The sequence below is a fragment of the Affinundibacterium fentianense genome (assembly GCF_018139545.1).
GTDB classification, from domain to species: domain Bacteria; phylum Pseudomonadota; class Gammaproteobacteria; order Burkholderiales; family Burkholderiaceae_D; genus Undibacterium; species Undibacterium fentianense.
Window position 1 is genome coordinate 115,343 of record NZ_JAGSPJ010000003.1, and the last position, 57,671, is coordinate 173,013.

The 57,671-nt window shown below is 44.7% G+C and carries 51 protein-coding genes and 1 tRNA gene (2 of these 52 running past the window's edge); 29 read left to right on the top strand and 23 right to left on the bottom strand.

Annotated elements, in window-relative coordinates:
- Positions 1 to 159, top strand: the 3' end of a protein-coding gene (locus KDM90_RS08275; protein ID WP_268977737.1) for a DesA family fatty acid desaturase. Its footprint begins 1,044 nt before the window's first position; 159 of the gene's 1,203 nt are visible here — the last part of the coding sequence; the start codon falls outside the window, past its left edge; the stop codon is at positions 157 to 159.
- 260 nt (positions 160 to 419) lie between these two features.
- Here the strand turns inward: KDM90_RS08275 and rpmG are convergent, their stop codons facing one another.
- The 3 genes from rpmG to radC all read right to left on the bottom strand — a co-directional run bounded on the left by rpmG (position 420) and on the right by radC (position 1,691).
- Positions 420 to 587: a 50S ribosomal protein L33 gene (rpmG, locus tag KDM90_RS08280; protein WP_189344774.1), complete on the bottom strand. Its 168-nt coding sequence runs from the start codon at positions 585 to 587 to the stop codon at positions 420 to 422.
- A 42-nt stretch (positions 588 to 629) separates the two neighbouring features.
- Entirely contained in the window at positions 630 to 866 is a 237-nt protein-coding gene (rpmB, locus tag KDM90_RS08285) for a 50S ribosomal protein L28 (protein WP_189344773.1), read from the bottom strand.
- Between the two features lie 150 nt (positions 867 to 1,016).
- Positions 1,017 to 1,691 (bottom strand): RadC family protein, encoded by a 675-nt coding sequence (radC, locus tag KDM90_RS08290; protein ID WP_212675142.1) that lies wholly within the window; start codon positions 1,689 to 1,691, stop codon positions 1,017 to 1,019.
- 98 nt (positions 1,692 to 1,789) lie between these two features.
- Here radC and KDM90_RS08295 point away from each other — a divergent pair, with 98 nt between their 5' ends.
- Both KDM90_RS08295 and ispH read left to right on the top strand, forming a co-directional pair.
- Positions 1,790 to 2,245 (top strand): FKBP-type peptidyl-prolyl cis-trans isomerase, encoded by a 456-nt coding sequence (locus KDM90_RS08295; RefSeq protein WP_212675143.1) that lies wholly within the window; start codon positions 1,790 to 1,792, stop codon positions 2,243 to 2,245.
- Between the two features lie 83 nt (positions 2,246 to 2,328).
- Complete coding sequence (gene ispH, locus KDM90_RS08300; protein WP_212675144.1) at positions 2,329 to 3,270, top strand: 4-hydroxy-3-methylbut-2-enyl diphosphate reductase; 942 nt, start codon at positions 2,329 to 2,331, stop codon at positions 3,268 to 3,270.
- A gap of 124 nt (positions 3,271 to 3,394) precedes the next feature.
- Here the strand turns inward: ispH and KDM90_RS08305 are convergent, their stop codons facing one another.
- Both KDM90_RS08305 and trpS read right to left on the bottom strand, forming a co-directional pair.
- Entirely contained in the window at positions 3,395 to 4,609 is a 1,215-nt protein-coding gene (locus KDM90_RS08305) for a winged helix-turn-helix domain-containing protein (RefSeq protein ID WP_212675145.1), read from the bottom strand.
- A gap of 19 nt (positions 4,610 to 4,628) precedes the next feature.
- Positions 4,629 to 5,699 carry a tryptophan--tRNA ligase gene (gene trpS / locus KDM90_RS08310; RefSeq protein WP_212675146.1) on the bottom strand — a complete coding sequence of 357 codons (1,071 nt, stop codon included), beginning with the start codon at positions 5,697 to 5,699 and terminating at the stop codon, positions 4,629 to 4,631.
- 305 nt (positions 5,700 to 6,004) lie between these two features.
- Here trpS and hemC point away from each other — a divergent pair, with 305 nt between their 5' ends.
- The 5 genes from hemC (at position 6,005) to ppa (ending at position 10,929) form a co-directional block, all read left to right on the top strand.
- The gene (gene hemC, locus KDM90_RS08315) at positions 6,005 to 6,949 is read left to right on the top strand and encodes a hydroxymethylbilane synthase (protein ID WP_329605310.1); all 945 of its coding nucleotides are present in this window, start codon (positions 6,005 to 6,007) and stop codon (positions 6,947 to 6,949) included.
- Positions 6,950 to 6,983: 34 nt separating this feature from the next.
- Positions 6,984 to 7,844, top strand: coding sequence for a uroporphyrinogen-III synthase (locus KDM90_RS08320; protein WP_230409692.1), 861 nt, complete (start codon positions 6,984 to 6,986; stop codon positions 7,842 to 7,844).
- Positions 7,841 to 9,058, top strand: coding sequence for a uroporphyrinogen-III C-methyltransferase (locus tag KDM90_RS08325; protein ID WP_438947429.1), 1,218 nt, complete (start codon positions 7,841 to 7,843; stop codon positions 9,056 to 9,058). Before KDM90_RS08320 ends, KDM90_RS08325 begins: the two co-directional genes overlap by 4 nt.
- Positions 9,059 to 9,060: 2 nt before the next feature.
- The gene (locus KDM90_RS08330) at positions 9,061 to 10,257 is read left to right on the top strand and encodes a heme biosynthesis protein HemY (RefSeq protein ID WP_212675147.1); all 1,197 of its coding nucleotides are present in this window, start codon (positions 9,061 to 9,063) and stop codon (positions 10,255 to 10,257) included.
- Positions 10,258 to 10,392: 135 nt separating this feature from the next.
- Entirely contained in the window at positions 10,393 to 10,929 is a 537-nt protein-coding gene (gene ppa / locus KDM90_RS08335) for an inorganic diphosphatase (RefSeq protein ID WP_212675148.1), read from the top strand.
- Positions 10,930 to 10,994: 65 nt separating this feature from the next.
- Here ppa and KDM90_RS08340 read toward each other — a convergent pair whose 3' ends face one another.
- Both KDM90_RS08340 and KDM90_RS08345 read right to left on the bottom strand, forming a co-directional pair.
- Positions 10,995 to 12,029, bottom strand: a complete 1,035-nt coding sequence (locus KDM90_RS08340) for a serine/threonine protein kinase (protein WP_230409693.1) — start codon at positions 12,027 to 12,029, stop codon at positions 10,995 to 10,997.
- A gap of 167 nt (positions 12,030 to 12,196) precedes the next feature.
- Entirely contained in the window at positions 12,197 to 13,369 is a 1,173-nt protein-coding gene (locus tag KDM90_RS08345) for a GNAT family N-acetyltransferase (protein WP_212675149.1), read from the bottom strand.
- A gap of 32 nt (positions 13,370 to 13,401) precedes the next feature.
- Between KDM90_RS08345 and KDM90_RS08350 the strand changes: the two genes are divergently transcribed.
- Both KDM90_RS08350 and KDM90_RS08355 read left to right on the top strand, forming a co-directional pair.
- Positions 13,402 to 15,015 (top strand): NAD+ synthase, encoded by a 1,614-nt coding sequence (locus KDM90_RS08350; protein ID WP_212675150.1) that lies wholly within the window; start codon positions 13,402 to 13,404, stop codon positions 15,013 to 15,015.
- 38 nt (positions 15,016 to 15,053) lie between these two features.
- On the top strand, positions 15,054 to 15,392 hold the full coding sequence (locus tag KDM90_RS08355) for a P-II family nitrogen regulator (protein WP_212675439.1): 339 nt from the start codon (positions 15,054 to 15,056) through the stop codon (positions 15,390 to 15,392).
- Positions 15,393 to 15,494: 102 nt separating this feature from the next.
- On the opposite strand, the gene KDM90_RS08360 is transcribed toward KDM90_RS08355, so the two are convergent.
- From KDM90_RS08360 to KDM90_RS08370, 3 genes are all read right to left on the bottom strand, one after another.
- Entirely contained in the window at positions 15,495 to 16,124 is a 630-nt protein-coding gene (locus tag KDM90_RS08360) for a Smr/MutS family protein (RefSeq protein ID WP_230409694.1), read from the bottom strand.
- Between the two features lie 125 nt (positions 16,125 to 16,249).
- Positions 16,250 to 17,203, bottom strand: a complete 954-nt coding sequence (trxB, locus tag KDM90_RS08365; RefSeq protein WP_212675152.1) for a thioredoxin-disulfide reductase — start codon at positions 17,201 to 17,203, stop codon at positions 16,250 to 16,252.
- 219 nt (positions 17,204 to 17,422) lie between these two features.
- Positions 17,423 to 19,099 (bottom strand): alpha-amylase family glycosyl hydrolase, encoded by a 1,677-nt coding sequence (locus tag KDM90_RS08370; RefSeq protein WP_212675153.1) that lies wholly within the window; start codon positions 19,097 to 19,099, stop codon positions 17,423 to 17,425.
- A 437-nt stretch (positions 19,100 to 19,536) separates the two neighbouring features.
- Between KDM90_RS08370 and KDM90_RS08375 the strand changes: the two genes are divergently transcribed.
- From KDM90_RS08375 to KDM90_RS08390, 4 genes are all read left to right on the top strand, one after another.
- Complete coding sequence (locus KDM90_RS08375; protein WP_212675154.1) at positions 19,537 to 21,858, top strand: DNA translocase FtsK; 2,322 nt, start codon at positions 19,537 to 19,539, stop codon at positions 21,856 to 21,858.
- A gap of 106 nt (positions 21,859 to 21,964) precedes the next feature.
- Positions 21,965 to 22,609 (top strand): outer membrane lipoprotein chaperone LolA, encoded by a 645-nt coding sequence (gene lolA, locus KDM90_RS08380; RefSeq protein WP_230409695.1) that lies wholly within the window; start codon positions 21,965 to 21,967, stop codon positions 22,607 to 22,609.
- On the top strand, positions 22,606 to 23,913 hold the full coding sequence (locus tag KDM90_RS08385) for a replication-associated recombination protein A (RefSeq protein WP_212675156.1): 1,308 nt from the start codon (positions 22,606 to 22,608) through the stop codon (positions 23,911 to 23,913). Before lolA ends, KDM90_RS08385 begins: the two co-directional genes overlap by 4 nt.
- Positions 23,914 to 24,190: 277 nt before the next feature.
- On the top strand, positions 24,191 to 24,637 hold the full coding sequence (locus KDM90_RS08390; RefSeq protein WP_212675157.1) for an Lrp/AsnC family transcriptional regulator: 447 nt from the start codon (positions 24,191 to 24,193) through the stop codon (positions 24,635 to 24,637).
- 85 nt (positions 24,638 to 24,722) lie between these two features.
- On the opposite strand, the gene KDM90_RS08395 is transcribed toward KDM90_RS08390, so the two are convergent.
- Complete coding sequence (locus KDM90_RS08395) at positions 24,723 to 25,040, bottom strand: hypothetical protein (protein ID WP_212675158.1); 318 nt, start codon at positions 25,038 to 25,040, stop codon at positions 24,723 to 24,725.
- A gap of 522 nt (positions 25,041 to 25,562) precedes the next feature.
- On the opposite strand from KDM90_RS08395, the gene KDM90_RS08400 reads away from it, so the two are divergent.
- Entirely contained in the window at positions 25,563 to 25,922 is a 360-nt protein-coding gene (locus tag KDM90_RS08400; protein WP_212675159.1) for a hypothetical protein, read from the top strand.
- A 105-nt stretch (positions 25,923 to 26,027) separates the two neighbouring features.
- Here KDM90_RS08400 and KDM90_RS08405 read toward each other — a convergent pair whose 3' ends face one another.
- Positions 26,028 to 27,380, bottom strand: coding sequence for a M24 family metallopeptidase (locus KDM90_RS08405; RefSeq protein WP_329605311.1), 1,353 nt, complete (start codon positions 27,378 to 27,380; stop codon positions 26,028 to 26,030).
- Positions 27,381 to 27,505: 125 nt separating this feature from the next.
- Positions 27,506 to 27,709, bottom strand: coding sequence for a hypothetical protein (locus KDM90_RS08410; protein ID WP_212675160.1), 204 nt, complete (start codon positions 27,707 to 27,709; stop codon positions 27,506 to 27,508).
- Between the two features lie 422 nt (positions 27,710 to 28,131).
- Here KDM90_RS08410 and KDM90_RS08415 point away from each other — a divergent pair, with 422 nt between their 5' ends.
- From KDM90_RS08415 to KDM90_RS08445, 7 genes are all read left to right on the top strand, one after another.
- On the top strand, positions 28,132 to 29,376 hold the full coding sequence (locus tag KDM90_RS08415; RefSeq protein WP_230409696.1) for a molybdopterin molybdotransferase MoeA: 1,245 nt from the start codon (positions 28,132 to 28,134) through the stop codon (positions 29,374 to 29,376).
- Between the two features lie 77 nt (positions 29,377 to 29,453).
- Positions 29,454 to 29,711, top strand: coding sequence for a molybdopterin converting factor subunit 1 (gene moaD, locus KDM90_RS08420; RefSeq protein ID WP_212675161.1), 258 nt, complete (start codon positions 29,454 to 29,456; stop codon positions 29,709 to 29,711).
- 6 nt (positions 29,712 to 29,717) lie between these two features.
- Positions 29,718 to 30,182, top strand: coding sequence for a molybdenum cofactor biosynthesis protein MoaE (locus tag KDM90_RS08425; protein WP_212675162.1), 465 nt, complete (start codon positions 29,718 to 29,720; stop codon positions 30,180 to 30,182).
- A 101-nt stretch (positions 30,183 to 30,283) separates the two neighbouring features.
- Entirely contained in the window at positions 30,284 to 30,658 is a 375-nt protein-coding gene (crcB, locus tag KDM90_RS08430; protein WP_212675442.1) for a fluoride efflux transporter CrcB, read from the top strand.
- A 9-nt stretch (positions 30,659 to 30,667) separates the two neighbouring features.
- Entirely contained in the window at positions 30,668 to 31,630 is a 963-nt protein-coding gene (gene pip, locus KDM90_RS08435) for a prolyl aminopeptidase (RefSeq protein ID WP_212675163.1), read from the top strand.
- A 116-nt stretch (positions 31,631 to 31,746) separates the two neighbouring features.
- On the top strand, positions 31,747 to 32,100 hold the full coding sequence (locus tag KDM90_RS08440) for a YggL 50S ribosome-binding family protein (RefSeq protein WP_212675164.1): 354 nt from the start codon (positions 31,747 to 31,749) through the stop codon (positions 32,098 to 32,100).
- Between the two features lie 485 nt (positions 32,101 to 32,585).
- Positions 32,586 to 33,515: an MFS transporter gene (locus tag KDM90_RS08445; RefSeq protein WP_212675165.1), complete on the top strand. Its 930-nt coding sequence runs from the start codon at positions 32,586 to 32,588 to the stop codon at positions 33,513 to 33,515.
- 84 nt (positions 33,516 to 33,599) lie between these two features.
- On the opposite strand, the gene KDM90_RS08450 is transcribed toward KDM90_RS08445, so the two are convergent.
- The 3 genes from KDM90_RS08450 to KDM90_RS08460 form a co-directional block, all read right to left on the bottom strand.
- Positions 33,600 to 34,580: a GGDEF domain-containing protein gene (locus KDM90_RS08450; RefSeq protein ID WP_212675166.1), complete on the bottom strand. Its 981-nt coding sequence runs from the start codon at positions 34,578 to 34,580 to the stop codon at positions 33,600 to 33,602.
- Between the two features lie 141 nt (positions 34,581 to 34,721).
- On the bottom strand, positions 34,722 to 35,588 hold the full coding sequence (locus KDM90_RS08455; protein WP_212675167.1) for an HDOD domain-containing protein: 867 nt from the start codon (positions 35,586 to 35,588) through the stop codon (positions 34,722 to 34,724).
- Positions 35,585 to 35,917 (bottom strand): hypothetical protein, encoded by a 333-nt coding sequence (locus tag KDM90_RS08460; RefSeq protein ID WP_212675168.1) that lies wholly within the window; start codon positions 35,915 to 35,917, stop codon positions 35,585 to 35,587. The genes KDM90_RS08455 and KDM90_RS08460 overlap by 4 nt, the downstream gene beginning before the upstream one ends.
- 286 nt (positions 35,918 to 36,203) lie before the next feature.
- On the opposite strand from KDM90_RS08460, the gene KDM90_RS08465 reads away from it, so the two are divergent.
- On the top strand, positions 36,204 to 36,791 hold the full coding sequence (locus tag KDM90_RS08465) for a DUF1345 domain-containing protein (RefSeq protein ID WP_329605312.1): 588 nt from the start codon (positions 36,204 to 36,206) through the stop codon (positions 36,789 to 36,791).
- Positions 36,792 to 36,874: 83 nt separating this feature from the next.
- Here KDM90_RS08465 and KDM90_RS08470 read toward each other — a convergent pair whose 3' ends face one another.
- On the bottom strand, positions 36,875 to 37,273 hold the full coding sequence (locus KDM90_RS08470; RefSeq protein ID WP_212675170.1) for a hypothetical protein: 399 nt from the start codon (positions 37,271 to 37,273) through the stop codon (positions 36,875 to 36,877).
- A gap of 350 nt (positions 37,274 to 37,623) precedes the next feature.
- Here KDM90_RS08470 and KDM90_RS08475 point away from each other — a divergent pair, with 350 nt between their 5' ends.
- The gene (locus KDM90_RS08475) at positions 37,624 to 40,131 is read left to right on the top strand and encodes a DUF349 domain-containing protein (RefSeq protein WP_212675171.1); all 2,508 of its coding nucleotides are present in this window, start codon (positions 37,624 to 37,626) and stop codon (positions 40,129 to 40,131) included.
- A gap of 58 nt (positions 40,132 to 40,189) precedes the next feature.
- Positions 40,190 to 40,846 carry a maleylacetoacetate isomerase gene (gene maiA, locus KDM90_RS08480; protein WP_212675172.1) on the top strand — a complete coding sequence of 219 codons (657 nt, stop codon included), beginning with the start codon at positions 40,190 to 40,192 and terminating at the stop codon, positions 40,844 to 40,846.
- 62 nt (positions 40,847 to 40,908) lie between these two features.
- Here the strand turns inward: maiA and KDM90_RS08485 are convergent, their stop codons facing one another.
- Positions 40,909 to 41,547 carry a response regulator gene (locus tag KDM90_RS08485; RefSeq protein WP_212675173.1) on the bottom strand — a complete coding sequence of 213 codons (639 nt, stop codon included), beginning with the start codon at positions 41,545 to 41,547 and terminating at the stop codon, positions 40,909 to 40,911.
- A gap of 243 nt (positions 41,548 to 41,790) precedes the next feature.
- On the opposite strand from KDM90_RS08485, the gene KDM90_RS08490 reads away from it, so the two are divergent.
- Entirely contained in the window at positions 41,791 to 43,401 is a 1,611-nt protein-coding gene (locus tag KDM90_RS08490) for a M1 family metallopeptidase (RefSeq protein ID WP_212675174.1), read from the top strand.
- A gap of 111 nt (positions 43,402 to 43,512) precedes the next feature.
- On the opposite strand, the gene KDM90_RS08495 is transcribed toward KDM90_RS08490, so the two are convergent.
- Positions 43,513 to 45,351 carry a M61 family metallopeptidase gene (locus KDM90_RS08495; protein WP_212675175.1) on the bottom strand — a complete coding sequence of 613 codons (1,839 nt, stop codon included), beginning with the start codon at positions 45,349 to 45,351 and terminating at the stop codon, positions 43,513 to 43,515.
- Between the two features lie 743 nt (positions 45,352 to 46,094).
- Positions 46,095 to 46,185, bottom strand: a tRNA-Ser gene (locus tag KDM90_RS08500).
- Between the two features lie 191 nt (positions 46,186 to 46,376).
- On the opposite strand from KDM90_RS08500, the gene murJ reads away from it, so the two are divergent.
- The 3 genes from murJ to KDM90_RS08515 all read left to right on the top strand — a co-directional run bounded on the left by murJ (position 46,377) and on the right by KDM90_RS08515 (position 53,860).
- Positions 46,377 to 47,927 carry a murein biosynthesis integral membrane protein MurJ gene (gene murJ / locus KDM90_RS08505; protein WP_212675176.1) on the top strand — a complete coding sequence of 517 codons (1,551 nt, stop codon included), beginning with the start codon at positions 46,377 to 46,379 and terminating at the stop codon, positions 47,925 to 47,927.
- A gap of 397 nt (positions 47,928 to 48,324) precedes the next feature.
- On the top strand, positions 48,325 to 51,789 hold the full coding sequence (locus KDM90_RS18280) for an ATP-binding protein (RefSeq protein ID WP_212675177.1): 3,465 nt from the start codon (positions 48,325 to 48,327) through the stop codon (positions 51,787 to 51,789).
- Positions 51,790 to 51,883: 94 nt separating this feature from the next.
- Complete coding sequence (locus KDM90_RS08515) at positions 51,884 to 53,860, top strand: peptidase U32 family protein (RefSeq protein WP_212675178.1); 1,977 nt, start codon at positions 51,884 to 51,886, stop codon at positions 53,858 to 53,860.
- 160 nt (positions 53,861 to 54,020) lie between these two features.
- Here KDM90_RS08515 and KDM90_RS08520 read toward each other — a convergent pair whose 3' ends face one another.
- The 3 genes from KDM90_RS08520 to waaA all read right to left on the bottom strand — a co-directional run.
- Positions 54,021 to 56,216 (bottom strand): S9 family peptidase, encoded by a 2,196-nt coding sequence (locus tag KDM90_RS08520; RefSeq protein WP_212675179.1) that lies wholly within the window; start codon positions 56,214 to 56,216, stop codon positions 54,021 to 54,023.
- Between the two features lie 108 nt (positions 56,217 to 56,324).
- Positions 56,325 to 57,233 (bottom strand): DUF2785 domain-containing protein, encoded by a 909-nt coding sequence (locus tag KDM90_RS08525; RefSeq protein ID WP_212675180.1) that lies wholly within the window; start codon positions 57,231 to 57,233, stop codon positions 56,325 to 56,327.
- Between the two features lie 104 nt (positions 57,234 to 57,337).
- Positions 57,338 to 57,671: the end of a lipid IV(A) 3-deoxy-D-manno-octulosonic acid transferase gene (gene waaA, locus KDM90_RS08530; protein ID WP_212675181.1), read on the bottom strand. The gene runs 959 nt beyond the window's last position; the window shows 334 of its 1,293 coding nt (coding positions 960–1,293); its start codon lies off the right edge, out of view; it ends in the stop codon at positions 57,338 to 57,340.

Below are 57,671 nucleotides of genomic sequence, written 5' to 3' on the forward strand. Positions count from 1 at the left end.
ATGCACGATATGCGTTTGGAATTAAATGCAATTTGGGAGCGTTCTAGTGCTACCCGTGAGCAATTAGTTGCGCAGTTGCAGGATTGGTGTCAGCGGGCAGAGGCATCAGGCATTAAAACTTTACAGGAATTCTCATTGCGGTTAAGAAGTTATGCTTAGAGTGTAATATTGAGTGAAAAATGACGCTGAGAGGCGTCATTTTTTTTATTTGACATATGTATCAACTCGATAGCTGCGACAACTTGAATGTATAAACGAATAGTGTGGCTGAATTTCAGTGTATAAAGAAGTAGATTTGCATCGAAATGGCTATCAATTCTCGGTCGAATTTGTGCCATCCTGGGAATCATTTTGGCAAAAAAAAACCTGCAAATTTTGCAGGTTTTTTTTAACATTTTACATAAAAAATCAAATAATCATTATTTGATTTTTGTTTCTTTGTAAATAACGTGTTTGCGTGCTTTTGGATCAAATTTCATGATTTCCATTTTTTCAGGCATCGTACGTTTGTTTTTTGATGTCGTGTAGAAGTGACCCGTACCAGCAGTCGATTCTAATTTGATCTTGTCGCGACCAGTTTTAGCCATGATATTTTCCTAACAATGAGTTCTGTATTAAGCAGAAACTGCTTAAACTTTTTCGCCGCGAGCACGTAAGTCAACCAAAACAGCATCGATGCCGATTTTGTCAACAACACGCAAACCTGCGTTAGATAAACGCAAGGAAACCCAGCGATTCTCTGATTCTACGAAAAAGCGGCGATTTTGCAGGTTAGGCAAAAAACGACGTTTAGTTTTGTTGTTCGCATGGGAAACGTTGTTGCCAACCATTGGCCCTTTCCCAGTAACTTGGCATACACGCGCCATGTTTAGCTCCTTAATGATTTCCGAAATTGGAAAAAACAAGAGTATATCTAAAAAACTTTGAAATATCAACGACTTGTGAAAAACAATTGTGTCTTTTAAATGTCCTTGAATTTAACAATTAAAATTCCTCGTCATGCGCAGGTTCGAGATTCAAATTTGTCCATTCTCGGCAAACGAATAAACGGTATTGCTTGCGACAATAAAGTGATCCAATACACGGATATCAACGAGGCCTAAGGCAGCTTTTAATGTTTGTGTCAGACTGAGGTCTGCTGAACTTGGCTCAAAAGAGCCTGAAGGATGATTGTGTGCCAAGATCACGCTGGCAGCATTGTGGCTGAGGGCGGACTTCACTACCTCGCGAGGGTAGACACTCGCGTGACTCAGGCTGCCACGGAACATTTCTTTTGCAATGATTAAGCGATTCTTGACGTCCAAAAATAGAACGGTGAAGGATTCATACTGCTTATTTCCAATTTCAAGTTGTAAGTATTGGCGGACTGCATGCGGTGATGATAGTGATGAACTCACTTGTAATTCTTCGGAGATTGATCGCATCGCCAATTCAAGCACAGCATGTAGCTGAGCGTACTTTGCACTGCCTAGGCCATGAATTTTCGAAAATTCAGTTAAATTCGCGCCAAATAAGCCGCGTAGCGAACCAAAGTGGGTAAGCATATCGCGCCCAAGGTCTACCGCACTTTTCCCTTTTACGCCGACACGCAAGAAGACAGAAAGCAGTTCAGCATCAGATAATGCTGAGGGTCCCAATTTGATCAAGCGCTCCCTTGGACGCTGTTCTTCTGGCCAATGATTGATTCCCATCGTCGTTCCTTTTTTTTCCTGTGTTCGAGCAAAGCGTTTCGATCGCGCCTGACTTACAATAGAGCTTTAAAGTTCTTATATAAAGTTGAAATTAAATTATGTCTGAAAAGTCTATACTTGTCGTTAACAACGGTGCTTATTTAACTTTGCATTACCGCCTTGCAACTCTTGATGGTGAAGATATTATTTCAACTTTTCATGAGAGTCCGGCTACTTTGTTGATGGGGCAAGGTCAACTTGCACCAAACCTTGAGCAGGCCTTGATCGGTTTGGAGGAGGGCTCGCATACAACGCAAGAATTAAGTCCCGAACAGGCATTTGGTCTACGCAATCCAGACTTAATTCAGCGTGTTTCTTTGAAGACTTTGCGAGAAAATTCTGCATTTGGTGAACAGTATAAAGTCGGGGACTTGGTCGATTTTTCCGCGCCATCCGGAGGTAAGTTTGCTGGTGTTATTCAAGACCTTGATGACAATTCCGCACTGTTTGATTTTAATCACCCATTAGCAGGTCAACGTATGTTGTTTGAAGTTAAAATTATCGGGATTTTGTAGCGAGTTTTTGTGGTGATTCATTCATGGCGATTGCCTTGGTGAATGTGATCATCGCCACTTTGAATCAATAATTAGGGCTAGAGATGAAGCAGGAAATTTTATTGGCGCAACCACGCGGTTTTTGTGCCGGTGTTGATCGCGCAATTGATATTGTCGAGTTGGCTTTAGCACAGTTTGGTGCGCCCATCTATGTTAGACATGAAATTGTACACAATGCCTATGTAGTGAATGATTTACGCGAAAAAGGGGCAATTTTTATCGAAGAGTTAGATGATGTTCCAACTGGGAGTACCTTGATTTTCTCCGCCCACGGTGTTTCACAGGCGATTCGTGAGGATGCTGAAAAACGTGGACTCACGATCTTTGATGCTACTTGCCCACTCGTCACGAAAGTGCATATTGAAGTAGCGAAGATGCGTAGAGAAGGACGCGAAATCATAATGATTGGTCATCAAGGTCATCCAGAAGTCGAGGGAACCATGGGCCAGAGTGAAGGAGGAATGCATTTAGTTGAAACCGCGGAAGACGTTGATCGCCTGCAGGTCGCTGATCCGAAAATGCTCGCCTACGTTTCCCAAACTACTTTATCGGTCGATGATACTGCAGACATCATCGCAGCGCTTAAAGTGAAGTTTCCACTGATCGCTGAACCGAAAAAAGGTGATATCTGCTATGCAACTACAAATCGTCAGGCGGCGGTTAAATTCATGGCCCCACTTGTCGATTTGGTCATTGTCGTCGGTAGTAAAAATAGTTCCAACTCGAATCGCCTTCGTGAGGTTGCACAGAAGGTAGGTACAGCTGCGTATATGGTTGACAAGGCGGAAGATATCGATCCAGCTTGGTTGGAAAATTGTATTCGAGTTGGCGTAACCGCAGGTGCTTCGGCCCCGGAAATCCTAGTTAACCAAGTAATCGATCAACTTAAAAAATATGGCGTGAGGAGTGTTCGTGCTTTGGAGGGAGAAGAGGAGAATGTCACCTTCCCATTACCTAAGGGTCTGAATAACGCTGGAAAGATTTAACGCCTGTTTTTTGTGGGGCAAAGGTGTTTCTTGATCTTCTCTCGGTCTTCTGAAATAAAACAGGCGGATTTGCTTAGCATTTTCGTTCTGTTTTTTTGTCGAGCCTGCGTTTGCGGAATTAATCTTAATTAAAATATGCTTGGAGCTTATTTTTTAGATCGCGATTGTCGCAGCGGTCAATCTGTATATTGGGGGTTTTATGCCAGCTCGCAAATGTCTCTAAAGTCTTGGCGATGTCTTTGCTGACCGCTTCACTAATTTTGCAATGTTGCTCTAGGTGCAAGGCTTTAATTTCCATCACTTTTTCTTTTCTGTTTGCCTTGGCGTCGATACGTCCAATTAGCTGCCCACGTCGTAAAATTGGCAGAGTGAAATAGCCATATTGGCGTTTCGCTTCTGGCGTGTAGCATTCCAGTCGATATTCAAAATCGAAAAATTCTAGTGCTCTCTTTCGATCCCATACAACGGGATCAAATGGTGACAATAAACAAGTATGATTTGCACGTAGTTGCCCCATCAATCCTTTCTCGATGAGCGAGGTGTGCTCTGGGTGATAGTAGGCAGGCTCTTGCCATGAATCGACTGCGATTTTTCGGAGTAAACCCTGTTGATATAAGGTTTCAGCCTGAATGGCAGGCGCCAGTTTTTTCATTCGAAAGTAATCGGGAATCCAACTTGATTTGCAAATGCCTAAGGCTTTTACAGCATCTAATACCTGATCTCGTTGATCATCGATCAGGTTTCCTAAATCGCGTTTGTCTTCCCAATTTGGATGGACGCGTTCGGTCAAATCATACACGCGTTGAAAATTATGGCGCTCGGCTACCATTAATTTGCCAGTCGTGAACAGTAGTTCCAATGAACGCTTTTCAGGTTTCCATTCCCACCAGCCACCAGCTTTTCCGTTTGTGCGCTCAAAATCTGCCGATCGGCAAGCACCGAACTCCTCGATATGTGCTAAAACCTGTTTGATTTGCTTGGAATGTTTGGAAAGCCAAGTTTGATTAAATTTCCAACCCATTCCTATGGGATTCAACATTTGGTGTCGATAGCGGCCGAAATTTTCAATCGGGAGGAAGCTTGCTTCGTGAGACCAGTATTCGAATAAATTTCCTTCCGCAAGATGCTCATCTAACCAAGTTTGCTGATAGTTTCCTAAGCGACTCCACAGAACCAAATAAGGACTACGTGCGACCACGTGGATGGTATCGATCTGGAGTAGACCGAGATTTTTGATAGTGGTGAGGACCGTTTCTTTTTTTGCTGGTTGTGTCGGTCGGCGCAACAGTCCTTGTGCTGCCAAATGAATGTTGCGCGCTGCTTGTAAGCTTAACGACATAATTGCACCGATCGCTTGTTTAAAAATGTTTCAAGCCAATCGCCGCCTTCACTTCATCATTCGTTTTTGCTGCAATTTCCCTAGCCCTGAAGGTGCCTTCTTTGAGTAATTGCAGAACATGTCCACGATCTTTTTCATACTCCTGACGGCGTTCGCGAATTGGGCGCAACATGTCTTGCAATATCCCCTCGAGACGTGATTTTACTTTGCTGTCACCAAGCCCACCGCGAACATAGTATTCTTTCATTGCTTGTAACGAATCTTTGTCGGTATCGAATGCATCAAGATATGTGAAAGCGACGTTTCCCTCTAGATGTCCCGGATCTTCAACCTTGAGATGCAACGGATCGGTGTATACATTCCGTACTGCTAATTTGATTTCCGCTTCACTAGCACCTAAGTTGATGGCATTTCCTAGTGACTTGCTCATCTTGGCTTTTCCGTCAATACCTGGCAACCGACCAATTTCTGGAACCAAAGCTTCGCATTCAACCAAGATATCTTTCTTTGCTAAGCGATTGAAGCGACGTACGATTTCGTTGGTTTGTTCGATCATCGGAATTTGATCGTCGCCAACAGGAACTAATGTCGCTTTAAATGCAGTAATGTCCGCAGCCTGACTGACAGGATAGGTGAAAAAACCAGCCGGAATGTCGCGTTCGAAATTGCGTAGAATGATTTCCTGCTTGATTGTAGGATTGCGTTCCAAGCGTGAAATAGTCACCAAATTCATATAATAGAAAGTGAGTTCAGTGAGTTCTGGAATTTGAGATTGAATAAAGATCGTCGTTTTGCTCGGGTCAATTCCAACAGCCAAATAGTCGAGAGCTACTTCAATGACGTTGTTGTGTACTTTTGCAGGATCATCCATGTTGTCAGTGAGAGCTTGAGCATCAGCAATCATGATGTATTGCTTGTAAAGATCTTGATAAGTGACACGATTGCGTAGGCTGCCGACAAAATGACCAAGATGAAGCGGGCCAGTGGGGCGGTCACCCGTCAAAATTAAATGCTGTTTATTTGCAGATGGTTGGGCGGTTGCCGTACTTGCTGTGCCTGCTTCTACTGTATTTGCTGCTTGCTCGCTCATGAATGGCCCGAAAAAGTGGAAAGAACGTTGAATATAAAAATAAAATGCCGCCATTGCAAAAAGAAAGGCGGCATTAGTAATCGTTGGTTTGCTATTGTTAATATGGGAAGCCGCCCTCAGTCAAAGGTACTCCGCCAATAGTCGCTTGGGATGTGGAAAGTGATCATCATGTAGGCATAATGCCGTTTTTCACTGTTTTTTGTCAAGATTTGTCGACATCAGCATGGTAAAATTGCGAGCTTGTCGGGGGGGATTGACCTCAGACTTGTTATTAATTCTCGATCCTAACTTAGAAGGCTTTCGAAGTGAGTACTGTCCCATCTAAACTTATCATTGCTTCGCGTGAAAGTCGGCTCGCCATGTGGCAGGCCGAGCATGTTCGCTCCCGCTTGCAGGCCCTATATCCTGAATGTGATGTTCAAATATTAGGGATGACAACTCGCGGTGATCAAATTTTGGATAGAGCATTATCGAAAGTCGGTGGCAAAGGCTTGTTCGTAAAGGAACTGGAAGTCGCCATGGAAGAAGGTCGAGCCGATTTGGCGGTCCATTCCTTGAAAGATGTGCCGATGGAGTTGCCAGACGGTTTCTCCCTTGCAGCGATTTTGGAACGAGAAGATCCGCGCGATGCTTTTGTTTCGAATCATTTTGATGAATTGTCCGAGCTCCCGCCTGGTGCTGTTGTCGGTACTAGCAGTTTGCGGCGTCAAGCTTTGATCTCTGCTAGGTTTCCTCATTTGGTGATTAAACCCTTGCGCGGAAATCTCGATACGCGTTTGCGTAAATTAGATGATGGCGAATATGCCGCGATTATTCTAGCCGCCGCAGGACTTAAACGCCTTGGATTGTCTCAGCGTATAAAAGGATTTTTGAGCGCAAGTGAAAGTTTGCCTGCTGCGGGACAAGGTGCGATGGCAATAGAGATTTTGTCTTCACGTCGGGACTTGTTAGAGGTATTAGCACCGTTAGATCATTTACCAACCTCACAAGCGGTATTGGCGGAACGCACGGTGTCGAAGGCATTTGGCGGAAGTTGTCAAATTCCATTGGCAGCTTTTGCAGAAATTGACCGAGATAGTATGTTTTTGCGTGCGATGGTCGCAACGCCAGATGGTGCATTGGTAGCGAAGGCAGAAGTTAAAGGACAAGCTATTGATTTCGAATCGCTTGGTGGGCAGCTTGTATCGGCCCTGCGGGCTCAAAATGCTGATGCAATCTTAGCAGTATGCCGCGAAAACGAGCAGCCTTAGGCTCCTTAGTTCAACTCAAGATGAGGTCTGCTTGATGCAAGTTTCTTCTAGAGAGATGATCCCGACTTCTCCCGTCGTGGTAGTCACGCGACCACTTCGCCAAGCATCTAATTTGCAGGAAAAATTGCAGCAGCAAGGACGTACTGTGATCGTTTTTCCTCTCTTTGAAATAGAGTCGATTTCAAATAACTTGGAACTTGATTTGGCCGTGCGTAATTTGCATCAATATGCAGTGGTTATGTTTGTGAGCCCAAATGCCATCGACGCATTATTTCAGTGCGTTGAAAAAAAACATGGTAAAACTTGGCAATGGCCTGAGGAGACTGCTGCAGCTGTTGTCGGAGCTGCTAGCCGACAGTCCTTGCTTTTACATGGGGTGAGTGACACCAATACACGTATTTATTGCCCACGGAACGAGTCTCGTACAGATTCTGAAACTTTACTAGCTGAACTTCCATTAGATGATTTGGCAGGCAAGAAGGTGCTGGTCGTACGTGCTGATTCAGGGCGAGATTTTTTCGTCGATGCGTTAAAGAAAGCATCAATTGAGGTACAGACTATTAGCAGTTATCGACGCGTGATTCCTTTTTTTGATAAAGTAAAGCAGCAACTTTTAAGCACTTTCCTTCAATCCGCTTGTGATTGGGTTATTACAAGTTCATCCGTTTTAACGACGCTATTAGCTTGGTGTGAGCAGCTAGATCAACTCGAATTACTCGCTAGGGGGGATTCGCAAAAGAACATCTGTCCAGCAGTCGCTAAAATGCAACAGCAAAAGTTATATGTGCCCCATTTTCGAATCGCGGAAGTCGCAAGAGAATTGGGATTCAAACAAATTTGCCTGACTGCATCAGGCGACGAAAATCTCATACTCGCGTTACAATCACAATTATGAATGAATCAACTCCCACTACCGAAGCTATGTCGACGACGAATAATTCGATTGAAAACAGTGCAAAAACAATCGCTGGCTCTGCTGCACCCGTTGAAAATGAACAATCAATGGGCTCTTCTGGGGCAAGCGTAGGTGCCGCAGTGTTGTCCCCTCCCATGATTAGTAACTTAAACGGCGGGTACATTTTATCTGGGGTTCTCGCTGTACTCTTAGCTGTGCATTGGTACACGTCGCAGAATCAAATTGTGTCATTGCGCGAGGAAGTGGCACGTCGGTTGCAAACTGCTGATATCAACAACAGCGAAATAAAAGGCATCGCGAAGAATGTACAGGAAGCGTCTAAGGAAATTCAGGCGAAAGTGAGTGTACTTGAGGCGAAGCAAACAGAGGCGCAGGGTCAACAAATTGCACTCGAACAGCTTTACCAAGATTTATCAAAAAGTCGAGATGAATGGGCATTGGCAGAAATTGAACAAGTGTTAGCGACTGCCAGTCAGCAAATGCAATTGGCGGGGAATGTTCAAGGCGCATTGATTGCTTTACAGAATTCAGATGCACGTCTTGCAAAATCAGAAAAAGCGCAATTTATTGCGGTTCGTCGAGCCATCGCGAAAGATGTGGAAATGTTGAAGGCACTCCCACAACTTGATATGACGGGGCTTGTTTTACGGCTAGACAGTGTGATTGCACAAGTCGATAACATTCCACTTTGGTCGGATGAAAAGCCACCCGTTGTCGCAACTCCACCAAAAGCACCACTGCGTGTCCTTCCTCGAGTTACAAAAGATAAAAATGCAAAGTCGGAAGTTGCTGCGGATGGTCGTGAAAATACTTTCGCTGCGCAATTGCAAGATCGCTGGCAGAGTTTTTCAACGGAGATGTGGGGAGAGTTGAAGCAACTTGTTCGTATCCGCAACGTTGAGTCACCTGATGCTTTGCTATTGTCTCCTACACAGGCTTATTTTGCTAAAGAGAATTTAAAGTTGCGTTTGTTGAATGCACGTCTCGCATTATTGTCCAGAAACGAGGGTGCGTTTAGAAGCGACATGATTGCTGCGCAAGATTTGATATCCAAGTATTTTGATGTGAGGACCAAGCAAGCGCAAACTGCCCAAGCGCTCTTAAAACAAATTCAGAGCAATAATTTGTCAATAGAAATGCCAGCATTGACTGAAAGTTTGAATTCTGTTCGTAATTTCAAAGTGAAACCTTAAGCATGCGTATCTTTATCCGAATTCTTATTCTGTTTGCACTTGCGGTTGGTATCGCAGTTGGTGGTCGATTTAATGCTGGCAACGTGGTTCTATTTTATCCGCCAACACGCATTGATGTTTCTCTTAATTTCTTCTTGCTCCTTTTAGCGGCATTGTTCTTTGTCGCGTATTGGATTGTCCGTACCGTCGTGTTGACTAGTGAGATGCCGAAGAAAGTCTCTGAGTATCGCCAAAGTAAGCGTGAGCGAGAGAGCAATCGCGCTTTGCGCGAAGCGCTGAAAGCTTTATTTGAAGGGCGATTTGGACATGCGGAAAAAGCTGCGGCAAAAGCACTTGACCTACCAGAAAATAAAGCTTTGGCAAGCATTATTGGTGCTCGCGCTGCACATCATATGAGTCAGTTTGATCGTCGGAACGTTTGGTTTACCGGAATTGAAGACGATGCAGCATTTAAGACCGCGCGATTAGTGACAATGACTGAGCTGTATGTTGACCAACATAAGGCGGATTTAGCGCTTGATGCGATAAAAGAATTAAATTCGCGAGGTAAGCGGCATATTCAGGTTTTGCGTTGGGCATTGAAAGCAAATCAACAAGCAAAAAATTGGTCAGAAGTGGTGAAATTGGTCCGAATTTTGGAAAAAAATCACGCAATTCACCCAGCCCTTGCTGGTCGCTTACGTGAAATATCCTATGACGCATTGCTTAAAGAAAATGGTCAAGATGCAGAGTCCTTGCGTCGAGTGTGGAGCGAAGTTCCGCAGAACGAACGCAAGAATCGGTATATTGCGGTGAGTGCAGCAGCTGCTTTTATCCAATGTCAAATACTCGACGAAGCTCGGAGTATTGTTGAGAAAGCGTTGAATGAGGAATGGGATAATCGTTTGTTAAGAAGTTATCGCGAAGCAGCTGGAAGCGAGGGCTCTGTCGCCTTGCGCTCGCAGATTGAGCTTTGTGAGGACTGGCTGAAACAGCATCCAAAGAATGCGGAGCTAGAATTGACTCTTGGTGTCTTGTGCTTGAATCAAAAATTGTGGGGCAAGGCACAAGTCCATATGGAAGATGCGCTGAATCATGCCCAAGAATCGCGTACAGTTCTTGAGGCAAATTTGAGTTTGGCGCGTCTACACGAAGCGATTGGACAGACACAAGAAGCGATGAAACATTATAGACAATGCGCAATTGCAACAAGCGTCTGATCTCTCGCAGAGGCGGAAAGACTATGGACACAGAGTTTCGGTGAATTTCTGTTGCGATGCACCAAATTCATCTAGAAGTCGCTATAATTTACCCATTACCTATTGAATGTGTAGGATTTACCTTGAAAGTGTCTTATGAGTTTAAATAAAGTACCCGCCGGCCGTGATTTGCCGAATGACTTCAATGTGATTATCGAAATCCCAATGAATGCAGATCCGATCAAGTATGAAGTCGATAAAGAAAGTGGAGCGATCTTTGTTGATCGTTTTATGGGGACTGCAATGCATTATCCATGCAATTATGGATATGTACCTGACACGATTTCTGGTGATGGCGATCCAGTAGATGTATTGGTAATTACGCCGTTCCCACTAATTCCTGGCGTCGTAGTTCGTTGTCGTCCAATCGGTATTTTAAACATGCACGATGAAGCTGGTGCAGACGGAAAAGTGTTGGCAGTGCCAATCGATAAAATTTTACCAATTTATCAGCATTGGCAAAAGCCAGAGGATTTGAATCAATTGCGTTTGAATCAAATTCAACATTTCTTTGAACATTATAAAGATTTGGAACCTGGAAAATGGGTCAAAGTTGATGGATGGGGCGGTCCAGACGATGCCCGCGCTGAAATTTTGGCGGGTGTTGAGAACTATAAAAAATCAGTGGCTTAAGGCCATGAATTTTAAAAAAGGCAGCTATGGCTGCCTTTTTTTGTTTTTGGATGATTATCGCAAGGCTAATGGTTGGTAAATGCAAGAAATGCTAGTGCCGCAGCGATCAATACACTAAGCCAACCAAGCCAAAAAAGTGAGCCTTTCCCTGAGAAAAAGGCTTTTGTTGATGAAGTTGGATTATTTGTGTTTGATGACCGACGAGCGCGCTTCTCTTTTGCTAGAAATCGATTCAACGCTAGTGCCATTTCTGCTGCGCTCTTGTAGCGGCGATGTGGCTTTTTTTGCATCGCTTTCATAATAATCAAAGCCAGTTTCTCTGGTACCGCTGGGTTGAGTAATTCTGGAGATTTGGGTGTTCGATGGTTGATGTTGTGGAGCAATTTATCAAAGTCAGACGCAGAAAATGGTTTTTGACCCGTGACCATTTCATACATGACGGCCCCAAGGGAGTAGACATCGGTCAAGGCTGTGACGGGTTGACTCGATGCTTGTTCGGGAGACATGTAGTTAGGTGTCCCCATGATATTCCCTTTGAATAGAGTCTGTGCTTGACCATCTTCATCAAGTACCCGATTCGGCACGCGTGCAATCCCAAAATCGACGACTTTAGGCTGATTATTTTCGACAATGAAAATATTGGCAGGTTTAATATCTCGGTGGATCACGCCTTGGTTGTGCGCAAAGGCGAGGGCGTTTGCGACCTTGTAGCCTATTCCAGCAGCCTCGATAGGGTCAAATTTTTTACCACCGGTCATGAGTTCCCGCAGATCCTTCCCTTGCAAAAATTCCATCGCTATAAAGGTTGTTCCACCCTCGGTGGAGGCATCGTAAATGGTGACGATATTGGGATGCGACAGCCGACCTGCTGCTCGGGCTTCATTGATAAATTGTTGTTCTCGCTGTTTTTTATCTGTTGCCCCAACTGGATTATTTAAGATCTTTATGGCGACCGCACGATCAATTATGGGGTCGTGTCCTAGCAGTACATTACCGTTTGATCCGCTGCCCAGTTTGTCTGTGACCGTGAAGCGACCGATTCTTCGCATCGGACCTTTTCCCGGTGAGTGGACATGACTGGATGGAGGATGTTGAATCATACTGTCGATAACCTTGAATAGATTGAAATCAATCACTGTCTAATGATGATTTTTTTTGCATTTGCACATTCTAAAGGATTTGCCATCTTCGTATGAAAAACTCTGATTGTTTTACTGTTTTTTTCAACGATGCTGTTGCAATTTTCGCCGCCGACCGCAGGTTCGCTTTAGATACCACTTATATGATGCTTATCGTTTTTAAATGGCGTGTGCTCATTTAATTCATCGATATATTGTTCGACCCCATGGGTTTCCCTTTTGAGAAAATGTTCAACGGCATGGGCAAAATCAGACTGTAGGATGAAGTGATTGGAATAGGTCTTCTGCGGCATGAATCCACGGGCCAATTTATGTTCGCCTTGTGCGCCTCCTTCGAAAATTTGTATCTTATGCTGAATGCAGAATTCCAGCGCTTGATAATAAGCCGTTTCGAAGTGCAAATAGGGTATTTCGATGGAACACCCCCAGTAGCGCCCGTACAAATGCGTTTGATTATAGAAGAACAGCGCTGCGCCAACTCTGTCGCCATTCAGATTGGCAATGATTAGAAGTAGATTTTCAGGCATATCGCTTCCAATGCGTTGAAAGAAATCTAAATTTAAATAGGGACTTGAGTGATGTTCTCGATAGGTTCTATCGTAGCATTGCTTAAAAAAAAACCAATCATCACTCGAGATATCTTTACCAATCACATGTTGAAATTGAATGCCTGCGTCTTGGACTTTACGTCTTTCTGTTCGAATATTTTTTCTTTTCTTCCGTTCTAGTTTCGATAGAAATTCCTCAAAGCTTTGATAATTTTGATTTTTCCAATGAAATTGCACGCCTTCACGTGTCAGAAAACCGATACGATCTAACTCGTTTGCTTCTTGTTCAGTTGGAAAAAGAATGTGGCACGATGAATATTGACCATTGCGCATTAAGTCAACTAAAGCAGCGATCAATATACGTCTTGCATCGTGATGCTTGGAAATCAAACGGCTTCCTTGAATCGGTGTGAATGGAATCGCCGATACCAGTTTAGGATAATAATTCAGTCCGTGTTCATGGTAAGCATTTGCCCAAGCCCAATCAAAGACGTATTCGCCATATGAGTGCGATTTTTCGTACAGAGGCAAGGCGCCAACGAGTTCTTCGTCGTCCCAAACAGTGATAAATGTCGGTTTCCATCCGGTCATGCTGCATGCGGAATTGGATTGGTGCAGTGCCTCAAGAAAGGCAAACGATACAAATGGTGTTGGCATATCTTGTGACTTGACGAGCCTGTCCCAATTCTCTTGACCAATCTCCGATAGAGAATCGACTATACGCGTGCGATAATGTGATATTTCTGATTTCATAGCCGAGTGCATAATTAGGTGCATTAAATTATATGACTGTTAAAGTTGCTATTGCCCAAATGAACAGCGTAGTAGGTGATTTGGCAGGAAATGCCAAAAAGATCATCGAAAATGTTGAACTTGCCGCTGCTCAGGGGGCTGATATTGTCGTTACTCCCGAATTATCCTTAGTCGGGTATCCGCCCGAAGATTTGCTGCTGAGAGCGGCTTTCTATCATCAAACTGAACAATGTTTGAACAATCTGTGCTCTTCATTAAAGCAATTTTCCAACATATATGTGTTAGTCGGGCATCCGTTAGCAATTGCTGATGAGTACTATAACGCGATTTCCGTTTTGTTGAACGGCGAGATTGCGCATACGTATTTGAAGCATAGTTTGCCAAATGATGCGGTATTTGATGAAAAACGCTATTTCGCAACCGGTAAAGATCCAGTTGTTTTTGAGGTCAAGGGCTGCCGATTTGGGATCAATATTTGTGAAGATGTTTGGAGTGGCAATGCACCTGAGTTGGCTCGGGATGCAGGTGCCCAAGTGCTGCTCGCGCCAAATGCGTCGCCATTTCATATGAATAAGAGTGATTTTCGTGTAGAGACGATGCGCAAGAATATTAGTTCATTGGGAATGAGTCTGGTTTATGCGAATTTGGTGGGAGGTCAGGATGAATTGATTTTTGATGGAAATTCTTTTGTGCTTGATTCCTCAGGTACATTGTGTGCGCGCCTACAACATTGTTCGGTAGACCTCCAAATTGTAGAATTTATTCACGGTCAACCTGTGCCTGCTCTGATCGCACCAAGTCTCGCTGTTGAAGGCCAAATTTATCAAGCGCTGGTGTTGGGCGTACGCGATTATGTTGTGAAAAATGGTTTTCCTAGTGTCTTGATTGGTTTTTCTGGTGGAGTCGATTCCGCTTTAACATTGGCGATTGCGGTAGACGCTTTGGGTGCGAGCAAAGTCAGAGCTGTCATGATGCCTTCTCCCTATACAGCGGAGATTTCCTGGCTGGATTCACGAGAGATGGTGCATCGGGTTGGTGTGCGCTACGATGAAATTTCGATCAATGCGTGTTTCAGTGCATTTAAACAAACATTAAGTTCAGAATTTGCTGGTCTAAAAGAGGATACAACTGAGGAAAATATTCAAGCAAGGATACGTGGCACGATTTTGATGGCGATGTCAAATAAATATGGATCCATCGTTTTGACCACCGGTAATAAAAGTGAAATGGCCGTAGGTTACTGTACCTTGTATGGTGATATGGCAGGTGGTTTTGCGGTGATTAAAGACGTCGCCAAGACGATGGTCTATCGTTTATGTGCATATCGTAATTCGCTCTCTGATATTATTCCTGAACGTATCATCACACGACCCCCATCGGCTGAACTGCGTCCAGATCAGAAGGACCAGGATTCTTTGCCTCCGTACGACATCCTTGACGGGATTATGCAGCGCTACATGGAAGAAAACCAGTCGCGAGCCGAGATTGTTGCTGCTGGTTTTGCGGAAGCGGAAGTCGAACGGGTCACGCGCTTGATTAAAATTAATGAATACAAGAGGCGCCAAGCGCCGGTTGGGATTAGGATCACGCACAGAGCATTTGGGCGTGATTGGCGTTATCCAATCACATCAAAGTTTAGAGATTAACTTCAATTGCGAATACATAGAGAACGAAGAGGGAAATGATGAAACAAATTACTGCTGTTATTAAGCCATTTAAACTCGATGAAGTACGTGAAGGATTGGCAGAGGTGGGTGTAACTGGCTTGACAGTCACAGAGGTCAAAGGCTTTGGTCGTCAAAAGGGGCATACAGAGCTTTACCGTGGTGCAGAATATGTCGTTGATTTTCTGCCCAAAATTAAGGTCGAAGTGGTCGTGGATGACAAGGTTTGCGATGATGTGGTGGACGCGATTATTAAAGCCGCACATACTGGCAAGATCGGTGATGGGAAAATTTTTGTTCAAAATGTCGAGCAAGTAATTCGTATTCGAACTGGCGAGACTGGGCCTGAAGCTGTTTGATTAATATTTATCCATGCTTGCCTTCTGTGCGACGCGCAAGCGTGTGAATCTACGCTTCGTTTGAGATTCAAGTGCCGTACTCGATTTCTTGACCTAGGATGACTATGACGCACGCAACAAGACAATTAATGCACCTGCCCCACCATCGGCTGCCGTAGCTTGGCTGAAAGCAATGACTTCGTCTTTTTGGATTAACCAGTTACGTACTTTGTTTTTTAAAATGGGTTCCTTGTTAATCGAGCCTAGACCTTTTCCATGGATGATGCGGACGCATCGTAATCCACTTCGTAACGATTTCCTGAGGAATTCTCCCAAGCTGTCACGTGCCTGATCGCGCCGCATTCCGTGCAGGTCTAATTGGGCTTGGATTACCCAATTGCCTTGACGTAATTTTTTTGCGACATCCAACCCGACTCCCGGTCGAGTAAAACTCAGATTTTCGTCGGACTCAAGTAATGTCCCCGCATCGAATTCATCTGATAAAGACTCTTGCAAAGCTTTTTTCTCATCTTCAAAATGTTTAAAGGGAAGTGGAGCAGGCTTTGGTGTCACTGGATAGACTTTTTCAGTTTTCTTGAGTTCGCTAACATCGCCGACAACCGAGCGGAAAAGATTCGCTTCGATCTTAGCTTGTTTTTCCTTCGCGATACGCTCCGCTTCTGCTTTTGCTCTGAGTTCTTGTTGGATTTTTAGTTGCTGACCAACCTGTTGAAGCTCAGCAAATGATTTCATTGAAGTTGGCATGGTATAAATCTGCAGAACCTTTGATTTAAAAGATTAGGAGATACGACTTATTGCAAGTCGTATCTCGCCATTCAAGTCATTTCTGATGGTTTGAATACCAAATAGAATGTGCCTTAGGCTTCTAAAAAGCGTTGTGCATCGAGAGCGGCCATACAACCTGTTCCTGCGCTTGTGATTGCTTGACGATAGATATGATCTTGAACATCACCTGCCGCAAAGACACCGGGTATGTTGGTTGCTGTTGCCATTCCCTCGTTCCCCATTTTCGTAATGATGTAGCCGTTCTTCATTTCCAATTGACCTTCAAAAATACCTGTATTCGGCTTATGTCCGATAGCAATGAAGACACCATGTAAAGAAACTGAGGAGACTACCCCTTCGGCAGACTTGATATTGATGCCAGTAACGCCTGATGCGTCGCCTGTTATTTCATCTAAAGTGTGATTCCATTTTATTTCAACTTTGCCTTCCGCAACTTTGGCCATCAAGCGATCAATTAAGATTGCTTCTGCTCGGAATTTATCACGGCGATGAATGACGGTCACTTTGCTTGCAATATTTGATAAGTACAATGCTTCTTCAACTGCTGTGTTGCCACCGCCAACTACGGCAACTTCTTTGCCGCGATAGAAGAAGCCATCACAAGTTGCGCATGCAGATACTCCTTTTCCCATAAACGCCTCTTCGGACTCCAGTCCGAGATACTGCGCCGATGCGCCAGTTGCGATAATGAGCGCATCGCAAGTGTATTCACCTTGATCGCCAATTAAGCGGATCGGCTTTTCGGTAAGTTTGGCGGTATGAATATAGTCAAAAATAATTTCGGTATTGAATCGTTCCGCATGTTGTAGAAAACGCTGCATCAATTCAGGACCTTGGACACCATTGGGATCAGCCGGCCAGTTTTCAACGTCGGTGGTCGTCATGAGTTGGCCACCTTGCTCAACCCCAGTAATTAAGACAGGTTTCAAATTGGCGCGCGCAGCGTAGACGGCTGCTGAATAGCCAGCAGGGCCAGATCCAAGTATCAGAACGTGAGCATGTTTGGTGGATTTAGGTGTAGACATAAAGTTCCCGTGGAAAGTCGTCAAGAGTGTTTGTGCTGTCGCATTGAATGAATTGTGTTGCGAAGTAGCGGAATTATCCCAGATTTAGGCGAACTTGACTTTAACCAAGTCAAGGAATGTCAGTTTAACTACATTCCTGATCTTGGAAATTCGGATGGGCGTCAAGCAAGGTTGAGGATTTTTCTGTGAGCGGATCTCTGTATCGTTTCAGGACCAAAATTATTTAATGTCAAAAACGAAACCCATTTGTGCTGGAATTTGGATACTTGAAAAACCCAGGGAATTGGTTTGAAAACTAAACTGGGTATCGGGATAAAGGCTAACCAATTCTCTGTTGGCCGGTAGGTTGCTGAGAGATATGTTTGCTGGGCTCGAACCATAATTCAAGATGATTAGTGATTTCTCGTTCCCCGCACTACGATGGAAGCTTAGTACGCTTCCATCGACGGCACTATTTGTATAATTTCCTTGGCTGAGAGAGGGACGTTGTAAGCGTAAAGCGATTAATTTTTTGTAGAATTGGTAAAGTGAATTGTCGTTTTGGATTTGGTCTGCAACATTATTTGTGTTCCTATTTGCGGACAATGAACGAAACGGTTGTGCTGTGGAGAAGCCAGCATAATTCGTTTGGTTATTCCAGCTCATCGGCGTGCGCAATTGTTGGTCACCACTTAGATTCGCGGCGCCAGACATTCCAATTTCTTCACCATAGTAAATGAAGGGTGTTCCAGGTTGTAGAAGATACGTGGCTGCTGCTAGTTGGTACTGCTTTATGTCACCATTGACTTGATCCCACAGCCTTCTTCCAGCGAATTCATCATGATTGGAAATCATGGTTGCCATGTCTGTGGGCGCGGTATTGAAATAACTTCCTATTGACTGAATTGCTGGAATTTGCCCTTGTGCAGCACGGACTAGGTCGTAGTTGTGTTGAAAGGCGAAAGCATTGCCGCACGATGTACTAGCGGCATAGGCAAGTGGCTTGCCTGGCGCTTCACAGACAATGAAACGATTGTCGTATTGTTGTACGTTTTCGCGTATCTTTCCCATGAGCGCAATGCTTTCTGGTTGGCTTTCCCAAGCGCCTGCATTGTTTTCAATTAGATTTCCTACGGCGTCAAATCGAAAGCCGTCAACTCCTCGGTTCAGCCAAAACCTTAAATTATTTTCGTGAAACGCAATTACTTGTGGATTGAGAAGATTGAAGTCTGGCATACCAGAGTAAAAGGCTGCAAAATAGTTGCCGTTTTTGCTGCTGTACCAAGGATTATTGCCAAAAATGTTCCAGCCCGTTGGGGGTGTGTCTTTCCAAATGTACCATTGGCGATAGGCGTTCGAGCTGGTATCGGCGGCATTGATGAATGCTGGATGCGTGCGGGCACTGTGGTTCATGACATAGTCCAGAATAATCCCGATACCACGCACGTGTGCTTCCTGAACTAATCTATCAAAGTCTTCCAATGAACCATATTTCGGTTCAATGTTTCGATAGTTTTTAACAGCGTAACCGTGGTCCTGATCGTCGCTCTCTGTGATTGGCATCAACCAAATGCCTTTGATTCCGAGATCGTGTAAGTAGTCCAACCGTTGTATCAAGCCGCGCAAATCACCGATCCCATCACCATCGCTATCTTGATAGCCTCGCACATAAATTTCCATCATAGGACCTTGACGCCAAGTTTCAGGAAGTGCACTTTGCTTATTGGCGACTGTGACTGGGCTTTGCTCGAACGTTGGTAAATTGCTGGATGGTGTCTCGTTCGTTTGCGTTGCTGAGTTTGGTGTAAGGGAGATTTTGTTCGAGTCCGAACCACTTCCGCCACCGCAGGCACTTAAAATGCAGAGGCTCGTGAGCAATACGATTTTGTTGATAATGTTTTTTGATTTGATAGACATTTGGTAGGATTACTACGTTTAAATTATATAAATAGGTTTTAGTAGATATATGATTTTATTATTTTAAGTTTGAAATGTGTTTACTATTTGTAGTAAAACTACATGGAAAATTTAGTTGGTAGAGTAGGTGGGGCGGTTTACGTCTTGTTTTGAAATACGACGAATTTCACAAAAAAAAGCGCGATGCTGACACATGATGGGTGATCCATAGAATGCATCGGGGTAGCGGTCTTTCAACGCTTATGTGGCATGCGTAAAAATTAAAGTAGTGAAGTTGAGAAGCAAAATTAGCGCAATTTCATTTGCTGAAAGTGCTTTGCTTGAGTGTGCGTGTTTTCAATTGTTCTCGGTGCTTAATTCATATCTTGGTCACTCACGAATAGCGCAACAGCGAAGATTTGCCCTACAATCATGCTTGCTTTTTCACTTTGATTTTTATGCCAAATACCAACGAAGTTTATCAACGTAGTCGTCAGCAAAATCCGCCAGCACCGATGCCTAATCGCTTAGTTGTGTTATTAAGTGAAGTTCGCTGGATGATTTTTGCAGCGCTGACTCTATATTTTATTCTTGTGCTTGCCACCTATTCACCGTTCGATCCTGGGTGGTCTCGATCGATAGTGGTTGAGCGCTATCATAATTTAGGTGGTTTTGTTGGGGCGCGTATTGCGGACTTAGCACTGTTTATTTTCGGCTTTTCCGCTTGGTGGTTTGGGTTTGCTTTGCTGCGATTGGTGTGGCGAAGTTATCGGCAATTAAATCGTGATCTTCGAGCAGAATACGAGGAGCCGCATTTCGTCGACAAGTTGATACAGATTTTTGGGTTTGTTTTTATTCTGATAGGTAGTATGGGAATTGAAAACTTGCGTCTGTATTCGCGTAAGCTCGCATTACCTGGAGTACATGGTGGTGTGCTTGGCGATATCATTGGTCATCTCAGTACTAGCGCTTTTGGATTTACAGGTGCAACTTTACTTTTGCTGTTTGTAATTGCATTAGGCCTAAGTTTGTATTTTCATTTATCTTGGTGGCAAATTGCCGAAAATACTGGTGCGTTTATCGAAAATAGCTTTGAATTTATTCAAAAGAAATATGCCGATCGCGAGGACCGAATACTCGGCGAGTCGGCCGCGGTGCAACGCGAAACCACAGTTGTACAAGAGAGAGCAAAGATCACCGTTGCTTCCCCAATTCGTATCGAACCTCAGGTAGTGGCAGTCCAAAAATCTGAACGCATTGAAAAGGAGCGCCAAGTTTCTTTGTTCAATGATCTTCCCGATACAAATTTACCACCGCTCTCGCTTTTGGATGAGCCCCCATTGTCGCAAGAGACCGTGAGTGTTGAGACCTTGGAATTTACGAGTCGTTTGATCGAGAAAAAATTGTCTGATTTCGGGGTCGATGTAAAAGTGATTGCGGCCTACCCAGGGCCAGTGATCACACGATACGAAATTGAACCTGCAACTGGCGTAAAAGGAAGCCAAATTGTTGGACTGGCTAGAGATTTGGCACGCTCGTTTGCGCTTACTTCAATTCGCGTGGTTGAGACAATTCCGGGCAAAAATTACATGGGATTAGAGCTGCCCAATCCGAAAAGACAAATAGTTCGATTGACGGAGATCTTGGGTTCGAAAGTCTATAACGATAGCACTTCCAATTTGACTGTGGCGCTGGGTAAAGATATCGCGGGACATCCTGTCGTCGCGGATCTTGCTAAGATGCCGCATTTATTGGTTGCTGGTACAACAGGCTCGGGAAAATCGGTGGGTATTAATGCGACCATCTTATCCTTGTTGTACAAATCTGATCCCAACGATGTGCGAATGATTTTAATTGATCCCAAAATGTTGGAAATGTCTGTTTATGAAGGCATCCCTCATTTACTCGCCCCGGTTGTGACAGATATGCGCCAAGCTGGTCACGCGTTGAATTGGGCCGTGAATGAGATGGAACGCCGTTATAAATTGATGTCGAAGTTGGGTGTGCGAAATCTTGCCGGTTACAACGCCAAAATCGCAGAAGCAGCGAAGCGCGAAGAGCATATTCCCAATCCATTTAGCCTCACTCCGGACGCACCAGAACCTCTCGAGAAATTACCTACGATCGTGATTATCATCGATGAGTTAGCTGACTTAATGATGGTTGTTGGTAAGAAGGTGGAGGAGCTGATCGCAAGGATCGCGCAAAAAGCTCGTGCAGCAGGACTACATTTAATTTTAGCGACACAACGCCCGTCAGTTGACGTGATCACGGGATTGATTAAAGCGAATATTCCAACCCGCATTGCGTTTCAAGTTAGCAGTAAAATTGACTCGAGAACGATTTTAGATCAAATGGGCGCAGAGTCATTGCTTGGCATGGGGGATATGTTGTACATGCCACCCGGCACAGGTTTGCCAGTCCGAGTGCATGGAGCGTTCGTGTCTGACGACGAGGTGCATCGTGTCGTCAAGCATCTTAAGGAACAAGGCGAGCCGAATTATATTGAAGGTATTTTGGAGGGCGGCGTTTTAGAAGATGGCACAGAACTCAGCGTGCCGGGCGAAGGTGCTGGTGAAGCCGATGCTTTGTATGATCAAGCTGTTGCGATAGTTTTAAAAAATCGCCGAGCCTCAATCTCTCTAGTCCAGCGTCATTTACGCATCGGTTATAACCGCGCGGCGCGCCTTTTAGAGCAAATGGAAGCGAGTGGAGTGGTGTCGACGATGCAGTCAAATGGGAATCGCGAGATTCTTGTCCCTGTGGGTAACGCCGAGTAGACGAATATCGTTCCGGTGCGTTGAGGATAGTGCAGTCAATACCAAATACAAAGACTGCAAGATTGTTAGTCTTATCTTGTCTTATCACCAAATGAGTTTTGAATTTATGTTGGATACATTGAACCCAAAAAAACGATTTACAGTGCTTGGAATAAGTCTACTGTTGTCAGCTGGCCTAGCACACGCGTCGGCAATCGAGCAATTTAAAGCATTTGTTCTGAATGCGAAAACGGCGAAAGGTGAATTTAATCAAGTCCAGATGAAGATGGTTAATGGGGTGTCAAAGGTGGGTAAATCGTCCTCTGGTACGTTTAAGTTCGCACGGCCTGGCAAATTCATTTGGACTTATTTGAAGCCTTATGAACAAATCTTGCAGGCGGATGGAGATAAGCTCTATTTGTACGACCGAGACTTGAATCAAGTGACGATTAAAAATCTGGGGAACGCAATTGCATCGAGTCCAGCGGCAATTTTGTTTGGAAGCGTCGATCTCGAGAAAAATTTTACGATGAGAGATGTCGAAGTAAAGCAGGGGATTGAATGGTTGGAAGCGGTACCAAAGACTAAGGATAGTCAGTTTGATAGTATTGGAATCGGTATGAAAGACGGCATTCCAGTTGGGATGGAATTGCGCGACAGTTTTGGTCAAATTTCCGTCATCACTTTGAAGAACTTCGAGAAAAATTCAAGTTTTCCTCTCGATCAATTTAAATTTGTTGTGCCAGCAGGTGCTGACGTTTTAAGACCATGATGCATGTTGATAAAAATTTGCATCAACCGCTTGCTGAGCGTTTGCGTCCAAAAAAACTCACTGAGGTGATCGGGCAACAACATTTGCTAGGCGAGGGTAAGCCGTTACGGGTCGCATTTGAGTCAGGCGAGCCACACTCGATGCTCTTATGGGGACCGCCTGGCGTTGGAAAGACAAGCTTAGCTCGACTAATGGCGCAAGCTTTTCAAGCGGAATTCATTGCACTATCAGCCGTTCTATCGGGGGTTAAAGATATTCGTGAAGCGGTTGAACGAGCGGAATATATTCGAGCAAGTACGGCGCGCCGTACGATTTTGTTTGTTGATGAAGTCCATCGATTTAATAAAAGCCAGCAAGATGCATTTCTGCCCCATGTTGAAAGTGGTTTATTTACATTCATAGGCGCCACCACTGAGAACCCATCATTTGAAGTGAATAGTGCACTTCTTTCTCGCGCAGCAGTTTATGTACTAAAGTCGTTGAGTGAGGTTGAACTTGGTTCAATAGTCGAGAAAGCTTGTGCACAAGAACTCGATGGATTGCTCATCAATGAAGAGGCGAAACAAAGTCTAATTAGCAGTGCAGATGGCGATGGAAGGAAATTACTGAATAACCTCGATATCATAGCGCGCGCGGCACAAATCAAGCGTCTCAAGATAATCGATAGCGAACTCATTGCTGAATGTTTGGGGGATGCGTTACGACGATTTGATAAAGGTGGGGACGCATTTTATGATCAAATATCCGCTTTACATAAATCGGTACGTGGATCGAATCCTGATGCCGCCTTGTATTGGCTTGTTCGGATGCTTGATGGTGGTGCCGATCCACGTTATTTAGCGCGCCGCATCATTCGAATGGCGAGTGAGGATATTGGATTGGCCGATCCACGCGCATTGCGAATTAGTTTAGATGCGGCTGAAACCTATGAAAGGCTGGGTTCGCCTGAAGGAGAATTAGCGCTCGCAGAAGCAGTCGTTTATTTGGCCTGTGCTGCTAAATCGAATGCAGTTTATGTGGCCTATAACCAAGTGCGCGCCCACGTCGCAAAGGATAGTTCGCGTCAGGTTCCGGAACATTTGCGAAATGCTCCAACAAAGCTGATGAAAGAACTTGGTTACGGCAAACTTTATCGATATGCTCATGATGAACCGGGAGCCTATGCTGCTGGCGAAACATACTTACCTGACGGCTTACAAGGAATGCGATGGTACCAGCCAGTTGCACGTGGCATGGAGATCAAGATCGCAGAAAAGTTAAATTATTTGCGCCAACTTGACGCCGATAGCGTCAACTCGGATTGATCCATTTAGCGACTCCATGTTCTACATCGATGTGTGGGCATTCGAATGCGTTCACATCGTGTGTCTGAAGAAATTGCCCAACAATTCCACATTCGATCATTTTTTTAGATTTAGGCTGGTATCTTATCAACAGCTTTATTTCGAATTTTGTGCTGCAATAGAGACATTTGAAGAAGCCTTACATTGGATAATGTTGAAGACTACGGTCGTCAAATTGTTTTCTACCGAAGCAAATTGACGATTCCTTCGATTATTTATATAGAGATTTTCAGATACGATGAAGCCAACACTTGACGAAATTGATAATAGAATCCTCGCAATGCTGATGGACAATGCAAGGATGCCGGTAACAAGTATCGCTAAGCTGATTGGCATTGCGCGAACCACCGTGATTGCGCGCATTGGCAATTTGGAAAAGCGAAATGTGATATCGGGTTATGGTGTTCGCTTAAATCAGGGATTGCTGCAACCTGCTGTTCGGGCTTACGTTGGCCTATCCATTGAGGCACGGGCTGCAGATCGCTTGGTAAAGATGATGTTGGAAGTCCCTGAAGTGGAATGTCTTTGTGCTGTGAGCGGTGCGATCGACTATATGCTGACTTTGCGCTGTGCAAATACTGAGGCTCTAGACAGGCTTTTGGATCAAATTGGTACGCTAGATGGAGTACGTCAAACGTCGACCTCGATTATTCTCAGCAAACGTATTGATCGATCTATGACTTAAACCTTCTTTTACTGAAGCCGCTGTTAGAAACAAAAAAGCCTGTCGCTAGAACAGGCTTTTGGCTTAATGCTAATCGATACGCAAGTTAGCTATTATCCTGTGATTTACTTGGATTTTTTTTATCGTCATTGGCCGTCTTTTTGTTATTGAAAGATGGCTCAGAAAATTTCTGTGACGCTTGTTGCAAAATTTGCAAATGAATTGACGCTTTGTCCATGCCACTTCGATCGATCTGCATTTGACCACCTTCACTCGAGCAATTTTCTTGGCAAGTGCTCTGACTACTTGCCTGATTATTTGCTTGGCTAGTCGACTGGCTTGGAACAACGACAAATTCTTGGCTCAACGCGACGCTGGTGAAGGCCAGTAAAGCAAAACCGAGTGAAAATTGTTTCATATTCATGATTGTTGTACTCCAAGTGAATGGCAGCGAAAGATGAAGTGTAATGCAATTTATCAAATTGGCGTCAAACTATTTGTAATAATTTTGTATCAGAAAAATGTACAAAAAATAATAAACTAAAGGAGTTTTTGATTGACGACTTGGCTTGATAAGTTGGCTTACTCGTTAGTTGTTCATCCCTTACTTTAATCGGAATGGCTCTCTTTATTCGCTAGATTGCGACGAAATGCATAAATAGGGGAGTGAATTCACGAATTTGACTGTTCATGATAAGTCGATTCCTTATGCAATGCCTGAGTCGCCTGTTTGGGATTGAAAAAGTCTTACATTGAAGTGGCTATCTTCGATGTTTTTTACCGTAGTTCCTAAGCACGGTTTTCCTAATAATCCGTCTATTCTCAATCGAAGTCATTTCATGATCAAAAAATGTAATTTGGTCGGAAAGTATTATTGAATTGAATACGAACCCGCTAAAGTGTGCGAAGTTTTCTAGGTAATCCTATTTTCATAGAAGGAATTGAAATGAAGAATTCAAATAAACAGTATCTATATTCAGTGTTGCGCCAAGCTTGGCATGAGCTTGGTGGACTTTGGTCTCACGTTAGTGCGATGTTAATGAGGACGCCATTACCTCGGGTGTTGATTTTGTGCGTTGGACTTGCACTCGTTATTACTTTAGTGCCCTTGATCTTGACTTTATTCGTCATCTTTATGCTGATAAAGCTGATATTGCTTGCAATGGTGATGAATGTTCGAGGCAAACAGTCCGCGGAAACTTCGTTTAGTTCACGCTATCGGAATAGGGAATGGTCGACTAGTGAAGCGGAAGATGCCCAATTAGTTCGTATTGAACAAACTACCACGCGCAATAAAGATCGATAAGCTTTTGCTTCAATTCCCAATTTCATTCACGATCGTACTTGAACACCGTGAATGAAAAATGGGCTCTTGCTCGAAGACGCCCTACTTGGCATAGGGCGCTAAGACCTATTGATTAAAGTTAGATGGTCGAGGAATAGGATAAATTTGCTTTTGGCGACCATTGATGTAGCGAACGGTGTTACCGTCAAAAAAAGCATCCTCTTCAAGCATGATTCGAATCGCTTTGCTCCATTCGGGAATAACACTACTCGCATTTAGCTCTATCGAATAGGCCGTATTTTTGCGAAGATGCTGATCGCCTGTGCCGCTTACGACTCCTTGGTTATCCCACATACCAATTGCCGGTCCAGCAGCATGTCCGTGGTAGCCAATCGGATGAGAGTAGATGCTGCCATTAATGTTTTCTTTTTTCGCCTGTTGTAGAGCTCCCGCAAGAATCTGATTGCCCGTTCTTCCTTCTTTGAAGTGTGAAGTCAGGATATCTTGTAGGCGATTCGCTTTGCTAAACGCAAGTTGTATATTCGCTGGAACCTCTGTTTCCCCTGGACGAAGAATATAGGCGTGCTGTTGGATATCTGTATTTAGGCGTAAATAGCTGATGCCGATATCGACATGTATCAAGTCTCCCGGTTGAATTACGTCTGCCTTGGGTTTTGATGCAAAACTACGCTCAGCGCCATCCGTTTTAGGATCTGGTCGTTGAATGTCGACGGTAGGATGGAACCACGTGTCGTAGCCTAAGTCACGAATTTTTTGGCGGAACCACCACACAACATCTTCACTCGTCGTAATTCCAGGCGTGATGACTTTTTCTGAAAATCCCTCTGCGATGATTTTGTGTGTAACATTAATTAATTGGGGGTAAAACTGCATTTCTCTCGGCGTACGAGTTTCTAACCAACGAATGGCTAATGGTTCTGCTGAGGTGACACGTGATTTCATCGCAAGAGGTAATTTTTCCATCAACTCTTGGAACTCGGTATGGTCGAGTCCATCAGCATGGGCAAAATGGCTTGAGGTGTTGATGCCAATTTTTTTGGGATTGCGTTGAGAAATGATATCAAGCAGTGCATCCCATTGGTCTGGAAATTTTTGTGTATCCCAAGCTGCTTTAATATTTGCCCCAAAATCATAACGAGCAACTGCTAATCGTTCAACGGTATTTTTCTGAGGATGACGATAAAAGACTAATATGGTTCTGCGACGCGCATTGAGCCACTCTGCGGGTAACATAGTCTTGAGGACAGGATCTTCATTGTATTCGCGAGAAACGATCACCCACATATCCATCCCTGCATCATCCATCATTTTCGCTAAATGATTGTCAAAGCGGTCCGCTAAATTCTCGTCGATGACGCGTGCTTGTTCTCTAACCGACAAAATTTGGGCATTGGCAGTGGATAGATTAAAAATTCCAGCTAGACCGACAATGAGGCTGGCTATTAGCTTTTTTTTCACATTGTTCTCCGTACTTGATTGAAGCAAGTCTGACCCGTTTTTTTTAACGAAGTTCGATTTGGGCGTGAAATTTAAGCCACTCTGTCTTCGCTATGATTTTCTTATTGTCGCTGTTGATGTCGCGACTAATCACTTAACGCCACCTTTGCGGCTTCTTCTGGAGAGAGTCCGTCATAGAACTGGTCCGTTAGAAATTCAATTTCTTCCTCGATAAATTCTTGTGCTTGCGCTTGCGTTGCACCACCTTTGATGAGAAATCCCTCTAATTCAATGCACCAATTGATGACGGCCATCGTTTCCTCATCCAGATCTTGATTTTTCTTTGACATAATTTTCCTTTCGATTTTTGTATCAAGTTGGACCTTGATTGCGTCCTTGCATATTGCATTATCTCTCTGTTCGTTGATCGATAGAGAAATGATTTTGCACGAGTTACTCTTTTAGTAATTTGTCAGACAAAGTTTGCTGAATCGCGGGGGAAGCTTTTTGGGGATTGACACATTTTTGAGTGCGTGGCTTTTAGATGTACATCGCGACAAATAGCGAGATTTCATTAATTTTGTATAGGTCGTGTGAGGATTAATAGGAATACTTTAGACTTGTATCAAGTGCAGACAAGCGATTTTAAAGATCCATATAAGATTCTTCTAGCGAAATGTTAAACTCGCCGTAGCACGAGATGGCGCAATCTTGCTTATCCGAACTTGAGTTTTAAGAAGAGTCGGTGGCTTAATGAAAATGACGACTGAGTATGACTGAAAAAAAAACTATGTTGACTGTTGAACAAGCACTGCAGACCTTGTTGGGAGTGGTGCGACCCATCCAGGACGTGGAGGAAGTCGAAACCTTAATTGGAAACGGAAGGGTTCTGGCAAGCGCGATGACTTCTTCGATGGATGTGCCTCCAAGAGATAATGCGCAGATGGACGGATATGCCGTACGTGCGACTGATTGCCAAGATGGGAACGTGCTCCTGCCAATAAGCCAGCGAATTCCTGCAGGCTATACTGGGGTGACACTGCAACAAAATACAGCAGCGCGTATTTTTACTGGTGCATTTTTACCAGACGGTGCCGATGCGGTTGTGATGCAGGAACAATGTTCAGTAGAAGACTCGAACGGTCAAACCATGGTGCGGATTCGGCATCAGCCTCAAACTGGAGAGTGGATTCGTCGCAAAGGCGAGGACATCTCGATGGGCGCAACGTTACTGGAAGCAGGAACACGTTTACGCCCCCAAGAGTTGGGTTTGGCTGCTTCGGTTGGTCTGGCAAAATTGACTGTTGTCAGGCGTTTACGCGTTGCGATATTTTTTACTGGCGACGAACTGACCATGCCTGGTGAAACGTTGAAACCCGGTGCGATTTACAATTCAAATCGTTTCTTGTTGACGGCCTTGTTGCAAAATTTAGGTTGTGAAATTACCGACTATGGAAACGTGTCCGATAATTTGGCCGACACCCGTAAAATTTTACGTGAGGCTGCAATTCGTCATGATTTGATCCTGACGTCTGGAGGTGTTTCGGTCGGAGAGGAAGACTATATTCGACCGGCGGTCGCTGCTGAGGGGAATATCAGTATGTGGCAAATAGCAATGAAGCCAGGCAAGCCACTCGCGTTTGGCGAGATTCGCCGCACGGATTCGAACCTTGACACGGCTTTCTTCTTAGGTTTGCCAGGAAATCCGGTGTCGAGTTTTGTGACTTTTTTGTTGTTTGTTAGGCCCTTTTTATTGCGCCTTCAAGGCGTGCGGGACATTAATCCAATTCGAATTCGCGTGCGTGCGGATTTCAATTGGAGTAAAGCTGACAAACGCAATGAATTTTTACGTGTTCGCATGAATCAAAACGGTGGTTTGGATTTATTCCATAATCAGGGCTCGGGCGTTCTAACTTCGACGGTTTGGGGAGATGGCTTAGTTGATGTCGCACCAGGTTGCACGATTCAAGCGGGTGATGTAATTGACTATTTGCCGTTCCATGCCTTGATGTATTAGAAACTTCCGATGAAGTACTGAAAATCAACAGGAAAGTTTTGTCGGTCGTATTTTTTATTTTTGGATGAGATGTGCATATGAAGATTCAGCTACGGTTTTTTGCAAGTGTCAGAGAACAACTTAATTGCAGTGCAGAGTTAGTTGAATTGCCGAAGTCTGTTCAAACTGCGTATGAAGTACGAGAATTTTTGATCGGAAGAGGTGAATTATGGGCTGGCGTTTTTGCATCTAATCGTAGCATTCGGATGGCTTATAATCAGCAAATGTTAAGTGCCGATGTTCAACTGCAAGACGGTGGGGAATTGGCTTTTTTCCCACCTGTGACTGGTGGGTGAGAGTATATGAGGATTGCGGTTCAAATTGAAGACTTTGATGTTAGCCACGAGCTTGCCGAGTTGAGAAAGAAAAATCCAGCGATCGGCGCAATCGTTAATTTTGTCGGTCTAGTTCGCGATGTTAACGAGGGTCAAAAAATCAGCGCGATGGCACTTGAGCATTATCCTGGTATGACTGAAAAGTCATTGCAAGACATTGCAAAGAGGGCGATAGATCGCTGGCAATTGTGTGATGCATTGATTATTCATCGAATTGGGAACTTGCAATTGATGGATCAGATTGTGATGGTGGCTGCTGCTAGTGCCCATCGTGGCGACGCGTTTGCAGCATGTGAATTTATGATGGACTACTTGAAAACAGAAGCACCATTTTGGAAAAAAGAATCGACTCAAGCAGGCGAACGTTGGGTTGATGCACGTGAGGCCGACGAGGTCGCATTGCAGAAATGGGACAGCAACCAAGGTGTTTAACTGGTGTTGTCGTTAACATATCATGGTGAGCATGTGTCATTATTTTGAATTCATACGCTCACACTCAATTTACAGAAAGCGCTAAGAATTGTATGCATGTAATCGGTGTTCTCGCAGTGGCAATAGGCGCAGCAATCGGGGCTTGCTTACGTTGGATCCTGACGAATTCGTTCAATGCAGCCCTGCCTCATTTGCCTTTAGGGACCGTCTTTGCTAATTTGAGTGGTGGGTATTTGATCGGACTATGTGTCGGTATATTTTCGTCTCACCCCGAGCTTGCACCTGAATGGCGTTTGTTCATCGTTACTGGATTTTTAGGTGGTTTGACGACCTTTTCAAGTTTTTCCGCTGAATCGATGAGCCTACTGCAGAGAGGTGATTGGTTGTGGGCTTTTTTACATTCAGGTTTGCATTTGTTGGGCTCCTTACTATGTTGTTTCGCTGGCTTTGCGAGCTGGCGTTTTTTTCATTCATGATAGACAAAAATGTCAGAAAATACTTTAATGTTTCCCCCGATTGAACCTTATCGCCAAGGCACACTGGAAGTGGATGCCACGCACACATTGTATTGGGAAGAGTGCGGTAATCCAGCTGGCCAACCTGTGTTATTTTTGCATGGGGGGCCAGGCGGAGGAACGAGTCCAATGCACCGACGTTTTTTTGATCCTTCGCATTATCGTATCGTGTTGTTTGATCAAAGAGGTGCTGGCAAATCGACACCATTGGGAGAATACCGGCACAATACGACAGCGCTCTTAATTGAAGACATAGAAAAAATCAGAGTGATGCTTGGGATTCAAGAGTGGTTAGTTTTTGGTGGATCTTGGGGTTCAACTTTGGCCTTAGCTTACGGTGAAGAATTCCCTGAGCGTTGTTTAGGTTTTGTTCTTCGAGGCATCTTTTTGTGCACGCGTGCGGAAGTAGATTGGTTCGTCAATGGGATGAATCACTTCTATCCAGAAGTCCATCAACGCTTTTCTGATGCGATTCCGCATTCTGAGCGCGGCAATTTATTGCAAGCTTATGTAAAGCGTTTATTTTGCGACGAGCCGGAGATTTATAAAGAAGCCGCTCGAAACTGGAGCCGCTATGAGGGTTCGTGTTTATTTCTTGAGCCACAAGCACAAGCGATTGAAGATTTTGAATCAGATGAAGTGAGTTTGGGAATCGGACGACTTGAGGCGCACTACATGCTAAATGGCGCGTTCATGGATGAGGATCAGTTAATCAAGAATATTCATAAAATTCGACACTTACCCGCTGTCATTGTGCAAGGACGTTACGATGTGATATGTCCTCCACTGTCAGCTTATCGCCTGCATCAAGCTTGGCCAGGCGCAATACTTCATATGGTTGGCGATGCAGGACACGCCGCAATGGAACCGGGAATTGCAAAAGAGCTCGTCCGGGCAACGGAACAATTTAAGTTGCATCGCAAGTTCTTATAAGCATTGGTCGGATGTGAAATTTGCATCTTTGGACGGGAAGGGCGACAATGCGCGCCGATCTTGTCTTTTGCAATCCTAAGCGATGACAATTTCTTTTAATTTATATAAGGAAAATCATGACACCATCAAAAAAATCGCGAAATGCGCGTCAACGTAAGAAACTGCATGTGGGCGAGTTTCAAGAGTTTGGCTTTGAATATAAAGCCGATTTGATCAAAGAGTTAAATTCCGATGAAGAAGCGCACTTGATTCATGCTTTGTTGGAAGAAGTCATTGAGCCGCGTGATTTAGCGTTGAGTGGATGGTTAAATGGTGGCTTTGTTTGTCGATTTGGTTCAGGTTCCGCGACAGACGATGATCGCGAAGCATTGCGTGCGTGGATGCAGTCACGCGCTGAGTTTGAAAATATCCAAGTCGGCGCACTCAAAGATGCTTGGTATTCACCAATGGACACAGAATTCGCTGAATAAGTACGACAGTTGATTTGCGATCTCGTCAGGTAGTTTAACCATCGATTTCGATTTTAATGTTGCAAGCTTGGGTGTCACTTGTTAATGCTCACATCGAGCGGCGTTGCACATTTGATCCATTATTCTTGTAAAGAGTCACAGAACCGTATGCTTTGCGGTCTGTGGCTTTTTTTCTTTAAAGGTGGAAGCGATCAATTTTTCGCTTCTCATTGAAACAAGCTTTTCCCACTGTTTGCAATCTGCAGGATTCGGAAGTGTTTCTGAAGTCAACACGCCTATGTCGATTTTTGTGACAATGTTTTGAATGAAGCAGGTGAACTACTTTTCCCCAATGCAAGAAGGCTGTTTTTCTACGGATAGGGTTCAGGCCGATTTGGCTGAAATATGCATGAAAGGGCGGATTTCGAGGAGCATGCATCAAGAAATCCCGTTGCATAAATCCGTCGGAACAGCCTTGAGTGATTTAATCTGAGCGCAATTGGTCCTTGATCGTCTATTCTTCGCCTAAAGATAGAAAATGGGATGAGTCCGATGTTGATTTAGTTAGCTTGTTTCACTGGGTTGTCGATATTTTTTTAGAGACCATCTTGACGGGTTTTTGGATGGTCTATTTTCAATTGTTCACCACCTTACCCGTATTTATCCGCGATTTTGTTGATACGAGTGATTTAGTTCAAGTGCTTAAGGATTGGTCGCCTGGGTTGGCGCAATTTTTAGCGGATGCCAATGTGGAACAGTTGGCGCATGTTCTCCCTACTATTGCTCAGAATTACCACGAGGGGATGGGCAATTTTCAGGAGTTAAAATGGCAGTTAGTCAATTATAAAGTGATGGTTCCGGAATTTGTCCTTCGGTCGGGTTTGCAAGCGCTCATCGAGGGTAAGCTCACAGCTCGTGCATTGGCAGACGATTGGGCAGCGAATTATCGCCAAGTGAATCCTGAATATATTGTGAACATCGGGTTTGGTTTCATCGTTCTGTGCCAGGTAGTGATCAGTGCCTACTTACAGCGTTGGCGCGCTTTACCAGTACTCGTGTTCGGGACAATCATACTCAGTAGTGGAATTGCACTTTGTGGTTTGGGTACAGACTTAGTAACAGGTGGCGGATTCATCGCGTTGGCGGTCATCATTTTTTCTCTTGGTGAAATGATCGCATCGCCCAAGAGTCAGGAGTATGTCGCCGCGATCGCACCAAAAAACAAGACAGCGATGTACATGGGGTATTACTTCGTATCGATGGCACTTGGTAATCTGTTTGCAGGCCTGTTGTCGGGTTGGTCCTATTCAGTCATAACCAAAGAAATGCAGCAGCAACGTCTTATGTGGCGACTTTTTGCCGCAATAGGCGCTGCGACCGCATGTTCGTTGGTGATCTTTAATCGTTGGTTGTCAAAGCTAGCGACTAGTCATTGATGAATAAATCAATAGACATGATTGGAATGTGATCTGGATTCAATTCAATTATGTATCCCGAGTTAGATTTTATATCGCGGTACTCTAGAGCGCCACTTGGTCTCTCCCGCGCTCTTTTGCACGATATAGGGCCGCGTCAGCACTGGCAATAACCGCGAGTCCATCTTGACCTTCGAGCAAAGTCGCTAAACCTAATGACGCCGTGATGTGCGGTAATGTCAAGTTGGTGTCTTTAAAAACAATCGTGCTGCGGATTCGTTCACACAATCGTTCTGCAACTATGTATGCCGATTCTTTGTTGGTGTTGGAAAGAATGATGATCATTTCCTCTCCACCATAGCGCGCGGCAAAATCGCTGGGTCTTAAACTTGCGCTAATGACTTTTGCGCATGCTTGCAATGCCTCATCACCCATGATGTGCCCGTGTTGATCATTAAATTTCTTAAAGTGATCCAGATCGAGCATGATGATGCTTAAATCTGCATTGGTTGCATGCGCATTTTCGATCATTCCAGGTAATTGAGAATTCAACCAAGAACGATTATGTAAGCCAGTCAATCCGTCGACCATGGACAATTGACGATAAAATTCCCCGACCTTTTGTCGATTCCTCAGTTGTGCATTGGTCGCACGAATTCGAAATGAAAGCAATTGAAGAAGATTACGTGCGACACCGTTAGATTCATCGATTAATTGCCACATTACCGAGGAGTTAATTAAGAGCAGTTGAGTATCGGTGACTGCAGCAATTGTCGCTGTACTGGCTTCCTCATCCAAAACCGAAATTTCGCCTACGCACTCGCCGGCGAAGTATTGAGTACTTGAATTTTCTAGCTGGCGTTTGCTTGTTACTGAGGTTTGTGCCAATACGCCAGACAAGACAACGTATAAACAAGCGCCGGAACTTTGACTGTCCAATACAATTTCACCGGATTTAGCCTCCACAACTGGGCAATGGTCGAGCGTTTGCTTTATCGCAATCAACTCATTTTTTTCAATATTCTTGAATAATTGGATTTCACCTACTTTGAAAATGGTGTCGCGAAAATACCTTAATTGTTCCAAATTAACCTCAAGAAAGTAAGCTGCAATGTGAGCGAATAGGGTTCACTATTTTATTCTAAAACTTCGTCGTCATCGCCAAGCGTTTACCTAAATTATGTCCTTTAGAAAAAATCAAACGCGGATAGCGGAATCATCGATGTCTTATTGAATTATCTGATTCATTGCATGAAAGCGTAATTCCGTTTCGTGAAAGATCGACAAATATGCTTCTTCCGTTAGACCTAATATGTCCCAAGCATGTTGTGAAATGGCTGGAACCAATTCTTCTTGGATCTCACTCAAGTCAAGTGCATGTACAATTGCGTTGGCTACGTGGACGATCGATGCGACGGAGTTTAGTTCTTTATCGTCAGGTGCATGGTGTCCGCGGATGGCATCTTGAATCGCCTCAGAAAAATTCCACTGTAAAGCGAGAATTAATCCGACTGAAACATGGTCTACCCCCAGAACCGCACGCTCTGCATCGAGCAGGCTGCAGTCATGTTCTTTCGAACAAATGATCACTTGCTCATATTTTTTTGGGAATTTAGAGACGAGCACCAAGCGTCCAATGTCATGTAGTAGACCCGCAGTGAAGGCAAAGTCGTGTTTCATGTGCAAAGTACGCGAAATCAGCTCTGCGCAAATGGCGGTGGCAATATTGTGTCGCCAATAGGCTTTGTTATCAAATCCCCGACAAAGGCCAATGGGTAAATTGTTGGTGAAAATACTGGTGCGGATCAAGTTTTTCAGATTTTTTGTTCCAAGCATCGAAACAGCTTGTTGAATTGTAACGACTTTAGAATTTGCGCCGAAGTAAGACGTGTTGGCGAGTTGTAGTACTTTCGCTGCAAGCGACTGATCTAAAGACACTTTTTGTACAATGATATCGAGACTGATGTCATCGTTATTCAGATCATTTAGCATTTCTCTAGCAACCTCGGGGAGACTAGGAAGATTATTGATCTTATTGATCACCTCTTCGAGCGAAATTTGATCATCATTGTGATCGGTAATGAACAAACTCATACTGTTTCCCCAGTCCGATAGCGTTGGATATACGTCTTGAGTGTTGCGCTCGGACTATCTTGAGGGAGATGTCTGAAAATGAAATCGATTCTTTCCAATTGCGCCTTCGCATGAGATCCTTCTTCGTTGAGCCCACTATCGGTCGTCGGGATTTCATTAAAAATATAGAGTTGTTGAATCTCGTGATTTGCAATAGAACGCAATATGGATTCGGTCAGTTTGGTTCCAGAGGGAAGTAAAACGTGACCCAGTTTGTCGAGTAGATCGTCTGCGAGAATGGCGCCAGGTGAAATTTGCGCGAGTGGCAGATAGCGATGTTTCGGGTTCATATTGGACACTCCTTGTTGCGCTAGTGTAATGATTTTCAGAGAAAATATGCAACAACGTTGTAATTTGGTGAGCGACAATACTTCTCCCGCTCCCTCTAGTTCTCTCCATTGCTCTCGAATTCTTTAGCGCACATTCTCAGCATAGTGCAGAATGGGCGAACATGGTATGTTTGACCATAGAGAAAATATGGTTATATTGAGTTACACAAAAATGCTTAAACAGTTCATCCGTGATTTTGTCTCGCATCGGCCGCGATTTATTTTTACATCGCTATTGGGAATTCTCGTGTTTTTCCTTTTACCCGGGTTGTGGAGCGTGGTGACACGGGGATTAATCGCGTGGAATTTCGCCGTTTGGACTTACTTAATTTCGGTCAGCGCAGTATTTTTACGATCTAATCACGAGAGTGTGATCCGCGTTGCTCAGCGAGAGGACAGCAGTGCACTTGCTGCTCTATTGATGTTAGTCGCGGCGGCAATCGTTAGTTTGTTCGCAATCATTTTTGAATTGACTCAAATGCGCGGGCTTTCGGCAGAAATGAAGTTATTAAAATACGCGTTTGCAGGCATGACGGTCCTTGGTGCTTGGTTTCTGCTGGCGATAATCTTCACCTTTCATTACGCCGTTCTTTATTACCGGTCACCCAAAGATGCGCGTGCGCTCGTTTTTCCGGACCATGAAATCCATCCAAACTATTGGGATTTTTTGTATTTTTCATTTACGATCGCGGTCGCTTTGCAAACATCGGATGTGGCGGTAATGTCACGAGCAACGCGGCGAGTGGTTCTGGCGCACGCAATATTGAGTTTCTTTTTTAATGCGGCGATTTTGGGATTCTCCATTAATATCGCCGCAGGGATCGTGGGGAATTAGCCGGAACCCTAGTACGGTTCATCACCCTATATCGCGTAAAGTGATGTTAAATCGACCGAATCTCAATACACAATCTCGAATGACTACCAACGATCGCGTCTGTAATCGGGATCATTCATCGAATTTGGGCCCGTATGGTGGCGCTCGATACGAGGCCCATAATATTGTTCACGAATGCGATGGTCGCCGTAGGGGATTGGCGAACTTAGTCGGAGTGTGATCCCGCCAATGTCAGCGCGTATTGCATAAGGTCTATTGTAAGCGCTGTGCCAGCGTCCGCGCTCAAACCAATACCAAGTTCTCGCTTCTTTTGCGTAGTAAGCGTGGTGGTTGGGATAATAAATATGATCATAGTAGCGAACACTATGCCGTTTGATTATCTTTGGCGCATGATGAAAATGCTCATGAGCTGAACTTGTTGGGGCATACAGTATTCCCAATATGGCCAAGATGGTGACAGAAGTCGATAAATTCTTTTGCATGTTTGATCTCCATTGATACCTTTGATAAGCCTTCAACGAGCTTGCTTTCATTCCGCTGACTGGTGTCGGCGAGGAAAATTGCAAGCAAATGTTTCAATGGGACCTGTCCGAAATGTGCTGATTGGACTCCAGTTCGCCCCTATTCATCGAAGATCTCTTTTGCGAAATGTGTCTAAGTCTTGCTATCATGCTTAGCTCCGCTCATTTTTTCTAATTTGAAATCAGCCTGCCTAAGCTTGACTTTAGACCTAAGTGATCATTGTCATAGTTTATTGCTAGCATTTTTTTTGAGTGTGATTGCAATCTTGTCAGAATAGTCTTAAATCATTAACCAAAATTACAAAACTTATATGTTCGATTTTTTTTCTAAACTGGTATCCCGTCGTCCACGACCTGCACATACAGACGCACGGTCTTCCCTGAATACTGTGGAGGAGCAGAAAAAAGTTATCCAGTTTCAAAGTGCCGAGCAGCTCCGTCAGGACTATCTCCGAAAAATAGAACAGGCGGTGATAGGCCAAGCGTCAGAACAGCAGTTTTTTCAGCTGATGGTCGATTGCGATTTTGCTGAGGGGCGACTGAAAGCGGCTGAAAATCTACACACTCAAGCGATGCTCGAGCGCGCTTTGATGCCTATGCGAAAAGTGGATAAACGTGTCAGCAGATTGCTACAATTGCGTTTAGATCATTGGCAGGAAAAAGAAAAGACCCAACAAGCAGCGCAAGCTTTAATCAATCAAATCGATCACCTACTCAGTCAAAATTGTGTCTATGCAAATCAGATGATTGAGATCGATAAGCAAAGTGCATCGATTGCTGGGCCATCGAATTTGATCGAAGCATCTCTGCGGGAGACGCTGGAATCGAAGCTGGCGTCTTTACAGAGTAAGCTTGCGCAACAGGTCGAATTGCAGTCTCGTCTTTTGTCCTTGTCGAACGAACTCGATCATGCTTTACATCATCTTGATCGTCGAAATCCTGAGCGAGCACAAGAATTGCAGTCGAAATTGGATCAAGTTTTGAGTGAACAGGCTATTCCAGCGATTTCTAAATCGTTGATTTCAGAATGTCAGCAGAAAATGCAGCATTTCCGTGATGTGGTGGAGCAGTGTGAAAATGATACGAGGTTAGCATCGCAAGTTTCGGCCTCGACAAGTGCTGATATTGACGAATCGTCGAAACAGATCCTTATATCGCCATTGGAAGAAGTCCCTATTGATTCAGCCACGATCCAAAGAAAAACGGTGCAAGCGAATTTGAATAGTCCGTTGTCCTTGACGCAGATCGAAGAGACCTTAGTAAAGTTAGAGGAGGCAATCGCTGCAGGTCGCTTGCAATTGGCTCGACAATTTGAAAAGGATTTGCGCGAAATTGATCCGAAGCAAAAGTATGACAATGTCGTGCTTCGGCGAGAGCTGCGTGAGCGGCTGAATATGGCACGCAAAGAGCTTGGTCGCTTGAATTCTTGGGCGAAGTGGGGAGGAGGGGTCTCGCGGGAAGAATTAGTCGATACCGCTGAAAAATTAAAAAATCTCAAATTGGCCCCTAAAGAAATTGTTGAAACTGTGTCCGCGCTGCGTGAACAATGGAAGCAAATGGATTTGGGAACACCAGGCGCTGCGAAGGAGCTCTGGTTGCGATTCGATACTGCATGCAATGCAGTCTACGCGCCGGCAGCGGAATTCTTTCAATCGCAATCGGAGCAACGGCGCGTCAATCAAGCGCTCGCTGAGGCAAAATTGATTGAGTTTGCAAAAGAGAGTGCAAATTTACTGTGCGAGCCAATAGATTGGAAGAAATTATCAAATTATGTCATGTCCATGCGAGATGGTTGGCGTGAAATTGGTCCATTAGACAGAAAGGAGAAATCACGCCTTGATCAACAATATAATGAACTGTATCTTGCGCTAAGACGACCATTGGAAACTCGCCAAACTGAAGAAATCGCCACGCGTGAAAAAATAATCGACGAGATTCAACAAATTGATCCAGTGCAAAAATCGGCGATTGATCAGGTCAAATCTTTGCAACAGAAATGGCAAATGCAAGCCACGAGTTTCACTTTGCCGCGCAGAGTTGAGCAAAAACTGTGGGAACAATTTAGATTGGCGTGTGACAAAGTATTTGAACATAAGCGCCGTCACTCGGAGTCTGCGGATCGACAGCGCCAAGAAAACCTTAACGCCAAAGAAGCCCTGTGTCTTGCTTTGTCTGAGTTTGCCAGCAATGAAGTAAGCGTCCTCCGCGAACAAATGCAGAAAGCGAATGTAGCGTGGCGGGATATAGGGCCAGTCCCTCGCGCATTCGAACAAAATATTGAACTCGACTTTAAGAAGCAGTTGTTGCGCCTGCAAAACCTTATCCACGATGTGCAAACGCAAGAAATGAAGCAGATTCGACAACAGCTTGTGAAGGCGTTTGAGCACTGTTTGAAAATAGATCAAACGGTCGAGAAAATGGATGATGCAGAGGAACGATTACCTAGGCTATTGGAACAATGGCAGGAATTTGATTCTATTCCTGGTCATTTGAAAAAAGCGCTGGATCAACGAGTGGCAAATGTCGCTAAATTGCGTGCTGCGGAATACAGTGCTTATGCACGCAGATTGGCAGACAATGTGCAGGTAGCAGATGACTTATGTTTGCATTTAGAAATTGCGATGGCAATAGAGAGCCCACCAGAATTCACCCAGAATCGATTGAAAAAACAGGTTGAGGTATTACAAATGGCTTTACGCCATGGAGATGCTCAACAAAAAATTAATTCATTAATGTCTGACTTAGTGAGTTTACCGTTTTCGACAGATCGCGTGCGTCAACAGCGTGTCACAGTCTTGTTGTCCAAGATTGAGTTTTGATTGCGTGCCTCATTATTGGAAATGGTAAAACCAAGAACAGCAAAGGAAAGGGAATAAAATGCAATTACACGGTTATTTTCGTAGCTCTGCTTCCTATCGAGTGCGAATCGCATTGAATTTGAAGAAAATCGACTATGAGCAGGTTTCTGTACACTTGATCAAAGACGGTGGACAACAGTTTTCTGAGTCATTTAAGGCAATTAATCCGGAGTCTTTAGTCCCAGTATTGGTTGATGAACATAATGGACATGAAGTCGCAATCAGTCAGTCCTTGGCCATTTTGGAATACTTGGAAGAAAAATATCCCTCGGTGCCAATATTGCCTAAGGATTTTTCTGATCGCGCCTATGTCCGTTCATTGTCCTTGTCGATTGCTTGTGATATCCATCCGATTAATAATTTACGCGTTCTAAAATATTTGAGTGCCAATTTTGCTGCCACTGAAGAACAGAAAAATACATGGTACCGACATTGGTGTGAAAAAGGTTTGAGAGTGATAGAGGAACGCTTGGCGACAAATCGGCAACGCGGTGATTTTTGTTTTGGCAACCAAGTGACGATGGCGGACTGCTGCTTAATCCCACAAATATTCAATGCACAACGCTTCCAATGCGATCTATCAGAAATGCCCAATTTGATGGAAATTAACCAACGCTGTTTGGAACTTGACGCCTTTAGAAGGGCTACCCCAGCAAATCAGCCTGACGCCGAATAAAGAGAAATTGAGCAAATAAAAAAGCCAAGAATTACTTGGCTTTTTCAGGATTCATTCGCGATTTAATTTGTGGTGTTCGGTTTGTCCTCATCGGAATCGAGAACATCGTTAAGCATACTAATCAAAATCGAACGAGTTAATTTTGACTTTGTCGCATAGCCATCAATCGCGTAGTTGCCCATGATGTTCTCTTTGGCATAGCCTGGTTGTCCTGTCCTTAAGACGATTCTGAGATCCTTACGTGACATATCGTCACGCAAGACGTTGACCAATTTTAGGCCAGCATCGACAGTTTCCATCACAACGTCAAGGAGGATCAAAGAGGTGTCAGGATTGTTTTCGGCGACTTCTTTTGCCTGCTTTGCCGAAAAGGCATGTAAGAATTCAAGCGGTTTGCCATGGATTTCGACACCGCTTAACGCGAGTACCGTGGTGTCATGCACGTTACTATCATCATCCGCGATAAGAATTTTCCAAGGGGAGACCTTAGGCTTTTGAGAACTTGTCTCGTCGGATTCGGACAGAAAGATAATGTCATCATCATTGTTGTCGTCGGATAACAAGATTTGCTGCCGTCTGTAAAAATCGACAGAGCTGGCAGAAAGTACGATGCCACAAGGCGCCGCAGCAAATCCAGACGCCGCATGGCGCGATTTGTGCGATTTCCAGTCGGGCTGTTTACTGCTATGGCGATGTTCCATCAGTAGCTCCCTAAACTTGGATGATTATACGAAGTTCAATTTAATAATATGTGATCCACCGCAATGATACAAGTCCCTAGTTGTGAAAAAAAGTGAATTGTGAACAGTTTTCACGTGAAGCGTTTTGATTGGCAATTCACAGTTTGCTTTTTTTGTTATCCTTTGAGCCAGCAAATTCGAATAAAGTTCCCGAATAAAATCCTCATGTTTGAATGGTGTATCTCTAAGAGTAAATTGAAATATATGAAAAAACTTCTTGTTGGCTTTTCCCTGTTCGTGCTTAGTTTCACCTCTGTCGGGCGCGATTTTTATGTAAAGAACGCGGCGCTTGATGTTCAGCGTTATCGATTTTCGCTTGAGCTCAATGATGAGAATGACCAAATTAAAGGCGTCGCGATCATTTCCTTGAAGGCGAAGTCAGTATTGAATGAATTCCAGATCGATCTGGGTCAAATTGACTCGAGTGGCAAAGGAATGCGCGTGACGTCAATTGAATCGGAAGGAAAGGCTTTGCCGATCAATCATGTCGCTGACAAATTGCATATCGTTTTACCAAATCATCTAGAGGCAAATTCCGTCATAAATTTGAAAATTGCTTACGAAGGCGTGCCCAAATCTGGTCTACATATCAGCAAAAATAAATTTGGTGATCGGGTTTTCTTTGCTGATAACTGGCCAGATCAAGGCCATCATTGGTTGCCCAGTATTGATCACCCCAGCGATAAGGCCGCGGTTGAATTCGTAGTTACAGCACCCGCACACTACGCGGTGGTCGCTAACGGATTAAAAATCGAGGAAAGTAACTTAGAGAATAATCGAAAACTGACGCATTGGCGTGAAGATGTGCCTATTGCGGTCAAAGTGATGGTTATAGGGGTCGCTAGATTTGCGATGCAGGAGAGCGCACGCTTGAATGATATTTCTGTTTCAAGCTGGGTTTTCCCACAAAATCGAACAGAAGGCTTTTATGATTATTCTCCAGCTGTTAACGCCCTTGAATTTTTTCAAAAGAATGTCGGTCCTTATCCATACAAAAAATTGGCCAATGTACAGTCAAAAACGCGATTTGGCGGTTTGGAAAATGCCAACACGATTTTTTATTTCGAAAATTCGGTGAATGGAAAAGGTGAACAAGAAGCACTAATTGCCCATGAAATTGCCCATCAATGGTTTGGCAACTCAACGACGGAAAATGATTGGCATCATGTTTGGTTGAGCGAAGGATTTGCCAGCTATTTTACGAATTTATATCTAGAGCATACATATGGGCGTGAGCGATTTGTCAAACAGTTATTGTTAGACCGAGAGAAGGTCATCCGTTATCATCAAAAAACCGTGCGTCCTATTGTGGATGTCACGATCCAAGATCCAAAAAATGTATTGAGTCCGAATACCTACGAAAAAGCAGCCTGGGTACTTCATATGTTGCGCCAACAATTGGGCGACGAAAGGTTTTGGAACGGGATACAGGCGTATTACAAAAAATTCGCAGGCGGTAACGTACTATCGGGCGATTTTCAAAGCGTGATGGAACAAGTATCTGGAAAAGATTTGAATCGTTTTTTTCAGCAGTGGTTGTATCAAGCGGGCTATCCGCTTGTCGCGCTAGACTGGGCCTGGCAAAAGAATACACAAACTCTCACGATGAAAATTGAACAGCGGCAGGTGAATGCAAAGTTTGATTTTCCAATTGAAATTTTGATTCAAAAGGTCGATGGTAGCGTCGAGGTTGCCAGCGTCGAAGTCAGGCAAGGCGTAACGGACTATTCGATAAAGATGAAAGATGAAGTGAAATTACTTAGTCTTGATCCTATGGTGAAGTTGCTTTTTGAAGGCGTGGTAACGCATCGCTAAAAAAAGCGCCAGTATTCGATGATTTGGAATACTGGCGCTCTTTGAAAAGTTCGATCCAAAAAGAAAGATCTAAAAAGAAGAATCAAAAAAGAAGAATCAAAAAAACTGATCCTAATCTTTTGCTTTCTCCGTGTTGCTGCTTGGGCTGACTTTGGGAGTTGGCCAAGCGACACCTAGCCAACGGCTATTCAAGTCTTTTTGCGTGTCACTGACATTCTCAACGGTTTTTAATTTCGCTTTACCTTTGACTTGACGAGTAGGCGTGAGACTTAATTCACGTAGTTCATCACGGCGGAACAGGGTTAGTTTGATTGGCGTTTGCTGTGATAGCCATAACTTATCATTGATATCTTTCGGTGTCAGACGAAGTCCGTTTGCTGCAATCAAAGTATCGCCCGCGACGACTCCTGATTTCCATGCCGGACTATCACGTTCTACTTCGATAACGACAGGGTGATCACCAGTATCCCGTGTGCGCCATCCCGTGAACCATTCTTCTTTTTGCTCATCGTCTTTGCCACCTTCTATCGTGTACTTTAGGCCGACTTGGTTAAGGATGTCTGTAAATGGAATTTCAGCGGTGCCATCAACATATTTTGCCCACCAATCAGACCAGTCTTTGCCCGTCACATATTTGAGCGCAGCGCGAACATCTGCCTCGGAATAGCCACCTTTTTCGACCGTGTGATGTTGGTAGAGGTATTGGTGCACATGCTCGAAGCCTTTTGCCCCTTTCGTTTGCTCACGAATCAAGATATCCATTGCAGTAGCCAACAATTGACCTTTGCTGTAAATATTCACTGAGGCATTGCGGGCGCGTTCGCCGCCGGCATCAATCCATGCATCAAAACTTGATTCAGATGCACTTTGATAAAAGCGACCAGGTTGGTGTTCGTATGCAAATAATGCTTTGGCAAATTCCTCGAGCATTTCATCACGAGTTTGCAGTCCTGCACGCATCGTTAGTAGTTCTTCAAAATACGAGGTATTTCCTTCCGCCATCCAAAGCAAGCGCGTGTAGTTTTCTTTTTGGTATTCGTAAGGAACCATTTCTTTCGGACGATAGGCCTTCACATTCCATGTGTGGACAAATTCGTGCGCAGCCGTCCGAATGAAATTCAAATACTCCTTGCGTGGAGCGAAACCCCAGCGCGGTTTTTGGATAACGGTTGAATTGATGTGTTCAGTTGCACCACCGACGCCATCGGTTGCATGCACGATAAATAAATAGCGTTTGAATGGAAAAGCACCAAAAAGTTTGCGACCTTCTTCCACGACTTTTTTCAAGTCTGCTGCCATCTTCTTGCCGTCATAATTTCCACGTCCCCAAATCGCCAATTCGATTTCGTGTCCATCCACATCAAAACGATGAAACTCGTGTTCACCAGTCTCGATTGGGGAGTCGATCAAGACGTCATAATTTTTGGCAACGAAACAGTGGTCGCAATTGCCCTTATCCATGCCTGAGCGAGAAATCCAGTTTGCAGGGGTATCGAGTTTGACACTGATCGCTTGGGACCGGAATGGCGCTGCGTACATCAATACGCCGCTTGCGTCGAGATAAGCATGCGTATCATCGATGTGTTGGGTTCGTTCACCCAAAGCATTCGCATAAATCTCGTAAGAAATCTTAACTGTATCACCCGGCTGTGTTTTGATTTGCCAGGTTCCTTTGTCAGTTTTTGCAAAACTGAGTTGTTTGCCTTTGCCATTGGTTGCTACAAATTGTCGAACGTTTTTGCCGAGATTGAGTACCTCATAGCGTCCCGTACGCCAGATAGGCATTTGTACATCGAGAGTTTTTCCAGTCACTGCAGGGAAGTCGACTTTCACTTCGGCAAGGTGCTGCGCTGCATTTGTAATCTTAATTTGATATTGGACTTCGGCAAGTGCTGCATGACTTGTCAGGGCGCCGGCCATGAACAAAGTAGCTAAGAGTTTTTTTTTCATTTTCAAATCTGAATGAGTCTCGTTAATCAATAAAGTGAAGGGATAAGACATTGCCGCATGAGAATGAATGGAAAAACTAGGCTTGTCAACGGCAGGACAGAATTGAAACAAAATTTTTATTTCGACTGTTGTTGATCGGTGTGTAAAGGGGCAATTTGAGACGTGTTTCGGCATTCAATGTCGCTCATTCAATTCGCTACACAATCGATGTGGGATGGCTAATTTTCCGATTTCGCAGATAGAATAAATTAGTATCAATTCGGAAATTGATGGTCGCGATCGCGGTTAGAGGCGTGACAATTCTCGTATGGTTTTTGATCTGGGACGGTAATTTTTTTTGAAAAATTATTTTCAATGGTGCAGATGCTTCCCACGTCGATTTGGAATCTGCGTTCAATGATGTGGTTGTGTTTGGCATAGCTTTGGCAGGAAGTTCATCTGTACTAAAAGCGGTTGGGCAATCAGTTTCTCAAGGAGGCTGGCTTGCCGTAGTGCGTTTGACTTTGCGCTGCTAGCGAGGAGCTTCGCCATTCAAATAGGTTTCAAATGCGGCGATTTTCGCGACGTGTCAATGAATTGCCTTGGTCAATAGCTTTATCGTGCTGCGCACTGAATCTTGACCGGTTGTATTCGCGAAGGCTGAAACTGAATTATTGGGGCGGCTACGGTGAAGATGGAATTTTCAGAGCCCACTTTGAATAGCGCAAAAAATAAGGCTCTCACTTGGAGAGCCTTATCAATTCTGGCGGAGAAAGGGGGATTCGAACCCCCGGTAGGCTATGAACCTACGCACGCTTTCCAGGCGTGTGACTTAAACCACTCATCCATCTCTCCGAATTCGTCAAACGCCGTGAAATGCTTACAGTCATTTGGGAAGCTCGAGAGTATAGCAGTCTTCACTGCGTTTGTAAAACCTTTCTTCCAAGGTGCTATGGCTTGAGAGTACTTCAAAGCTTGTTTGCGCTCGTTTTTTTATTCAGCGGTGATCGAAGAATTGCGATGCCCTGAGGCTATAATCTTGCTTTATGAACTTATTAAAAACACTCGCTGCGATTAGCAGTATGACGATGTTGTCACGTGTCACTGGATTGATTCGTGATGTCTTATTTGGTTGGTATTTTGGTGCTGGCGCGATGATGGACGCCTATGTGCAAGCGTTTAAGATTCCTAATTTCTTTCGACGCCTGTTTGCTGAGGGTGCTTTTTCTCAAGCTTTCGTGCCGATTTTGGCCGAGTATCGGAATCAAAAAGGGGAGGCCGAAGTAAAGGAGCTCGTCGATCATGTGGCGACTGTGTTAGTTTGGGCTTTACTGTTGACTTGCGTATTGGGTGTGGTGGGCGCGCCAGTGCTGGTTGTGATGTTTTCATCGGGTTTCTTGAATTCACCGACGAAATTTGATTTGACGGTGAATTTGACGCGCATCATGTTCCCGTACATTGGATTCATGTCTTTGGTCGCATTGTCCAGCGGTATATTAAATACCTGGCGGCAATTTAAAATCCCAGCATTCACACCGGTCTTGCTTAATCTTTCGTTCATCAGTGCGACTTTGGTGCTGACCAATCATTTGCATCAGCCGATTTACGCTTTGGGTATTGCTGTGTTCGTTGGGGGAGTGTTGCAACTAGCGATACAAATTCCTTCTTTGATCAAGATTGGGATGTTACCTCGCATCACATCCAATCCTGCCTTTGCATTGCGTGATCCAAAAGTTAGACGTGTTTTGCGACAAATGGGGCCAGCGGTGTTAGCCGTTTCTGCGACACAGATCAGTATTATGATTAATTCGACATGGGCTTCTTGGTTGCCGGATGGGAGTGCATCGCAGCTCAGTTTTGCAGATCGCTTGATGGAATTTCCATCCGCCATGCTAGGCGTCGCATTGGGTACAGTTTTGTTACCGAGTCTTTCTAGTGCTAAGGCGAATGCTGATACCAAAGAATACTCCGCCTTGCTCGATTGGGGTTTGCGTTTAACTTGTTTACTCGCTTTGCCAGCAGCGGTTGGTTTGCTCACTTTGTCTGATGCCCTAACGGCAACTTTGTTTCATAATGGGAAATTTGATGCCCACGCTGTACATGAGACGGCGAAAGCAGTTTCCGCGTATGGGGTTGGTTTAACGGGTCTCATTTTGGTGAAGATTTTGGCACCTGGATTTTATGCACAACAAGATATTCGTACTCCAGTGAAAATTGCGTTAGTGGTCCTGCTTGTAACGCAGATTTTGAATGTATGTTTTGTTCCGTTTATTCAGCAAGCTGGTTTGGCTTTGTCGGTGGGGCTTGGTGCTTGCGTGAATGCGTTTTTACTTTTCCGTGGATTGCGGCAACGTGCAATCTATCAACCTGAGTCCGGGTGGTTGAAATTCTTTTTTAAACTATTGTTCGCCTTGAGCTTAATGGCAATGGTCGCGCTTGGCTTATCTTATCAGGTGGATTGGCTTGGATTGCAAGGTCATAAATGGATGCGGGCTGGCTTAATGGGGGGCGTTATTTTGGTTTGTATGCTGATCTATTTTGCTGTGTTGTTTGTGATGGGATTCCGTTTGCGTGATTTTAGAAAGCTTGCGAAATAGTCCTAAAAAAAGAGTCCTAAAAAAAGAGTCCTAAAAATAGTCCTAAATAATGCGCGATGATGCGGAAAAGACAAAGAGTGTTTTGTCAAAATCATGCATTTTTGTCGTCGTATAGCCGTCCTCATTCCATACTTGGCACTACTCACTGCAGATATCTTGTCTATCAGTTGTAAGCAAATATCCCTACAGATAGCACAAACCCAGCATGAATAGCTGGGTTGTGGTTTTGGTAATCTGTGTCTTAAATTTAACAATTTTGAGAAGCTCTTAAACAGTTTTTGGTCTTTCTCAAGCTTCCTTGAGGAAATGGATTGACACCCATGAACCTGCCTTAGATACTGGTTTTATTTCCGGAGAGAATGTCTTTCTGGTTTCGCTGACGAAGGAAGCGCCTAGCGTGAAGAACCTCCATCTCAAATTGGTATTGCCCTTGGCGATAGGGGTCCTGGTCTTGTTGCCTGCGGTTCTCATTACTTGGTTTGGTTATCGTGCTGCGCAACAGACGGCCGTGGATGCCGCAAATGCAGTGATGATACAAGCAAGTTTGCGTGCGAGTGAGGCTGCTGATGCCGATCTCGCAGAACCGTCTCGTCTATTGAGCTACTTTTCGAGTTATGGAGACGCCGTCAATGGCGAACCCGATTTTAAAAACTTCACTAGCTTTGATCGATTTGAAGAAGTCGCGTGGGGGGCAATGCGCGGGACGAGATTGGTCAAATTTATTGGATACGCTGCTGCCTCCGGAGGCTACCGAGCGATCAATGTCTATGACGAAGACGCACTGCCAGATGTGTTGGTACAGGAACCGGGTGAGAGTTTTAGACGCCATTTTCGCAGTGCCTATCCGCTGGATAGAAGGATGATGATAGGAAAAGATGGCCAAGCCTACAATGCGAATACGAGGCCATGGTACAGCGCGGCCTTAAAAGCAGCAGATCCGACAGGTAAAGAGAGTGATGGGCGTGCGTGGACCGATGTTTATCCCTCATTTTCTCGAAATCAATTGCAAGTTGCTCATTCCACTGTAGTACGCAATTCGCGTCGTGAAATCGTTGGTGTTGTGGGACTGGATGTGTCCTTTAAATTGCTGAGTGCGTCCTTGCACAATTTGGACATCAGTCCCAATGCAATTGCCTTCATTGTGGATAATCGCGGTGATTTGGTTGCGACCTCGGTTGAGAATATGCTGTTGGGTTCCCCCGATATGCCTAAGGTCAACGGCTTGGAAGCGAATTCTCCTTTGATCAGAAGTGCCATGCGCGCTCTGCCAGAACGCGTGAAAACGGGACTGGTTTTGACCAGCAACCGGGAAAGTCAAAACAATGCTAATTTGTGCCAGTCTGGCGGGATTTGTGAAAATTTTCAGTTTGAATTTGAAAATAAGAGTTATCTCGCTCATGCGTTGGTCTTGAATCAAGGAAGTAGCCGTACATCCAATGTACTCGCGCAACACCAGGTGAAGGATTTTAATTTCCCCGATTGGCGCTTGGTAATTGCTGTGCCATCTGAGGATTTTAACTATGTCATTAAAGAAAAAAGTCAAAAGACTTTAATACTGGCGGTGGTGCTAGCTTTGGTGGCATCCGCTTTTGGTATCTGGTTTGCATCGCGTTTAAATGCGAGTATTAGCGCGATCGCAAGGGCGGCTGTTAAGCTTGGACATGGTGATTTAGATCCGGGTTTGATTCGGACCAACTTTGTCGAGTTTCAGCAAATTAATTTGGAATTGGGACATACGGCTGACGCGCTCAAGCAGTCGCGCGATGCGTTGATGGCACAAAACGCGGAGCTTGAGGCTAGGGTGCTTGCGCGCACGGAGGATTTAGCGCATCAGACCGAGCAAGCCTTGCAGGCCGCAAATGCCAAAGCGGCTTTTCTTGCAACCATGAGCCATGAGATTCGTACACCCATGAATGGTGTGATCGGAATGACCGATTTGTTGGCTGGTACAGCCTTGAATCCAGAACAGCATGATTATGTTGAAACCATACGCACGTCGGGGAATGCTTTGCTAACTATTATTAACGATATTTTGGATTTTTCGAAAATTGAGTCTGGCAAAATGGAGTTGGAATGTGAGCCGTTCTCATTGCAACAAATGATTGAGGATTGCATTGCTTTACTTGCGAGCGCAGCAAACCAAAAGAAGTTGGAATTGCTCTATGAATTTGATCGGGACGTGCCACGGTTCATTTTGGGGGACATTACCCGTGTCCGTCAAATTGTTCTTAATCTTCTAAGTAATGCGGTTAAGTTTACAGAGAGCGGCGAGGTGACTATACAGGTCAGTCGGGGCGCGAGTGAACAAGTCAATCGGTTGGCGATCCATGTGAAGGACACGGGCATCGGCATTCCAGCAGATCGGGTGACCCAATTATTTTCCGCATTCACCCAGATTGATGCGGCGACGACGCGTAAGTATGGTGGTACCGGATTAGGCTTGGCAATTAGCCGCCGCTTGGCGGAAATGATGGGAGGGGGAATCAAGCTTCAAAGTGAAGAGGGCAAGGGCAGCGTATTTACCGTGGAATTGCAAGCGGAAGCGTTCACGGATGAAGCTGCGGTGAATCCGAATACCAGTGATATGGCGGCACGTGAGCAGCTGAAGTCTTTGGGCGGTAAGCCTGTGTTGTTGATTGATCCCAATGCGAACAGCGCGCGCATTATGCAACAACGCCTGTTGGAATATCAGATGCCATCGCAAGTAATCCAGACGATGGAAGAGATTCGCAACATTGACACCAAGGGTTTTGCTTTGATTATGGTCAATGTTGAACAAAGCAATCTGCTGACGACGGATTTCATCCATGCTGTGCGTGCATCTGGAAATTTGGCTCACTTGCCTGTTTTGGCGATTGTGATACAGGCCGAAAGCCGCGAGAAAGAATTAGATCGTTTAGGCGCGGCTTATTTGTTAAAGCCTGTGCGTGAATCCCATCTCACCGAAGCATTGTTACAGCTCTTGTTTATACCTGACGCGATTCGACCTGGACAAGCAGGGTTCCAATTGGAGCAAGAGCGTCGCCAAGGTCGTCCAACTTTAGGTGAGCGGTTTCCGTTACGTATGTTGGTGGTCGATGATAATCCGACAAATCGAAAAGTTGCCGGCATGATGTTGGAGCGCTTGGGATATGAGGCCGTTTATGCGAATGATGGACGAGACGCAGTCGATCAAATTTTAGCCGCAGATGCAAATCAACACGCATTTGAAGTTGTTTGGATGGATTTGCATATGCCTGTATTGGATGGGCTGGAGAGTACCAAAATAGTGCGGAATTCTCGCATCCGTCAACCACGAATCATCGCAGTGACCGCTGCAGCAATGCATGGAGACAAAGAAATTTGTCTTCAAGCTGGTATGGACGATTATGTGAGTAAGCCGCTAGAGAGCAAAGAGTTGCAAGTCGCTTTAGAGCGTTACCTGAGGTCGCGTGGCTTTGAAATTCGACAACGTGAAGAAATGGAAGTGCCGTCCCAGACGATTGAAGACGAGCAGCCAGATTATTTCGATCCGAATCGTTTTATGGCTTTTTGTGAGGGCAATCCGGCCTATCGGAATACTTTCATTGGACTGATTCAAAATATGGTTGCAAAGGCGCAGAACCAATACGACCAAGCATTGCAAGCGTGGCGCGCACAAAAAATTGACGAGGCTGCTAGGGTTTTTCACACGATGCGTGGGTCGATGGGGACTTTAGGTGCCGTGGCATTTGTTGAAACGTCGAAGGCATTGGAGTCTGCAATCAAGTCACAACAAGTCGATGAGGCCGATCGCCTATTTATCGAAATTAAGACCGTATTGGATCTGACGATGGCCGAAGCACAGGCTTGGCTCAATGCGCAGGCGAAGATTGTAGCCTAGCTAAATTGGCATTATTGCTATTTTTCACAATTCGAGCGTCGCAACGCGCTTTTGTTATAATCGCGCCTTCTCCAGTTTGTCCTGATGTCTCGCCATGACCCTACGCACCAATGAAATCGAGTTACTTTCTCCCGCTAAGACCATAGAAATTGGCCGGGAAGCGATTTTGCATGGCGCGGATGCCGTGTATATCGGAGGGCCTTCGTTTGGAGCGCGGCACAATGCGAGTAACGAAATTAGTGAGATTGCAAAATTAGTAGAATTTGCCCATCGTTATCACGCGCGCATTTTTGTTACCTTGAACACGATTTTGCATGACAGCGAATTGGAGCCAGCCCAAGCTTTGATTCATCAATTTTATGATGCGGGTGTCGATGCTTTGATCGTGCAAGATATGGGAGTAATGGAACTCGACATTCCACCGATTCAAATTCATGCTAGCACGCAATGTGATATTCGTACACCGGCGAAGGCGCACTTTTTGGGAGCATCGGGGTTTTCACAGTTAGTACTAGCTCGCGAATTAACTCTAGAACAAATTCGAGCGATTAAGGCACAAACACAAACGCCGCTTGAATATTTTGTTCATGGTGCTCTGTGCGTGGCGTTTTCTGGCCAGTGTTATATCTCACACGCGAAAGATGGCCGCAGCGCGAATCGGGGTGATTGCTCGCAAGCCTGCCGTTTACCGTATACATTGACCGATAGCGCTGGACGCGTGGTCGCTTACGACAAGCACTTATTGTCGATGAAAGACAATGATCAAAGTGCAAACTTAGAGGCTTTGCTCGACGCGGGAATTCAATCTTTAAAGATTGAGGGCCGCTATAAAGATATGGGCTATGTAAAAAACATCACGGCGCACTATCGTTTATTGCTGGATGAAATCTTAGAGCGCCGCCCCGAATACTATCGGGCATCGAGCGGACATACCCAAGTCGCGTTTACGCCGAATGTGGATAAGACTTTTCACCGCGGACACACCGATTACTTTGCAAATGGACGTCTCGATAATATTGGGGCGTTTGACTCGCCGAAATTTGTCGGCTTACATATTGGTTACGTTACCCGCTTAGGACCCGATTGGTTTGAATTGGAAACCAATGAAGATCTCGCCAATGGCGACGGCCTCAACTACATGCATAAACGTGAAGTGGTCGGTGTGCATGCCAATACAGTCGAAAAAAAATCGACGAACGAGAATGGCACTATTTGGCGTGTGTATCCGAATGAAAAGATGGCAGAATTCGCCAGCTTGAAAGTCGGTATGTCAGTGCATCGCAATCGCGATCAACAATGGGAAATGGCACTAACTAAAAAGTCAGCCGAGCGTAAATTGGGCTTGTGGATGACGTTGTCTGAGTATGAACATGAGCAAAAACGAGGCTTGCAATTAGCCTTGTCGGACGCTGACGGTATCGATACAACGACACGTATCGAGCTGGTACTCGAACCAGCGCAACAAGCTGAAAAAGCAGAGGCAAGTTTGCGCGATGCTTTGGCTAAGCTGGGCAATACCATGTTCTACGTCGAGCAAATTGATTTACAGTTGAGCCAACCATGGTTTGTTCCAAGTTCACAAATGAACGCCTTACGACGTGACGCGATCGCACACCATGAGCAAGAGCGTGTACGTCAGTGGAAACGTCCTTTACGCGAGCCCGCTGAGGAACCCTTGGTACCTTACCCCGAGACGACCTTGAGCTACTTGGCGAATGTGTATAACCACAAAGCCAGTGCTTTTTATAAGAAGCATGGTGTCCAGTTAATCGCCGCAGCTTACGAAGCTCATGAAGAATCAGGTGAAGTTCCTCTGATGATCACCAAGCATTGTTTGCGTTTCTCTTTTAATCTTTGCCCTAAACAGGCGAAAGGCGTGACAGGTGTGCAAGGACAAGTGAGGGCTGAGCCGATGACTTTGGTCAATGGTGACGAGAAATTTACTTTACGATTTGATTGCAAGCCCTGTGAAATGCATGTCATGGGTAGCATGAAGCCGCATATTTTGAAATCAGCTCCGCCGACAACGGTCGTGAGTCCATTGGTCTTTCACAAGAGCCGTCCGCAATAAATTATTGCCCGCGCCTTTGCAGTTTTCTTAGTCCTTTCAGGGCGATTTATTCGTAATCGTCTGGCGGTTTGACCTGCCAATCACTCGAACTAAAAAATGCGCAAAAAAAACCGGTAAAGCATTGCGCTTACCGGTTCTTTTTTATGCTGCAATCAAATGTTTATAAATTATCCTGCAAAAACTTCCACTTAGCCTTTTGTAAGGACCAATTTTGCCAAGCATCGGCAACGCCATGGCCTTGACCAGGATAGAGTTGTAAGCTGTATTCTTTATTGCCTTTGGCTAAAGCATCAATGAACATGACGGTATTTTGCGGATGGACGTTATCGTCCATTGTGCCATGCATAATCAAGATTTTACCGCTTAGATCTTTGGCTGCTTTCAGACTGGAGCCTTTATCGTAACCCTCCGCATTTTCCTGTGGTAAGCCCATGTAACGTTCGGTATAGATGCTGTCATAAAAGCGCCAATCCGTGACAGGTGCACCGACGAATCCCACTTTCCAAGCCTTGCTGTGCGTCATCGCATAGGATGTAAAGTAACCACCGTAACTCCAACCGTTTAATGCGATCCTATCCATGTCAGCAAAACCTTGCTGGCGCAACCATTCCAGTCCGTCGAGTTGATCTTGCAATTCGAGTTGACCTAGTTTTTTGTGGATAGGCCAAGCGCTTGAAACACCTTTGTTGCTCGCACTTTGATTGTCCATTACCCAGACAACATAGCCTTGCTGCGCTAAGAAGTGGTAGTACAAATTGGTATTCCACATATCACGTACTTGCGGTGCCATTGGACCTGCATAGAGATGTTGATACACCGGATATTTTTTTGTTGAATCAAAATTCGGTGGCAAGAACAACACGCTTTCCATTGGGAAGCCGTTGCGGGATTTAATTTGTTGGTGCTTCACGGTAGCGAGTTGTAGTTCTTTATATTTAGTCGGTACGCCCGCATCATCGACTAATTTAACTTGTACCCCAGCATCCGTGAATAAAGCTTGTTTTGGAGTTTGCGTCATGCTGCTCCAGGTATCAACGAAATGCGTAAAGGTTTCGTTCCAACGCACCATGTGCGTGCCTTTTTCTTCTGTCAATCGTTTCAAGTTTGAACCATCGAGATTGACGCTGTATTCGTCATTGCCAATAGGGTTGCGCTCGTTTGCGGCAAATAAAACACGGTTGTTTGCTTCGTCAACACCGTGAACACTACGCACATCCCAGTCCCCTTGTGTCACAGCTTTGACGAGTTGGAAATTTTTATCATAGTGATACAGGTGATGGTGACCAGTCCGACTTGATTCCCAAATGAAACTGCCGTCTTTCAAGAAATGCGGTAGCGGTAGGCGCTCTGTCCATGCAGGACTTGTTTCCTTCACCACGGCTTTGCTGTTCAGTTTGGTGTCGTAAATACGTAAGTCCAACCATGTTTGCACGCGATCTTGCCAAGCTGCCATAAGTCTGCCATCTGGGGTCCAATCAACTTGAACGATTAAGGTTTCTTTGCCAGCGTAGGGATCTTGGGTCCAACTAATTTTGCCATTTAAATCGACTACGCCGAGTTTGGTAATTGGATTTGGATCGCCCGCTTTTGGATAGCGTGTGCGATCTGTTTTGACAGGTTGTGCATGATCACCGCTTAAGGTGTAAACAGGAACCTTGGTTTCATCAAAGCTCAAGAAGGCCAATTTTTTAGAGTCCGGCGCCCAACGAAATGCGCGGAAATCACCACGACCATAGACCTCTTCTTGATAGACCCAATCCAGTCGACCATTGAAAATTGTTTCACTGCCGCCTGTGGTTAGTCGCTTTTCCTTTGCAGTCGCAACGTCAGTCGCATACATGTCATTGCCCTTTAAATAGGCAACTGTTTTCGCATCGGGTGAGAGTAATGCTTCGTCTTCTTGTTCGTTTGGCGTATTCGTCAAAGCACGTGCTTTCGCCGCATTTAAATCGAGCAACCAAATATCATTTTTGTATGTGAAGATATAACTTTTCGTTTCTGGCTTGATGCGTGCACTTAATTGATCCGCGAGTTTACCGATTTCTTTTTCATCGATTTTGGCGGCTTTGAGTATGCTTAAGACGTTACCATCTGCAGGCAGTGCGGTTTTTTCCCAAGTCGTAGGATTGACCACGAATAATTCAGCGACACCTTTGTTGACTTTGGATTCGATCAAACGGTTTTGGTTGTCCCAAGACAGTCGGGTGAGTGGCGCTGCATTAAAGTTCTGTCGCTGCTCTGGGTGATAAAGCATTTCTAAAGTCAATTTGCCATCGCCGGCATACGCTGCAGCATTTACCGCAAAACCGGTGATAATGGCAACGGTAATGGCGCTCAAGGGAATAGTGCGTTTCATGGTTGATCCTCCAAATGATTTTTCTTGATGATTGGATAATGCAAAATAAAATTTTTTAGGGTCAAAAGCTTGACGAGTTAAGATTGCGCGTCGTTGTTTTAGTTCAATTTAATTCAATTTTTTCAAAGACTTAATGACTATGGGGAGTAATCTTTCTCGTAAGGCATCCTGTTGACTTTGCTGTAGTGCGATATAAAGTGCGGACAGAAATGCGGTCAAATTGTGTTTTCGGGCTAGGCTTGCTTGCGTTGTTTTTTTCAAGTCGAGTTTGGTTTCGAATAAGTAACTGAACCAGCGCTCCCACTCTTCGACGCCTAATTGTGATCGAAGTGCCAAGTAGAAGACTGGTGTCATAAGCCGTTCTCCTTCGCCATAAATATAGAAGTGCTGGTCGTTGGCAATGTGCTTCGCAAGTGTGTTCAAGATAAATTGGTGCTGTGTTTTGCTTAAAGCGGGATTCAATGATAATTGCATCATCCAATCTGCAGCATGCGCAACACCATGGCGCCATCCGACATTTTCATCAAATCCACGATAGTCGTGTAGTTGATTGAGGTAATTGCCGGCAACCGCCAACATGGCTTGTCGCTGTGTTTCACTCATGAAGGGTTTGCGTCGATCGACTCGCGCAATTTCCGCTAACACCATTGCTGAAAATGCTTGCATGAAGCCTGGGTCATTCTGGTCGATAACTTGATTGATTTGCTGCTGCAATTTTTCTTGCATTGCGACGATGGTTTCGGTTGCAATGAGTTCATTGCGCATCCAGAAAGACAGTGCCTCGAAAGCGATCTCATCACGCAGGTGGGGATCGGGTTCACCTAAACAATCAAGCAATGCCAAAGCGATGTGTTGACGCTCATTGGCATTCGTAATTTGCCAGTTATTTTTCTTTAGTTCGAGGAGCTGAACCCTTGTGTATTGCTGCGGCGGACATGCCGCAATTGATGCAGCGCTTACGCAACTTAAGATGCAACTCAAACTCAGCAAAATGGCTGAGAAGTTAATTTTCTTCATGGTTCTATCCTCCTTGCAAATGCATTAGGTCGATCGATCATCCATTCATTTACATTGATCAATGTGTGCCGGTGTGATGCAAGTTGGTTGCATCGATTTGAAAGTCAGAGTGACACAATAAATGGTGCGATTGCCTGCATAGTGCGTTCCGTCGCGCCTTGGTGTTGCAAAAAGAATGCGTGCGCCTTTGATCCCATCTTTGTCCGAGTGGTGACATCGTCGAGAAGAATTTGCGCGAGTTGCATGACTTGATTTGCATCAGCCGCACGTTGTGCGCACTCGGCGTCAATAGCTTGTTCGGTTATCTCGGAAAAATTGAATGTATGCGGACCGGTCAAAACAGGCTTGTGCATTGCAAAAGCTTCAATTAAGTTATGCCCACCGAGTGCAACTAGGCTTCCTCCGACAAATGCAAGGTCGCTGGCAGCATAGTACATA

Excerpts from the sequence above, each read along its gene's own strand:
- rpmG (WP_189344774.1), bottom strand. The coding sequence starts at position 587 with ATGGCTAAAACTGGTCGCGACAAGATCAAATTAGAATCGACTGCTGGT.
- rpmB (WP_189344773.1), bottom strand. The coding sequence starts at position 866 with ATGGCGCGTGTATGCCAAGTTACTGGGAAAGGGCCAATGGTTGGCAAC.
- radC (WP_212675142.1), bottom strand. The coding sequence starts at position 1,691 with ATGGGAATCAATCATTGGCCAGAAGAACAGCGTCCAAGGGAGCGCTTG.
- KDM90_RS08295 (WP_212675143.1), top strand. The coding sequence starts at position 1,790 with ATGTCTGAAAAGTCTATACTTGTCGTTAACAACGGTGCTTATTTAACT.
- ispH (WP_212675144.1), top strand. The coding sequence starts at position 2,329 with ATGAAGCAGGAAATTTTATTGGCGCAACCACGCGGTTTTTGTGCCGGT.
- KDM90_RS08305 (WP_212675145.1), bottom strand. The coding sequence starts at position 4,609 with ATGTCGTTAAGCTTACAAGCAGCGCGCAACATTCATTTGGCAGCACAA.
- trpS (WP_212675146.1), bottom strand. The coding sequence starts at position 5,699 with ATGAGCGAGCAAGCAGCAAATACAGTAGAAGCAGGCACAGCAAGTACG.
- KDM90_RS08320 (WP_230409692.1), top strand. The coding sequence starts at position 6,984 with ATGCAAGTTTCTTCTAGAGAGATGATCCCGACTTCTCCCGTCGTGGTA.
- KDM90_RS08325 (WP_438947429.1), top strand. The coding sequence starts at position 7,841 with ATGAATGAATCAACTCCCACTACCGAAGCTATGTCGACGACGAATAAT.
- KDM90_RS08330 (WP_212675147.1), top strand. The coding sequence starts at position 9,061 with ATGCGTATCTTTATCCGAATTCTTATTCTGTTTGCACTTGCGGTTGGT.
- ppa (WP_212675148.1), top strand. The coding sequence starts at position 10,393 with ATGAGTTTAAATAAAGTACCCGCCGGCCGTGATTTGCCGAATGACTTC.
- KDM90_RS08340 (WP_230409693.1), bottom strand. The coding sequence starts at position 12,029 with ATGATTCAACATCCTCCATCCAGTCATGTCCACTCACCGGGAAAAGGT.
- KDM90_RS08345 (WP_212675149.1), bottom strand. The coding sequence starts at position 13,369 with ATGAAATCAGAAATATCACATTATCGCACGCGTATAGTCGATTCTCTA.
- KDM90_RS08350 (WP_212675150.1), top strand. The coding sequence starts at position 13,402 with ATGACTGTTAAAGTTGCTATTGCCCAAATGAACAGCGTAGTAGGTGAT.
- KDM90_RS08355 (WP_212675439.1), top strand. The coding sequence starts at position 15,054 with ATGAAACAAATTACTGCTGTTATTAAGCCATTTAAACTCGATGAAGTA.
- KDM90_RS08360 (WP_230409694.1), bottom strand. The coding sequence starts at position 16,124 with ATGAAATCATTTGCTGAGCTTCAACAGGTTGGTCAGCAACTAAAAATC.
- trxB (WP_212675152.1), bottom strand. The coding sequence starts at position 17,203 with ATGTCTACACCTAAATCCACCAAACATGCTCACGTTCTGATACTTGGA.
- KDM90_RS08370 (WP_212675153.1), bottom strand. The coding sequence starts at position 19,099 with ATGTCTATCAAATCAAAAAACATTATCAACAAAATCGTATTGCTCACG.
- KDM90_RS08375 (WP_212675154.1), top strand. The coding sequence starts at position 19,537 with ATGCCAAATACCAACGAAGTTTATCAACGTAGTCGTCAGCAAAATCCG.
- lolA (WP_230409695.1), top strand. The coding sequence starts at position 21,965 with ATGTTGGATACATTGAACCCAAAAAAACGATTTACAGTGCTTGGAATA.
- KDM90_RS08385 (WP_212675156.1), top strand. The coding sequence starts at position 22,606 with ATGATGCATGTTGATAAAAATTTGCATCAACCGCTTGCTGAGCGTTTG.
- KDM90_RS08390 (WP_212675157.1), top strand. The coding sequence starts at position 24,191 with ATGAAGCCAACACTTGACGAAATTGATAATAGAATCCTCGCAATGCTG.
- KDM90_RS08395 (WP_212675158.1), bottom strand. The coding sequence starts at position 25,040 with ATGAATATGAAACAATTTTCACTCGGTTTTGCTTTACTGGCCTTCACC.
- KDM90_RS08400 (WP_212675159.1), top strand. The coding sequence starts at position 25,563 with ATGAAGAATTCAAATAAACAGTATCTATATTCAGTGTTGCGCCAAGCT.
- KDM90_RS08410 (WP_212675160.1), bottom strand. The coding sequence starts at position 27,709 with ATGTCAAAGAAAAATCAAGATCTGGATGAGGAAACGATGGCCGTCATC.
- KDM90_RS08415 (WP_230409696.1), top strand. The coding sequence starts at position 28,132 with ATGACTGAAAAAAAAACTATGTTGACTGTTGAACAAGCACTGCAGACC.
- moaD (WP_212675161.1), top strand. The coding sequence starts at position 29,454 with ATGAAGATTCAGCTACGGTTTTTTGCAAGTGTCAGAGAACAACTTAAT.
- KDM90_RS08425 (WP_212675162.1), top strand. The coding sequence starts at position 29,718 with ATGAGGATTGCGGTTCAAATTGAAGACTTTGATGTTAGCCACGAGCTT.
- pip (WP_212675163.1), top strand. The coding sequence starts at position 30,668 with ATGTCAGAAAATACTTTAATGTTTCCCCCGATTGAACCTTATCGCCAA.
- KDM90_RS08440 (WP_212675164.1), top strand. The coding sequence starts at position 31,747 with ATGACACCATCAAAAAAATCGCGAAATGCGCGTCAACGTAAGAAACTG.
- KDM90_RS08455 (WP_212675167.1), bottom strand. The coding sequence starts at position 35,588 with ATGAGTTTGTTCATTACCGATCACAATGATGATCAAATTTCGCTCGAA.
- KDM90_RS08460 (WP_212675168.1), bottom strand. The coding sequence starts at position 35,917 with ATGAACCCGAAACATCGCTATCTGCCACTCGCGCAAATTTCACCTGGC.
- KDM90_RS08470 (WP_212675170.1), bottom strand. The coding sequence starts at position 37,273 with ATGCAAAAGAATTTATCGACTTCTGTCACCATCTTGGCCATATTGGGA.
- KDM90_RS08475 (WP_212675171.1), top strand. The coding sequence starts at position 37,624 with ATGTTCGATTTTTTTTCTAAACTGGTATCCCGTCGTCCACGACCTGCA.
- maiA (WP_212675172.1), top strand. The coding sequence starts at position 40,190 with ATGCAATTACACGGTTATTTTCGTAGCTCTGCTTCCTATCGAGTGCGA.
- KDM90_RS08485 (WP_212675173.1), bottom strand. The coding sequence starts at position 41,547 with ATGGAACATCGCCATAGCAGTAAACAGCCCGACTGGAAATCGCACAAA.
- KDM90_RS08490 (WP_212675174.1), top strand. The coding sequence starts at position 41,791 with ATGAAAAAACTTCTTGTTGGCTTTTCCCTGTTCGTGCTTAGTTTCACC.
- KDM90_RS08495 (WP_212675175.1), bottom strand. The coding sequence starts at position 45,351 with ATGAAAAAAAAACTCTTAGCTACTTTGTTCATGGCCGGCGCCCTGACA.
- murJ (WP_212675176.1), top strand. The coding sequence starts at position 46,377 with ATGAACTTATTAAAAACACTCGCTGCGATTAGCAGTATGACGATGTTG.
- KDM90_RS08515 (WP_212675178.1), top strand. The coding sequence starts at position 51,884 with ATGACCCTACGCACCAATGAAATCGAGTTACTTTCTCCCGCTAAGACC.
- KDM90_RS08520 (WP_212675179.1), bottom strand. The coding sequence starts at position 56,216 with ATGAAACGCACTATTCCCTTGAGCGCCATTACCGTTGCCATTATCACC.
- KDM90_RS08525 (WP_212675180.1), bottom strand. The coding sequence starts at position 57,233 with ATGAAGAAAATTAACTTCTCAGCCATTTTGCTGAGTTTGAGTTGCATC.